Source organism: Streptomyces sp. NPDC058239 (assembly GCF_042882185.1).
Lineage (GTDB): Bacteria > Actinomycetota > Actinomycetes > Streptomycetales > Streptomycetaceae > Streptomyces.
On sequence record NZ_JBHVWS010000045.1, the window covers coordinates 1 to 57124 of the forward strand.

General features: G+C 70.1%; 50 protein-coding genes and 3 pseudogenes (1 of these 53 cut by a window edge). 22 read left to right on the forward strand and 31 right to left on the reverse strand.

Annotation, left to right across the window (positions count from 1 at the left end; all coding sequences use genetic code 11):
* From ACFVYE_RS34570 to ACFVYE_RS34595, 6 genes and pseudogenes are all read right to left on the reverse strand, one after another.
* A pseudogene (locus ACFVYE_RS34570) lies at window positions 1-500 on the reverse strand (6-phospho-beta-glucosidase); the annotation flags it as partial.
* 2 nt (window positions 501-502) lie between these two features.
* Entirely contained in the window at window positions 503-1405 is a 903-nt protein-coding gene (locus ACFVYE_RS34575) for a carbohydrate ABC transporter permease (protein WP_383973563.1), read from the reverse strand.
* A gap of 1 nt (window position 1406) precedes the next feature.
* Window positions 1407-2288, reverse strand: coding sequence for a carbohydrate ABC transporter permease (locus ACFVYE_RS34580; protein WP_383973590.1), 882 nt, complete (start codon window positions 2286-2288; stop codon window positions 1407-1409).
* A gap of 73 nt (window positions 2289-2361) precedes the next feature.
* On the reverse strand, window positions 2362-3699 hold the full coding sequence (locus ACFVYE_RS34585; RefSeq protein ID WP_383973565.1) for an ABC transporter substrate-binding protein: 1338 nt from the start codon (window positions 3697-3699) through the stop codon (window positions 2362-2364).
* Between the two features lie 68 nt (window positions 3700-3767).
* Entirely contained in the window at window positions 3768-4991 is a 1224-nt protein-coding gene (locus ACFVYE_RS34590; protein ID WP_383973567.1) for an ROK family protein, read from the reverse strand.
* 274 nt (window positions 4992-5265) lie between these two features.
* On the reverse strand, window positions 5266-6333 hold the full coding sequence (locus ACFVYE_RS34595; protein ID WP_389608121.1) for a mechanosensitive ion channel family protein: 1068 nt from the start codon (window positions 6331-6333) through the stop codon (window positions 5266-5268).
* Between the two features lie 329 nt (window positions 6334-6662).
* Here ACFVYE_RS34595 and ACFVYE_RS34600 point away from each other — a divergent pair, with 329 nt between their 5' ends.
* On the forward strand, window positions 6663-7199 hold the full coding sequence (locus ACFVYE_RS34600; RefSeq protein ID WP_018552807.1) for an HNH endonuclease: 537 nt from the start codon (window positions 6663-6665) through the stop codon (window positions 7197-7199).
* 73 nt (window positions 7200-7272) lie between these two features.
* Here ACFVYE_RS34600 and ACFVYE_RS34605 read toward each other — a convergent pair whose 3' ends face one another.
* Window positions 7273-10311, reverse strand: coding sequence for a beta-N-acetylglucosaminidase domain-containing protein (locus ACFVYE_RS34605; protein ID WP_383973571.1), 3039 nt, complete (start codon window positions 10309-10311; stop codon window positions 7273-7275).
* A gap of 311 nt (window positions 10312-10622) precedes the next feature.
* Between ACFVYE_RS34605 and ACFVYE_RS34610 the strand changes: the two genes are divergently transcribed.
* The 5 genes from ACFVYE_RS34610 (at window position 10623) to alc (ending at window position 15642) form a co-directional block, all read left to right on the forward strand.
* Window positions 10623-10895 (forward strand): hypothetical protein, encoded by a 273-nt coding sequence (locus tag ACFVYE_RS34610; RefSeq protein WP_383973573.1) that lies wholly within the window; start codon window positions 10623-10625, stop codon window positions 10893-10895.
* The gene (malQ, locus tag ACFVYE_RS34615) at window positions 10896-13133 is read left to right on the forward strand and encodes a 4-alpha-glucanotransferase (RefSeq protein WP_389608122.1); all 2238 of its coding nucleotides are present in this window, start codon (window positions 10896-10898) and stop codon (window positions 13131-13133) included.
* A 56-nt stretch (window positions 13134-13189) separates the two neighbouring features.
* On the forward strand, window positions 13190-13420 hold the full coding sequence (locus tag ACFVYE_RS34620) for a hypothetical protein (protein WP_266361469.1): 231 nt from the start codon (window positions 13190-13192) through the stop codon (window positions 13418-13420).
* A 103-nt stretch (window positions 13421-13523) separates the two neighbouring features.
* Window positions 13524-14447, forward strand: coding sequence for a LysR family transcriptional regulator (locus tag ACFVYE_RS34625; protein ID WP_383973577.1), 924 nt, complete (start codon window positions 13524-13526; stop codon window positions 14445-14447).
* A 55-nt stretch (window positions 14448-14502) separates the two neighbouring features.
* Entirely contained in the window at window positions 14503-15642 is a 1140-nt protein-coding gene (alc, locus tag ACFVYE_RS34630) for an allantoicase (protein WP_389608123.1), read from the forward strand.
* A 387-nt stretch (window positions 15643-16029) separates the two neighbouring features.
* On the opposite strand, the gene ACFVYE_RS34635 is transcribed toward alc, so the two are convergent.
* The 4 genes from ACFVYE_RS34635 to ACFVYE_RS34650 all read right to left on the reverse strand — a co-directional run bounded on the left by ACFVYE_RS34635 (window position 16030) and on the right by ACFVYE_RS34650 (window position 18923).
* Window positions 16030-16965, reverse strand: coding sequence for a GNAT family N-acetyltransferase (locus tag ACFVYE_RS34635; protein WP_383973592.1), 936 nt, complete (start codon window positions 16963-16965; stop codon window positions 16030-16032).
* A 115-nt stretch (window positions 16966-17080) separates the two neighbouring features.
* The gene (locus ACFVYE_RS34640; protein WP_389608124.1) at window positions 17081-17428 is read right to left on the reverse strand and encodes a YciI family protein; all 348 of its coding nucleotides are present in this window, start codon (window positions 17426-17428) and stop codon (window positions 17081-17083) included.
* Window positions 17429-17469: 41 nt separating this feature from the next.
* Window positions 17470-18360 (reverse strand): virginiamycin B lyase, encoded by an 891-nt coding sequence (locus tag ACFVYE_RS34645; protein ID WP_383973582.1) that lies wholly within the window; start codon window positions 18358-18360, stop codon window positions 17470-17472.
* Window positions 18357-18923, reverse strand: a complete 567-nt coding sequence (locus ACFVYE_RS34650; protein ID WP_383973584.1) for a CatB-related O-acetyltransferase — start codon at window positions 18921-18923, stop codon at window positions 18357-18359. Before ACFVYE_RS34650 ends, ACFVYE_RS34645 begins: the two co-directional genes overlap by 4 nt.
* A 338-nt stretch (window positions 18924-19261) precedes the next feature.
* Between ACFVYE_RS34650 and ACFVYE_RS34655 the strand changes: the two genes are divergently transcribed.
* The 3 genes and pseudogenes from ACFVYE_RS34655 to ACFVYE_RS34665 form a co-directional block, all read left to right on the forward strand.
* Window positions 19262-19465: a LysR family transcriptional regulator gene (locus ACFVYE_RS34655; RefSeq protein ID WP_389608125.1), complete on the forward strand. Its 204-nt coding sequence runs from the start codon at window positions 19262-19264 to the stop codon at window positions 19463-19465.
* On the forward strand, window positions 19466-20152 hold the full coding sequence (locus ACFVYE_RS34660) for a LysR family substrate-binding domain-containing protein (protein ID WP_389608126.1): 687 nt from the start codon (window positions 19466-19468) through the stop codon (window positions 20150-20152). It begins immediately after the preceding gene.
* A 61-nt stretch (window positions 20153-20213) separates the two neighbouring features.
* A pseudogene (locus ACFVYE_RS34665) lies at window positions 20214-20378 on the forward strand (ArsR/SmtB family transcription factor); the annotation flags it as partial.
* 158 nt (window positions 20379-20536) lie between these two features.
* Here the strand turns inward: ACFVYE_RS34665 and pepN (ACFVYE_RS34670) are convergent.
* Window positions 20537-23113 (reverse strand): aminopeptidase N, encoded by a 2577-nt coding sequence (pepN, locus tag ACFVYE_RS34670; protein ID WP_389608127.1) that lies wholly within the window; start codon window positions 23111-23113, stop codon window positions 20537-20539.
* Window positions 23114-23212: 99 nt separating this feature from the next.
* Between pepN (ACFVYE_RS34670) and ACFVYE_RS34675 the strand changes: the two genes are divergently transcribed.
* A complete protein-coding gene (locus ACFVYE_RS34675; protein WP_266361474.1) occupies window positions 23213-23437 on the forward strand; it encodes a ribbon-helix-helix domain-containing protein in 225 nt (74 codons plus the stop codon).
* Window positions 23430-23777 carry a type II toxin-antitoxin system PemK/MazF family toxin gene (locus ACFVYE_RS34680; protein WP_383979553.1) on the forward strand — a complete coding sequence of 116 codons (348 nt, stop codon included), beginning with the start codon at window positions 23430-23432 and terminating at the stop codon, window positions 23775-23777. Before ACFVYE_RS34675 ends, ACFVYE_RS34680 begins: the two co-directional genes overlap by 8 nt.
* A 56-nt stretch (window positions 23778-23833) precedes the next feature.
* Here the strand turns inward: ACFVYE_RS34680 and ACFVYE_RS34685 are convergent, their stop codons facing one another.
* From ACFVYE_RS34685 to pepN (ACFVYE_RS34700), 4 genes are all read right to left on the reverse strand, one after another.
* Window positions 23834-24862 (reverse strand): aspartate-semialdehyde dehydrogenase, encoded by a 1029-nt coding sequence (locus ACFVYE_RS34685; RefSeq protein WP_389608128.1) that lies wholly within the window; start codon window positions 24860-24862, stop codon window positions 23834-23836.
* A gap of 190 nt (window positions 24863-25052) precedes the next feature.
* Window positions 25053-28358 carry a S8 family serine peptidase gene (locus ACFVYE_RS34690; protein WP_383976840.1) on the reverse strand — a complete coding sequence of 1102 codons (3306 nt, stop codon included), beginning with the start codon at window positions 28356-28358 and terminating at the stop codon, window positions 25053-25055.
* A gap of 179 nt (window positions 28359-28537) precedes the next feature.
* On the reverse strand, window positions 28538-29608 hold the full coding sequence (locus tag ACFVYE_RS34695; RefSeq protein ID WP_389608129.1) for a hypothetical protein: 1071 nt from the start codon (window positions 29606-29608) through the stop codon (window positions 28538-28540).
* Between the two features lie 301 nt (window positions 29609-29909).
* A complete protein-coding gene (pepN, locus tag ACFVYE_RS34700; RefSeq protein WP_389608130.1) occupies window positions 29910-32519 on the reverse strand; it encodes an aminopeptidase N in 2610 nt (869 codons plus the stop codon).
* A gap of 131 nt (window positions 32520-32650) precedes the next feature.
* Here pepN (ACFVYE_RS34700) and ACFVYE_RS34705 point away from each other — a divergent pair, with 131 nt between their 5' ends.
* Window positions 32651-33301, forward strand: coding sequence for a DsbA family protein (locus ACFVYE_RS34705; protein ID WP_383976845.1), 651 nt, complete (start codon window positions 32651-32653; stop codon window positions 33299-33301).
* Between the two features lie 48 nt (window positions 33302-33349).
* On the opposite strand, the gene ACFVYE_RS34710 is transcribed toward ACFVYE_RS34705, so the two are convergent.
* Window positions 33350-33883 carry a DUF4240 domain-containing protein gene (locus ACFVYE_RS34710; RefSeq protein ID WP_383966589.1) on the reverse strand — a complete coding sequence of 178 codons (534 nt, stop codon included), beginning with the start codon at window positions 33881-33883 and terminating at the stop codon, window positions 33350-33352.
* Window positions 33884-34079: 196 nt separating this feature from the next.
* On the opposite strand from ACFVYE_RS34710, the pseudogene ACFVYE_RS34715 reads away from it, so the two are divergent.
* Together ACFVYE_RS34715 and ACFVYE_RS34720 are read left to right on the forward strand one after the other, a co-directional pair.
* Window positions 34080-35723, forward strand: a pseudogene (locus tag ACFVYE_RS34715) (IS200/IS605 family accessory protein TnpB-related protein).
* A gap of 66 nt (window positions 35724-35789) precedes the next feature.
* Window positions 35790-36248: a GNAT family N-acetyltransferase gene (locus ACFVYE_RS34720; RefSeq protein WP_383966586.1), complete on the forward strand. Its 459-nt coding sequence runs from the start codon at window positions 35790-35792 to the stop codon at window positions 36246-36248.
* A gap of 58 nt (window positions 36249-36306) precedes the next feature.
* Here ACFVYE_RS34720 and ACFVYE_RS34725 read toward each other — a convergent pair whose 3' ends face one another.
* Together ACFVYE_RS34725 and ACFVYE_RS34730 are read right to left on the reverse strand one after the other, a co-directional pair.
* A complete protein-coding gene (locus ACFVYE_RS34725; RefSeq protein ID WP_383966583.1) occupies window positions 36307-37233 on the reverse strand; it encodes an NADP-dependent oxidoreductase in 927 nt (308 codons plus the stop codon).
* A 182-nt stretch (window positions 37234-37415) separates the two neighbouring features.
* Window positions 37416-38651 carry an MFS transporter gene (locus ACFVYE_RS34730; protein ID WP_383966580.1) on the reverse strand — a complete coding sequence of 412 codons (1236 nt, stop codon included), beginning with the start codon at window positions 38649-38651 and terminating at the stop codon, window positions 37416-37418.
* A 74-nt stretch (window positions 38652-38725) separates the two neighbouring features.
* Between ACFVYE_RS34730 and ACFVYE_RS34735 the strand changes: the two genes are divergently transcribed.
* The 4 genes from ACFVYE_RS34735 to ACFVYE_RS34750 all read left to right on the forward strand — a co-directional run bounded on the left by ACFVYE_RS34735 (window position 38726) and on the right by ACFVYE_RS34750 (window position 41354).
* The gene (locus ACFVYE_RS34735; protein WP_383966578.1) at window positions 38726-39703 is read left to right on the forward strand and encodes an ArsR/SmtB family transcription factor; all 978 of its coding nucleotides are present in this window, start codon (window positions 38726-38728) and stop codon (window positions 39701-39703) included.
* Window positions 39704-39914: 211 nt separating this feature from the next.
* On the forward strand, window positions 39915-40535 hold the full coding sequence (locus ACFVYE_RS34740) for a DUF2975 domain-containing protein (protein WP_383966575.1): 621 nt from the start codon (window positions 39915-39917) through the stop codon (window positions 40533-40535).
* Window positions 40535-40756, forward strand: coding sequence for a helix-turn-helix domain-containing protein (locus ACFVYE_RS34745; RefSeq protein ID WP_383966572.1), 222 nt, complete (start codon window positions 40535-40537; stop codon window positions 40754-40756). The genes ACFVYE_RS34740 and ACFVYE_RS34745 overlap by 1 nt, the downstream gene beginning before the upstream one ends.
* A 118-nt stretch (window positions 40757-40874) precedes the next feature.
* Window positions 40875-41354, forward strand: coding sequence for a DUF3515 family protein (locus ACFVYE_RS34750; RefSeq protein ID WP_383966569.1), 480 nt, complete (start codon window positions 40875-40877; stop codon window positions 41352-41354).
* A 304-nt stretch (window positions 41355-41658) separates the two neighbouring features.
* Here ACFVYE_RS34750 and ACFVYE_RS34755 read toward each other — a convergent pair whose 3' ends face one another.
* Both ACFVYE_RS34755 and ACFVYE_RS34760 read right to left on the reverse strand, forming a co-directional pair.
* A complete protein-coding gene (locus tag ACFVYE_RS34755) occupies window positions 41659-42498 on the reverse strand; it encodes an MOSC domain-containing protein (protein ID WP_383966566.1) in 840 nt (279 codons plus the stop codon).
* Window positions 42495-43145 (reverse strand): CatB-related O-acetyltransferase, encoded by a 651-nt coding sequence (locus ACFVYE_RS34760; protein ID WP_383966563.1) that lies wholly within the window; start codon window positions 43143-43145, stop codon window positions 42495-42497. Before ACFVYE_RS34760 ends, ACFVYE_RS34755 begins: the two co-directional genes overlap by 4 nt.
* Window positions 43146-43222: 77 nt before the next feature.
* Between ACFVYE_RS34760 and ACFVYE_RS34765 the strand changes: the two genes are divergently transcribed.
* Window positions 43223-43891 carry an O-methyltransferase gene (locus ACFVYE_RS34765; RefSeq protein ID WP_389608131.1) on the forward strand — a complete coding sequence of 223 codons (669 nt, stop codon included), beginning with the start codon at window positions 43223-43225 and terminating at the stop codon, window positions 43889-43891.
* Window positions 43892-43972: 81 nt separating this feature from the next.
* Window positions 43973-44815 (forward strand): hypothetical protein, encoded by an 843-nt coding sequence (locus ACFVYE_RS34770; RefSeq protein WP_389608132.1) that lies wholly within the window; start codon window positions 43973-43975, stop codon window positions 44813-44815.
* A gap of 136 nt (window positions 44816-44951) precedes the next feature.
* Here ACFVYE_RS34770 and ACFVYE_RS34775 read toward each other — a convergent pair whose 3' ends face one another.
* From ACFVYE_RS34775 to ACFVYE_RS34785, 3 genes are all read right to left on the reverse strand, one after another.
* Window positions 44952-45593, reverse strand: coding sequence for a superoxide dismutase (locus tag ACFVYE_RS34775; RefSeq protein ID WP_389608133.1), 642 nt, complete (start codon window positions 45591-45593; stop codon window positions 44952-44954).
* A gap of 97 nt (window positions 45594-45690) precedes the next feature.
* Window positions 45691-46605 (reverse strand): serine/threonine-protein kinase, encoded by a 915-nt coding sequence (locus tag ACFVYE_RS34780; RefSeq protein WP_389608134.1) that lies wholly within the window; start codon window positions 46603-46605, stop codon window positions 45691-45693.
* Window positions 46602-48464, reverse strand: coding sequence for an ABC transporter ATP-binding protein (locus tag ACFVYE_RS34785; RefSeq protein WP_383966549.1), 1863 nt, complete (start codon window positions 48462-48464; stop codon window positions 46602-46604). The genes ACFVYE_RS34780 and ACFVYE_RS34785 overlap by 4 nt, the downstream gene beginning before the upstream one ends.
* 435 nt (window positions 48465-48899) lie before the next feature.
* Here ACFVYE_RS34785 and ACFVYE_RS34790 point away from each other — a divergent pair, with 435 nt between their 5' ends.
* Window positions 48900-49481 (forward strand): RNA polymerase sigma factor, encoded by a 582-nt coding sequence (locus ACFVYE_RS34790; RefSeq protein WP_383966547.1) that lies wholly within the window; start codon window positions 48900-48902, stop codon window positions 49479-49481.
* Entirely contained in the window at window positions 49474-50178 is a 705-nt protein-coding gene (locus tag ACFVYE_RS34795) for an anti-sigma factor family protein (protein WP_383966544.1), read from the forward strand. The genes ACFVYE_RS34790 and ACFVYE_RS34795 overlap by 8 nt, the downstream gene beginning before the upstream one ends.
* A 51-nt stretch (window positions 50179-50229) precedes the next feature.
* Here ACFVYE_RS34795 and ACFVYE_RS34800 read toward each other — a convergent pair whose 3' ends face one another.
* The 7 genes in view from ACFVYE_RS34800 to ACFVYE_RS34830 are tightly spaced (at most 13 nt apart) and all read right to left on the reverse strand, a layout consistent with a single transcriptional unit that may run on beyond the window.
* The gene (locus ACFVYE_RS34800; RefSeq protein ID WP_383966542.1) at window positions 50230-51633 is read right to left on the reverse strand and encodes an FGGY family carbohydrate kinase; all 1404 of its coding nucleotides are present in this window, start codon (window positions 51631-51633) and stop codon (window positions 50230-50232) included.
* Between the two features lie 13 nt (window positions 51634-51646).
* On the reverse strand, window positions 51647-52684 hold the full coding sequence (locus tag ACFVYE_RS34805; protein ID WP_383966539.1) for an NAD(P)-dependent oxidoreductase: 1038 nt from the start codon (window positions 52682-52684) through the stop codon (window positions 51647-51649).
* Window positions 52681-53757, reverse strand: a complete 1077-nt coding sequence (locus ACFVYE_RS34810) for an ABC transporter ATP-binding protein (RefSeq protein WP_383966536.1) — start codon at window positions 53755-53757, stop codon at window positions 52681-52683. The genes ACFVYE_RS34805 and ACFVYE_RS34810 overlap by 4 nt, the downstream gene beginning before the upstream one ends.
* Complete coding sequence (locus tag ACFVYE_RS34815) at window positions 53754-54572, reverse strand: DeoR/GlpR family DNA-binding transcription regulator (RefSeq protein ID WP_266361506.1); 819 nt, start codon at window positions 54570-54572, stop codon at window positions 53754-53756. The genes ACFVYE_RS34810 and ACFVYE_RS34815 overlap by 4 nt, the downstream gene beginning before the upstream one ends.
* Window positions 54569-55711, reverse strand: a complete 1143-nt coding sequence (locus ACFVYE_RS34820; RefSeq protein WP_383966533.1) for an ABC transporter ATP-binding protein — start codon at window positions 55709-55711, stop codon at window positions 54569-54571. The genes ACFVYE_RS34815 and ACFVYE_RS34820 overlap by 4 nt, the downstream gene beginning before the upstream one ends.
* Window positions 55708-56538 carry a carbohydrate ABC transporter permease gene (locus ACFVYE_RS34825; protein WP_383966530.1) on the reverse strand — a complete coding sequence of 277 codons (831 nt, stop codon included), beginning with the start codon at window positions 56536-56538 and terminating at the stop codon, window positions 55708-55710. The genes ACFVYE_RS34820 and ACFVYE_RS34825 overlap by 4 nt, the downstream gene beginning before the upstream one ends.
* Window positions 56535-57124, reverse strand: partial view of a carbohydrate ABC transporter permease gene (locus tag ACFVYE_RS34830; RefSeq protein WP_383966527.1) — the 3' portion only. It continues 373 nt past the right edge of the window; 590 of the gene's 963 nt are visible here — the last part of the coding sequence; its start codon lies off the right edge, out of view — the gene reads right to left on this strand; its stop codon occupies window positions 56535-56537. Before ACFVYE_RS34830 ends, ACFVYE_RS34825 begins: the two co-directional genes overlap by 4 nt.

Here is a 57124-nt window from a genome sequence, read left to right on the forward strand (position 1 = left end):
GCCACGTTGCACAGGCCGACGGCCTTGTGCCCGGCCTGGAGCAGTGCCCGGGTCACGATGCCGACCGGGTTGGTGAAGTCGATGATCCAGGCGTTGGGGTTGGTGCGGCGGACCCGTTCGGCGATGTCCAGGACGACGGGGACGGTGCGCAGTGCCTTGGCGAGGCCGCCGGCGCCGGTGGTCTCCTGGCCGATGCAGCCGCACTCCAGCGGCCAGGTCTCGTCCTGGTTGCGGGCGGCCTGGCCGCCGACGCGCAGCTGGAGCAGGACCGCGTCGGCGTCGGCGACGCCCGCGTCGAGGTCCGAGGTGGTGACGATCTTCCCCGGGTGGCCCTGCTTGGCGAAGATCCGCCGGGCGAGGCCGCCGACGAGGTCGAGGCGGTCGGCCGCCGGGTCGACGAGCACGAGCTCCTCGACGGGCAGCGTGTCCCGCAGCCGGGCGAATCCGTCGATCAGTTCAGGTGTGTAGGTGGACCCGCCACCAACTACTGCGAGCTTCATAATCAGCCCTTTACTCCGGTCAGTGTGACGCCCTCGACAAAGGCCTTTTGTGCGAAGAAGAAGACGAGGATCACGGGGGCCATGACCAGTACGGTCGCGGCCATGGTCAGGTTCCAGTCGGTGTGGTGTGCGCTCTTGAAGGATTCCAGGCCGTAACTGAGCGTCCAGGCGGCCGGGTTCTCGGAGGCGTAGATCTGCGGGCCGAAGTAGTCGTTCCAGGCGTAGAAGAACTGGAACAGCGCGACGGCGGCGATGCCCGGCTTGGCCATCGGTACGACGACCTTCAGCAGGGTGCGCAGCTCGCCGCAGCCGTCGACCTTCGCCGCGTCGAGGTACTCGTTCGGGATGGTCAGCAGGAATTGCCGCAGCAGGAATATGGAGAACGCGTCACCGAAGGCCATCGGGATGATCAGCGGCCAGAGCGTGCCGGACATGTCCAGCTGCTTCGCCCAGAACAGATACATAGGGATGACGACGACCTGCGGTGGCAGCATCATCATCGAGATGACGAGCATCAGCGAGAGATGCCGCCCGCGGAAGCGGAACTTGGCGAGCGCGTACGCCACGGGCAGCGATGACACGACCGTGAGGACGGTGCCGAGCCCCGCGTACAGCAGGGTGTTCTTCCACCAGGTCAGAAAACCCGGGGTGTCGAACACCTTCTTGTAGTTGCTCCACTCGAAGGGGTGCGGCCACAGATCGCGGGTCAGTGCCTGCTGGTCGCTCATCAGCGAGGTGAGCAGGAGGAAGACGAACGGCAGGACGAAGAAGAGCGCGGCAGCGACCCCGAGCGAGTGCACGGCGATCCAGTTCAGCAGCGTCTTGCGGCGTGCCGTGCGTTCGGCCGGGGTGATCGGGCCGGTCGCGGGGTCGGCTGCCTTGAGGGTGTCGAGAGCCTGCGCCACGTCACTCACCTGCCTGGATCAGCCCGCTGCGGCGCCGCATCAGCAGTGCGGTGAACGCCATCGCGAGTACGAAGAGAACGAGCGCGACCACGCAGGCGGAGCCGTAGTCGAAGCGCTGGAAGCCGAGGTTGTAGACGAGCTGCGGAAGCGTCAGTGTCGACTTGTCGGGATAGCCGGGTTCGAACTGCTGCCCGGAGCCGCCCATCACACCCGAGGCGACCTTCCCCGCCACGAGTGGCTGGGTGTAGTACTGCATCGTCTGGATGATCCCGGTGACCACTGCGAACATGATGATCGGCGAGATGTTCGGCAGGGTGACGAAGCGGAACCGCTGGTACGCGGTCGCCCCGTCCAGCTCCGCCGCCTCGTACTGCTCCTTCGGTACGTCGAGCAGCGCGGCCATGAAGATCACCATCAGGTCGCCGACCCCCCACACCGCGAGCGCGGTCAGCGCCGGCTTCGACCAGGTGGCGTCGGTGAACCAGCCCGGCGTGGGCAGCCCCAGATCACCGAGGATCGAATTGACCGGCCCCGTACCCGGGTTGAGCAGGAAGACGAAGCCGAGGGTCGCCGCGACCGGCGGGGCCAGATACGGCAGATAGAACAGGGTGCGGAAGACTCCGGCACCCGTCTTGATCCTGGTGATCAGCAGCCCGACACCGAGGCCGAACACCACCCGGCAGGTCACCATGACCACGACCAGCCACAGAGTGTTCTGCAGCGCGGGCCAGAACAGCGGGTACTCGTTGAAGACGTACGCCCAGTTCTTCAGCCCGCTGAACTCCGGGGCCGCGAAACCGTCGTAGTCGGTGAAGGAGAAATAGAGCGTGGAGATCAGCGGGTAGGCGAAGAAGACGCAGAACCCGATCAGCCACGGCGACATGAAGGCCGCCGTTCGAAACGCCGACCGGCGGCGCTTCGAACGGAGTGTGTACGTGCTCGTACTCATCGCGGTTCTACTTCGCCTGTGCGATCGCCGCGTCGATTTCCTTGGCGGTCTTCTCCAGACCGGCCTTGATGTCCGTCTGCTTGCCCTTCTCGATGTCGAATCCGAGGTTCTGCAGGGACACCAGGTACGCGCCGCCGTTCACCGAGGGCGGGGTGGTGGTGCTGTCGGGGTTCGCGGCGATGTCCAGGAACGTCTTGAACCGCGGGTCGTACTTCAGCTTCGGCGACTTCAGCGCGTCCAGCGTGGACGGAACGTTGTGAATGGCATTGGCGAAATCGACCACCGCGTCGGTGTCGGTCGTCATGAACTTCACCAGCTCCCACGCCGCGTTCTGCTTCTGCGAGGTGGCGGCGATGCCGGCGATGGTGCCGGTCAGATAACCCTTGCCGTAGGTGTCGGCCTCGTCGTCGGCGACGGGCATCGGGGCCACCCCGATCTCGAACTCCGGCTTGGTCTCCTCGGCCATCCCCAGCCGCCACTCGCCGTCCAGCTGCATGGCCACCTGACCGGTGTGGAACGGGTGCTTGGCGCCCCACTCGTCACCGAACGCCGTACGGTACTTCTCCAGCTTCTCGTAGCCGCCCAGGTCGTCGACCAGCTTCTTCTGGGTGGCGAGCATGGAGGCGAACGCCGGGTCCTTGGCGATGTTCGACTTGCCGTCCGCATCGAAGTACTTCGGGTTCCAGCCGCCGAGGTAGTGCTCTGTCGTCGACTCGTAACCGTGGTAGTTCGGCATGAAACCGAGCTGCTCGTACGAGTCGCCCTTGGTCTTCGTCAGCTTCTTGGCGTCCGCGGCCAGTTCCGACCAGGTCTTCGGCGGGCTGGTGATGCCGGCGGCCTTGAACGCGTCCTTGTTGTAGTAGAGGCCGTACGCGTCACCGAGCAGCGGCACGGTGCAGCGCACACCGTCGAACTGGGTGTACTCGTTCATTGCCTTGGGGAAGGTCTTGTCCGCGTCGATCCCGTCCTTCTTCAGGAAGGGGTTCAGATCGACGAACGCCTTCGACGAACAGAACTTTCCGACGTTGTTCGTGGTGAACGACGAGACGACGTCCGGGGCCTTCGAGCCGCCCGCCCGCAGCGCCTGGTTGATCTTGTCGTCGGTCATATTGCCGACGACCTTCACATGGATATTGGGGTGCTCCTTCTCGAAGGCGTCGACCGTGGCCTGAATTCCCTTGACCTCGTTCGGGGCACTCCAGCCGTGCCAGAAGTTGATGGTCGTCTCCTTGGACGCGTCATCACTGGCACCGGAGTTGCTCTGGCCCGTACAGGCGGAGGCGAACAGCGATATCGCGGCGGTCGCGGCGAGCGCGACGGCCGTCTTCCGGCGGTTTCCGGACATGGCGGTGACTCCCGAGGAAGGATTGGGACGGAGAGGGGCGACGTACGAAGGAAGGGGCGGGAAAGGGGTCAGCGCGACGTGTCGAAGACTTCGTCACGGGTGGTGGCGAGTGCGCTCTCCAGCGCGCCGCGCAGTACGGGCCGGTGGGTCACGTCACCGGCGATCAGCCGGGGCCGGGAGGCCGCCAGCTCGACGAGCTCGGACTCCACCCGGCCGCGCAGCGGTTCCCCGCCGGCCGCGATCAACTCGCCGGACAGCACGACGAGTTCCGGGTCCAGTACGGCGATCATGGAGGCGAGGCCGGTCGCGAGTCCGGTGGCGAACAGATCGAGGAGCCGGAGGTACGGGCCGTCCTCGCCCGACTCCGCGGCTTCGGCGGCCCGCGCGATCAGGCGGGCCGCGACCTCGTGATGGGTGCCCGAGCCGCGGCTCAGCTCGTCGTCGATGCCGAGCTCCCGGGCCAGCCGGGACAGCACCTGCGCGCCCGCCAGCTCCTGGAAACCGCCGGCGTTCACCTTGGTGACCTGGCGGACCAGCGGGACGCCGGGCACCGGCAGGAAGCCGACCTCACCGGCACCGCCGGTGAAGCCGCGGTGCAGCCGTCCGTTGATGACGAGGGCGGCACCGAGCCCCTCCTCGTTCCACAGCAGGACGAAGTCGTCGTGCCCGCGCGCCGCGCCGAGCCGTTGTTCGGCCACCGCGACCAGGTTCACGTCGTTCTCGTACTCGACCGGCATCGGCAAAAACGCGGCCAGCTCGTCCAGCAGGGTGGGGGAGTGCCAGCCGGGCAGGTGCGAGGCGTACCGCAGCCGCCCGGTACCGGGGTCGAAGGCGCCCGGGGTGCCGATGACGACCCGGTGCACATCGGAGCGGGTGAGCCCGGCGTCCTTGACCGCCCCGTCCAGCGCATCCGCCACCTGCCGCACCACGCAGTCGGCGCGCCGCCCCGGGGTGCGCAGCTCGAACTCGCCGACCGTCTCACCGGTCACATCGGCGACGGCGGCGACGATCCGGCGGGCGTTCACATCCAGTCCCGCGACATGGGCGGCCCGCGCGTTCACCGCGTACAGCTGGGCATTGGGCCCCGGCCGCCCCGCCACGGTCCCGGTGGCGACGACCAGCCCGGCGGCCTCCAGTCGCGCCAGCAGTTGCGACGCGGTGGGCTTGGAGAGCCCCGTCAGCTTCCCGATCCTGGTCCGGGAGAGGGGCCCGTGCTCCAGCAGCAGATCGAGGGCGGCCCGGTCGTTCATGGCCCGCAGAACGCGGGGGGTACCCGGTGTGGTTCCGGCCATGAGCACTGCACCTGCCCTCTGTTAGGAAAGTTTCCTATTCGGTGAGAGGACGGTATGCGCACGTCACCGGGCCGTCAATGGGCAGCGCCCCGGTGGCTACCAAAGCGTTACCTGGGGTACTTCCGGAATGCAGGGGTCCTTGGTTTTGCATTTCCAACCGGGCTGATGGTGAACCGAGTTGAGGTCACATCGACTCACTCGCGAGTGAGGGGCGCCCCGCAGACTTCGCGGGGTGCCCCTCACTCGTACGGCCGGGTCCTGCTCCGGCCGGGTCCTACTTCGACATGTTCGGCGGCGGGGTGATCGGTGTCGCGGCCAGGGACTGCGGCGAGGTGGCCGACGCGTACGCCGAGGGGGCGGCCATGGCCGCCGTGGGGTCGGCCGACGAGGCCGCGTCCCCCTGGGCCGGGACGCCGCCGACCATGCGGATTCCGGCCTCGTCGAAGGACCGCTTGATCCGCCAGCGCAGCTCCCGCTCCACGCCCAGAGCCTTGCCCGGCATCGTCTTCGCGGTCACCCGGACCGTCATCGAGTCCAGGAGCACCGAGTCCAGGCCCAGGATCTCCACCGGGCCCCACAGCCGCTCGTTCCACGGGTCTTCCTTGGCCATCGCCGCGGCGGCCTCGGAGATCACCGTACGGACCTTGTCCAGGTCCTCCGTGGGGCGCACTGTCACATCGACGCCGGCCGTCGACCAGCCCTGGCTGAGGTTGCCGATCCGCTTCACCTCGCCGTTGCGGACGTACCAGATCTCACCGTTGTCGCCGCGCAGCTTGGTGACGCGCAGGCCGACCTCGATGACCTCGCCGGAGGCGACGCCCGCATCGACGGTGTCGCCGACGCCGTACTGGTCCTCAAGGATCATGAAGACACCGGAGAGGAAGTCGGTGACCAGGTTGCGCGCACCGAAACCGAGCGCCACACCGGCCACACCGGCGGAGGCCAGCAGGGGGGCCAGATTGATCTGGAACGCGCCCAGGATCATCAGGGCGGCCGTGCCGAGGATCAGGAACGACGCGACCGAGCGGAGTACGGAACCGATCGCCTCGGAGCGCTGACGGCGGCGTTCCGCATTGACCAGCAGCCCGCCGAGGGCGGTGCCCTCCACCGCCTGGGCGCTGCGGTTCATCCGGTCGATGAGCTTGGTGAGAGCACGGCGGATCGCTATGCGCAACACGATCGCGATCGCGGCGATGAGCACGATGCGCAGACCGGTGTTCAGCCAGGTGGACCAGTTCTCCTCCACCCAGCCCGCGGCGTTGCCGGCCTGCTCGGCGGCCTCGTCCAGCGAGCCACCGGGCCCGGGCGACGGAGCTGCGGCCAACAGGGCGGACGGGAACACGGTGGAACCTCCAGATGGACAACGGCGGACCAACCACACTAACGGGGTATCGGGAGTGTTCCGTTGCCGCGATCGGGGGGAGAGCGCGTCTCACGAGGGGCGCGCAGGCGGCGTGTGTCCGATCGCACATCGGGGCGCGGCCGCTGCGGCAGAGGCCCCGAGGCGCCTGTTCCGGCGTGCGGCGACGGTGCCAGAAGCGCGGAGCGGCGAAAAATCCTCCCGGCCCGTTACCCGCACGTGGTGGCGCTTTGACCAGGCGTGAGTAGAGACTGAGATCGGATCGTCCCGGCGCGAGCCACGCGCCGCCGGCGTACAAGGAGGCATCCACCGTGCCGCATGTCCTGGTTCTCAACGCGTCGTACGAGCCGCTCGGCGTCGTACCGCTCCGCCGCGCGCTCGTCCTCGTGCTCGAAAACAAGGCCATTTGTCTTGAGGAGTCCGGCGCCTTCATGCACAGTGCCACCCGGGCCGTCCCGGCCCCCAGCGTCGTCCGCCTGAAGCGGTTCGTACGGGTTCCCTACCGGGGGCCCGTACCGCTGACCCGCAGGGCGCTGTTCGCCAGGGACGGGGGCCGCTGCATGTACTGCGGTGCCGCCGCGACCAGCGTCGACCATGTCATTCCGCGCAGCCGCGGCGGACAGCACGCCTGGGACAATGTGGTGGCGGCCTGCCGCCGCTGCAACCACGTCAAGGCGGACCGGCACCTGCCGGAGCTCGGCTGGCGGCTGCATCAGCAGCCCGCCCCGCCGACGGGTCTCGCCTGGCGCATCATCGGGACGGGACACCGCGACCCGCGCTGGCTGCCGTACTTGCAACCGTTCGGCGCGGACGACGCGATGGCCCGGATCGACGGCATCTCCGCCTGAGAGATCCGGGCCTTTGTCGTTCCCGGGGCCGGACGGGGGCCTTCGGGGACGACAGTCGCGCGCCACCGGGGCGTTACTCCGTTGCGGCGACGGCGTACGCCTGAACCGACCAGAGCGAGTAGCCGAACTCGGTGGCCCGGGCATCGCCCTGCACCCTGATGAAGCGAGTGTCCTTCGCGTCCATCCGGACCGACTCGCGTCCGCCCTTGCCGTCCCGTACGGTCGCCGCCGTGCGCCAGCTGCGGCCGTCCGCGGAGACCTGGATGCGGTAGCGGGAGGCGTACGCGTCCTGCCACCGCAGCACCACCTGGCCGACCCGGGCCGGCTGCGGCAGTTCCGCCTGCCACCAGGCGCCGTCCTCGGCCGGCGAGGACCAGCGGGTCTCCGGATCGCCGTCGGAGGCTGCCGTCGCCGGGAAGTCCGGGGTCTCGTCGCCGGACGAGGAGACGGCGGCGGTACGCACCAGATCGGTGCCCGCGGTGCGCGGGTACGCCCGGACCGTCAGCGTGCTGCGTTCCTCGCCGAAGCCGATCGGCACCTCGTACTCGCCGGCCGGGGTGCCCGCCGGGACGGTGATCTCGACGGGGACGTCGGTACGGGAACCGCGCGGCACCCTCGTCTGCTTCGGGACACGCACCTCGATGCCCTCGGGCGCCTTCGCGGTGAGCGTGCCCCGCACCTCGGCGGGGCGCCGGGCGGCCAGCCGCGCCTCGACCCGCTGCGGCCCGCCGCCGATCTCGGCGTCCGTCTCGCCGCGTACGAGATCGAGCCGGGCGGCGGGCTCGTCGCCGAACCACGGCACGAGCGCGCGCACCTGCGGAGCCCGGCCCTGCGCACTCCCCAAGGCACCGGTTCCGATGCTGCTTCCCATCCGGCTCTCCGGGACGATCGGCGGCATCGTGCCCGTGATGACCGGCGGTGTCGACGGACCGCCGGTGGGCCAGCTGATCCGGATCGCGTCGGCCCGCAGCCCCCTGGCCGGCGTCTGGGTCCAGCCGGTGGCCGACACCGGGCCGAGGCTGCGCCAGCCCTCGCCGGACACATGGGCCTCCAGCGTCGCACCGGCCACCGCACCGCTGCCGGGTACGGTCATCGCCGTCACGGTCTCCACCGGGCGGGACCGGTTCAGCCGGACCGTGTAGCTGCCCGGGGCCTCGGTCACCGTACCGGCGTCGCGGTCCGCGCCCGTCCAGGCGTCCGCCTCCCGGCGCACCCGGTCCAGGAACGGGCCGAGGACGCCCTTGCCGACCGTCGCACCGCTCGCCTTCGCGGCCTTGCGCACCGGCTCCAGCGCCAGCGACGCCTGCCACGCGGCAGCGCCGTCACCGCGCGACTGGGCCTGCAGCAGGTCGACGGCCAGCTCGCCCGCCCGGCCGTACCGGGACAACTGCTCCGTCCATGGCCGCACTTCGCCGTCCAGGCGTCCGTCGGCCGGCCCCTTCAGCCGCTGCGGGGTCTCCCGCATCACGGTGAACGCCGCCCGCAGCCTGCGCGCCGCATCGGCCCGCGCCGTGGCGTCGCTCGCCGTACGGGACTGCCAGAACGCGGCCAGCAGCGGCTGCAGATACGCCGACTCGTCTGCGCCCAGCACCGACGTCGCACTGTTCCCGGCCAGCGCGCGCAACGCGTCCCTGGTGCGGGCGTCGTCGCCCGCCAGATCGTCGATCGCCGCCTGCCAGGACTCCTGCGGCCGGTAACCCTTCGGGTTCCAGGCGAAGTCGGCGGCGGTGAACAGCGGTATGCGGGATGCGGAGGGCTGCTCCATGGCATTGGCGAGCAGTGCCGCGGAACCCATCGCCACCGCCGGGTCCCGGCCGGTGTACGGGCCGAGGAAGATGCGGTCCTGCGCGTAGTCGTTGACCGGGTAGTTGTCCATCGTGACCAGCGGATGCCGGAACGTGGCGCGGGCACCGGCCAGTTCCCCGCCCGTGATGGTCCTCGGCACGACCCCGACACCGGTCCAGGCGATCTGGACCCGGTCGTCCAGCTCCTCGGCGAGCGCCCTGCGGTAGTCGGTCGACCCGTCCTGGTAGAACTCCGTCGGCATGACCGACAGCGGCTCGGCGTCCGGATAGCGGTCCGCGAGATGCCGTGCCACCCTGCTCGCCACCCGCGCCTGCGCCCTGGCCGCCGCCTCGGGTCCGCTGCCGAAGGTGTCGGCGTCGCTGTCGCAGTGCCACTCGCTGTAGCTGACGTCCTGGAACTGCAACTGGAAGACCCGCACGCCCAGCGCCCACATGGCGTCGAGCTTCTTCGTCAGCGCCTTCACATCGTCGTTCGACGACATGCACATGGCCTGGCCGGGGGCGACGGCCCAGCCGAGCGTCACATGCTCGGCGCGGGCCCGCTCGGCCAGTGCCCGGAAGTCGGCGCGCCGGTCGGCGGGGTACGGGTCGCGCCAGCGGGCCTGCCGGTACGGGTCGTCGCCCGCCGCGTACAGATACCTGTTCTGCTTCGTACGCCCCATGAAGCCGATCTGCGCCAGCCGCTCCGCACGGCTCCACGGCTGCCCGTAGAAGCCCTCGGTCATCCCGCGTACGGCGGCGCCCGGCCAGTCCCTGACGGTGACCCCGGCGACGCTCCTGTCCCGGATCAGCTGACGCAGCGTCTGTACGCCGTGGAAGAGGCCGTCCTCGCCGACGCCGTCCATGGCGACGGTGTCCCGGCCCGCGACCCGGCCAACCGCGATCCGGTAACCACCGGACGGCAGATCGCCGCGGTCGGGGGCGTGCAGCGTGCGCAGGGCGTCCTGGGCGCCGTTGCCGCCGAGCCGGATGACGGGTCCGCTGCCCGGCAACGCCTCGTGGACGGTGCGCACGCCCGTGTCCCGCAGGATCTGCCGGAGTGCGTCGACGGCGTACGGATCCGCGTGCGCGCCGGCCACGAGGGTGACCTCGGCAAAGAGCGGTACGGAGGGCCCGGACGCCTTGATGGACTGGGGCCGCGGCCATACGGCGGGCAGCGTGCCGTCGTCCGTGCGGTCGGAGGTGGTGACGGCGGGGGAGCCGGGCGCCGAAGGGGCCGCGACGGCAGCCGGCGTCCCGGCCGAGAGCAGCCCGCCGAGCACGGCGACCGCGACGGCCGTTGCCTGCTTTCTGCGCCTGAGCCGCATCGCTCTTCTCCCTCGCTCTCACCGGTGGGCTCCGAGCCCACCACCCGCGCGCAAGGGTGTCAATGCGGGTGGCTGTTGTGCCGCAAATGCCCGATGTGGCGGGTGGGGTGAGGGATGGTCGGCCGTCGACGGGTGACGCCAAGGATGACGTCGAATGGCCGAAAACAGCGGACAACTTACGGAGAACCGGCCTCCGGGGAACGGAATGTGACCCAGAGCACGTTGAAGTCGTTGTGGTAACGCCTACGTCTGCGGTCGAGCCCGCTGGGTAGGTCTGCTGTGTCCTGTTCCCCCACGGCCGGGAGGCCACCATGCCCGCTGCCGCGCAGCTTCTGCTCTCCGCCCTCTCCAAACAGGCACCCGGTCCCGCCCCGCTGCCCGGTGCGGTCCCGGCCGTCGGGCCCGGCCCCGGTCCGCTGACGAGCGAGCCGCCGCTCGCCGATGCGATACCTCTCACCAGCGAGCCGCCGCTCGCCGACGCCACGCCACTGACCAGCGAAGCCCCGCTCGCCGTCAACGCCCCGCTGACCAGCGAGCCGGCCGCCTCCGGCGGCGCGTGGGGCATGGAGTTCCCAGGAGTCTGAATGGGCTTGTCCCGGCTCGCCGCACTGCACGGCGTCGCCACCTCCTACTCCCCGTCCGCCGATGTCACGGTGTCCGTTCCCGACGACACCGTCATCGCCGTGCTCGCCGCGCTCGGTGTGGACGCCGCCACACCCGAAGCGGTACGGGAATCGCTCGCCGCCGCCGAGTCCTCGGCCCGGTCCCGGCTGCTGCCGCCGACGCTGGTGGTGTGGACCGGGGAGCCGCTGCCCCCGGCCCTGACCGCCCTGCCGCCCGGCACTTCGCTGGACATCGGGCTCGAGGACGGCGAATCGCCCCCGCCCCCGCGGATGTACATTCCGACCGACCGACCGGATCCGGCCGTTTCGGAACGGGGCGCCGCCGACGCGGGCACGGGTGCGGACGGGGAGAGCGGAAGGGACGCGGCTGAAGGGGCGGGAGGCGGCACCTCGACGGGCGTGCCCCCGACCCCCGGATGGTGGGTCGAACCGCCGCTCGGGGTGCACCGGTTGGCCGTACGTGCTCCGGGCGGCCGGAGTGCGACCGGCACGCTCGTCGTCGCCCCGCCCCGGGTGCCGCAGCCGCCCGCACGCAGCCACGGCTTCCTCGTCCAGCTCTACTCCCTGCTCTCCGCCCGCTCCTGGGGCATGGGCGACCTCGGGGATCTCGCCGACCTCGCCGCCTGGTCAGGGCGGACCCTCGGCGCCGGATTCGTCCAGGTGAACCCGCTCCACGCCGCCGTGCTCGGCAACCCGACCGACCCGTCCCCGTACCGCCCGTCATCACGGCGCTTCCCCGACCCCGTCCATCTGCACATCGAGTCCATCCCCGAGTACGGGCACGTGCCGGACCGGGGCACCCTCGACGATCTGCGGCAGGACGCGGCGACGCTCAGCGACACCGTGCTGAACAAGGGCGCCCTGATCGACCGGGACGCCGTCTGGGAACTCAAGCGCCAGGCTCTCGAACTCGTGACGAAGGTGCCCCTCACCCCGGGCCGCCGCGCCGCGTACTGCGACTTCCTGGCCGAGCAGGGGCGGGCCCTGGAGGACCACGCCCTGTGGTGCGCCCTCGCCGAGGTGCACGGCTCCGACTGGCACACCTGGCCGGCCGCGCTCCGCGACCCCCGTTCCAAGGAGACCGCCCGCGCCCGCCGTGCACTGCTGGACCGGGTCGATTTCCACTGCCGGCTCGCCTGGCTCACCGACAGTCAGCTCGCCGTGGCCCAGCGCGCCGCACTGGACGCCGAAATGGCCGTCGGCATCGTCCACGACCTCGCCGTCGGCGTGCACCCCGGCGGCGCCGACGCCTGGGCCCAGCAGGACGCCTTCGCACACGGCATGTCCGTCGGCGCTCCCCCGGACGCCTTCAATGCCCGCGGCCAGGACTGGGGCCTGCCGCCCTGGCGCCCCGATGTCCTCGCCGCGTCCGGCTACGCCCCGTACCGAGGGCTGCTGCGCGGACTCCTCGCCCACGCGGGAGCCCTGCGCATCGACCACGTCATGGGCCTGTTCCGGCTCTGGTGGGTGCCCGAGGACCGCCCGCCCACCGAGGGCACCTACGTCAGCCACGACGCCGAGGCGATGCTCGCCGTCCTCGTCCTGGAGGCGCACCGGGCCGGCGCGGCCGTCATGGGGGAGGACCTCGGCACCGTCGAGCCGGGGGTGCGCGAGGCGCTTGCCCGGCGCGGAGTGCTCGGCACTTCCGTGCTCTGGTTCGAACGGGACTGGGCGGGCAACGGCCGCCCGCTGGCCCCCGAGGAGTGGCGCGAGGGCTGCCTGGCCACCGTCACCACGCACGATCTGCCGTCCACCGCCGCCCGGCTGACCGGCGACCATGTGACGCTGCGCCACCGCCTCGGCCTGCTCACCCGCAGCCTCGCCGAGGAGCTGACCGCGGACGCGACGGACACCGCCGAGTGGCTGGGGTATCTCGCCCGGCTGGGCCTGCTCCCCGAGGGGGAGGGCGACGAGGAGGGCGCCGTCCGCGCCGTACACCGCTTCCTGCTGCGTACCCCCGCCCGCATGGTCGGAGTCTGGCTGCCCGACACACTGGGCGACCGCCGTCCGCAGAACCTCCCCGGCACCTGGGACCAGTACCCCAACTGGCGACTGCCCGTCGCCGACGCGGAGGGCCACCCGGTCACCCTGGAGGAGCTCGCCGCAGCACCCCGCCTGCACCGGCTGATGGAGGTCTTCGAACCTCGCGAGCACCGCCCGGGAACCCACCCGGAAATCCATCCGGAATCCCGCCCCTGACCCCGTACGGCACCCCCGGGCGCGCGCCCGTTCCGGGCGTTCGCTACGTTTGCACCGTGGACAAGAAGAACGCTATGCGCGCCGGCGCCGTCGCGGCCGGAACGACGCTGATGATGCTGCTCATGTCGTCCCCCGCGCTCGCGCTCACCCGCGACGACGGTGACGACCCCGGTCCGGGTCTGAGCGTGATGGAGACCATCGGTCTGTACGTCGTGGCCCCCATCGCCCTGTTCGTGGTCATCACGGGCCTGGTCATGATCTTCGACAAGTCCAAGAAGCAGGCCTAGCACCCACGCTCTTCCCGAGTGCGCCGCAGGTACCCGGTACCGTGCGGCGCACAGGCATGTCCGGACCCGGGTGTCCGGTCCGGACCCCGGGTAGGTTGCGGCCATGATCGAGTGGGACGTCAAGAAGCTCCGCATCCTCCGTACCCTGCGCGACCGGGGCACGGTCACCGCGACCGCACAGGCCCTGCTGATGACCCCGTCCGCGGTCTCGCAGCAGCTGTCCAACCTGTCCGGACAGCTCGGCGTACCGCTCCTGGAGGCCCAGGGCCGACGGGTCCGCCTCACCGACGCGGCGCACCTCGTGCTGCGCCACGCCGAGGCCGTCTTCGCCCAACTGGAGCGCGCCGACGCCGAACTGACCGGCTATCTGCGCGGCGAGGCCGGCGAGGTACGGATCGCGGCGTTCTCCACCGCGGTGCCCGCCCTCGTCGTGCCGGCGATCCAGCGGCTGCGTGCCGAAGAGCGCCCGGGGCCGGACGTACGGGTGCGGGAAGCGGAGGCCGCGCAGGCGTACGAACTCCTGGCCGCCGGTGACGTGGACCTCGCCCTGTCCCTGGCCGCGCACGCCCCGACGGCCCGCGACCCCCGGTTCGCGGTGCTGCCCCTGCTGGCGGACCTGCTGGACGTGGCTCTGCCCGCGGACCACCGCCTCGCCGCGGCGCCCGCCCTCCGTCTGGCGGATCTCTCCGGCGACCCCTGGATCTTCGGTGGCTCGGGCCCCTGGTCGCAGATCACGACGGCCGCGTGCGAGGCCGCCGGATTCGTGCCCGAGCAGGCGCACAGCGCCTCCGGCTGGACGGCGATCCTGTCCATGGTCGAGGCGGGCATGGGGGTTGCCCTGATCCCGCGCATGGCGTCGGCGGAACGGCAGAGCCGGGGCGGCGTGGTGATGCGCGCACTGGAAGCGGACCAGCCGCGACGCCATGTGGTGGCGGCGGTACGACAGGGGGCCGAAACGGGTCCGGCGGTGGCCAGGGTCCTCTCGGCGCTCATCGAAGCAGCCTCATCGTTCACTTCATCTGAATAAATAATGCAAAAACTTTCGATGGACCTAATGGATTGTCCGCCGCGACAGTAGGCGCATGACCTTCGAACAGAATGAGAACCGGCACGAGGACCCCCACGCCAACGATGCGGCTCCGTACAGCGGTGGCGACCCGTACGCCGACTACCGCACCACCGACCTCCCCTTCACCGAACTCGTCGACCTCGCCGACCGCCGCCTCGGCGCGGGCGTGATCGCTGCCAACGACGAGTTCTTCGCCCAGCGCGAGAACCTCCTGGTCCGGGAGCGCGCGGTCTTCGACCCCGAGCACTTCGGCCACAAGGGCAAGGTCATGGACGGCTGGGAGACCCGCCGCCGACGCGGCGCGGACGCGGCCCATCCGTTCCCGGCCCCCGAGGAGCACGACTGGGCCCTGATCCGCCTCGGCGCCCCGGGCATCATTCGCGGCATCGTCGTCGACACGGCCCACTTCCGCGGCAACTACCCGCAGCGCGTCTCGGTCCAGGCAACGGCGGTCGAGGGCTCACCCGGCCCCGCCGAACTCCTCGCCGACGACGTGAAGTGGGAGGAGATCGTCCCGCCGACCCCCGTACGCGGCCACGCTGCCAACGGCTTCGAGATCACCGGCGGCCGCCGCTGCACCCACGTCCGACTCCGTCAGCACCCCGACGGCGGCATCGCCCGCCTCCGCGTCCACGGCGAGGTCCTCCCCGATCCGTCCTGGCTCGCCACGCTCGGTACGTTCGACCTGATCTCGGTGCTGAACGGCGGCAGTTACGAGGACGCCTCCGACCGCTTCTACTCCTCGCCGACACAGATCATCCTGCCCGGCACCTCCCGCAAGATGGACGACGGCTGGGAGAACCGCCGCCGCCGGGTCCGCGACACGAACGACTGGGTCCGCTTCCGCCTCCCCGCCCAGGGAGCGGTTCGCGCGGTCGAGATCGACACGGCCTACCTCAAGGGCAACGCGGCCGGCTGGATCGCCCTCCAGGGCCGCAACGGTGAGACGGGCGACTGGTTCGAGATCATCCCCCGCACCAGGCTCCAGCCCGACACCCTCCACCGCTTCCCCCTCCGCGACCGGGCGGTCGTCACCCACGTCCGTCTCGACGCCTTCCCGGACGGCGGAGTCGCCCGCATGCGCCTGCACGGCAGCCTGACGGAGCCGGGTGCGGCCGAACTGGCCCGGCGCTACGAGGAGCCGGGCGCATGACCCCCTTCCCGCAACCCCTTCCTCCCGCAACCGCCTTTCTCCCGTAACTCCCTTTGTCCCCGCCCGTCGGACGGCTGCGCGACGTCGCCCGCCCGACGGGCGGTTTCCTGTCCGGTACGGCGTGACCTTGCGGATGTCGGCTCAACCGGCACCGGATCTCCGCCCGCCGGGGCGTGATCCTCTCGGGTGCTTCCGGCACGGGCAGAACCACCGAGCTGACCCAACTGGGCCGCGCTCACGAGCCGGCCATGCGCAAGCGCCACCCGCGCGACGGGGTCCGGCTTGCCGGTCCTCCATGTCACCGTCCCGCCGACGGCCACCCCGAAGATGCTCGCGATGGAGTTCGCCCGCTGCCTGACCCGCATCGCGGGTCAGGCAGCGGCAGGGTCAGTCCCAGACCAGGTTGAGGGAGCGTTCGAAGTTGACGTATCCGGCGCGGGCGAAGGACTTCGCCATGGGGACGTTGCCGAGGTCCGTCGATGCCCTGATCCGGTCGACGCCCTCGGCGGCCAGGATGCGGGTGCCCTCGGCGAGGATCTCGTCGATGTAGCCGTTGCCGCGGTGTGCGGGCAGGACACCGATGTACGCGATGATCGGGTGGTAGCTGTTGCGGGCCGGGACCACGAAGCCCACCGGACCTCCCCCATCGGGGAGTTCGGCGATGCGCCACCACTCGTGCGGGCTCTTGAACCCGGCGAACTCTCCGTCGTAGTGCTGTTCCGCCGCTTCGCGCGGGCTCAGTCCGGATGCCAGGTCCGCCTGGCCGTGGGCGTCGAGGGTGCCCTCCATGACCGGGGTCATCAGGGCGAGGAGGTCCTCACGGTTGGCCACCGGGCGGAAGACGAGACGCCCCCTGGACTCCGGGAGCAGGGACGACGGGGTCCACTGCAGCCGTAGGCGCTCGACCAGCAGCCGTGCTCCGGTGCTCTCCAGCACGCGCGTGCGGGATTCGACCACCTCGCGGGCCGCGGGGTCCTCGTGCCAGTCGGGCGGGACGAAGCGGCCGTACTCCGGCAGCTTCGCGCCCGCCGGAAAGACGGTCGCCGTCGCCGTCTCGAACAGCCGCAGGCCGATCTCGTCGCGGTCGGCCCGGGGCAGCGTGTCGTCGATGTCGAAGAAGTCGAACTGCAGCGGGACGTCACCGCCCGGGGTCGTCCACCAGGCGAGCCGGGCGAGGAGACGGTCGCCGTCCAGGGCCACCCATGCCCACTCGGGGCGGCGGCAGCCGTTGACGAAGTCCTCGGTCAGTTCGTGGTCGAGGACGTAGGAGAGCCGGCAGAAGAGATCGATCTCCTCGGGGCCGGTCAGCGGCCGGTAGCTCACCGATGTCGGTTTCAAATCAACTCCTGTGAAGGGATACCGCGCTCCGGGCCCGGTATGTCGTGCTGGTCGGGCAGGCCGGGTGTCCGTGCCGTGGGTGTCGAGGACCGCATGCCGCTCAGGCCGATTCGAGGATCGGGCGGATTTCGAGCGCCTCCGGGGTGGGGAAGCCGCGGGCCAGTTCGACGGCCTCGGCGTGGTCGGCCACCTCCAGCACGAACCAGCCGCCGAGGGTTTCCTCGCCGCTGTGCACGGGCCCCTCGGTCACCGCCGCGGACCCGTCCGCCGTCTTGCGCACGGTGACGGGGCCTTGGTGCTCGGTGTCGAGGGCGTCGCCGCCCGCCAGCTTGCCCGCTGCCGCGAGCTCGCCGATCCAGGTCTCGTACGCCTTTCGGTAGGCGGCGCGGTCGGCCTGGATCAGGGCGCGTGACGCATCCGTCTCGAAGATCACGAGGGCGTATTTCATGGGGTGTTCCTCTGCTCGGTGCTCTTGGTGGTGAGGGTGGTTCAGGTGGTGGTCGGTTCGATGCGGGCCAGTGCCCCCGTCTCCAGGGCCGTCCACAGGGCGCCGTCCGGGCCCACCGTGATGCCGTGCGGCTCGGAGGCCGGGGTCGGCAGGTCATGGACGGTGACCGTGCCGCCGGAGGTGAGCGAGCCGACTCGGTTCCCGCCCCATTCGGTGAACCAGGCCGTTCCGTCCGCGTCGGTCGTGACGGCGTGCGGCCTGGCGGAACGGTCGGGCAGCGGGTACTCGGTGATGCGGCCGTCGGGTGTCAGCCGGCCGATCTGACCGGCCGCGATCTCGGTGAACCAGACACTTCCGTCCGGGCCCACGGCGATCCCCACCGGTGCGGCCGCCTCGGTGGGCAGCTCGTGGACCGTGATGCGGCCGTCCATGCCGATACGGCCGATGGCGTTGGCCCGGTTCATGGTGAACCACATCGAGTCCCCGGCCGCGGCGATCATGGAGGGGAACGCGCCGGTGCGGGGCAGCGGGTACTCCGCGACCGATCCGTCGGTGGTGACGCGGCCGATACGGTCGGCGGCGGTCTCGGTGAACCACAGCGCGCCGTCCGGCCCCGCCGCGATGCCGAAGGGCCCGCACTCCGCGGTCGGCAGCGCGAACTCCGTCACCTGGCCGGCGGGTGTGATCCGCCCGATCCGGTGCCCCCGGTACTGCGTGAACCACAGCGCACCGTCCGGCCCGTTGCAGATGACCGTCGGACCGCTGTCCGGGGCGAGTTGATGACTGGTCGGCTCCTGTCCCGGGACCAGCCGGCCGATCCTGCCGCTGTGCACCAGGGTGAACCACAGCGCGCCGTCCGGGCCCGTGGTGAGCGCGTACGGGCCGCTCTCGCGGTCGGACACCGCGTACTCCTCGACGGTTCGGGGCGTCACTGCTGCTCCAGACCTTCGGCGGCGGCGATGCCCCCGATGTCCTTGGGGGATCCAGCCATGATGGTCCGGGCGTGCTTGGTCACCAGCTCGACGGGCCAGTCCCACCAGGCGGCCCGGGCGAGCCGCTCGATGTCGCCGTCGTCGAAGCGCTGTCTGATCGTCCGGGCCGGATTGCCGCCCACGACGGTGTACGGCGGCACGTCGGCGGTGACCATCGCTCCGGCCGCGATCACCGCACCGTCGCCGATCCGTACCCCCGGCATCACGGTGGCTCCGTATCCGAACCACACGTCGTTGCCGACCACGGTGTCACCTCGGCTGGGCATGCCGGTGACGAGGTCGAGAGTCCGCTCGGCCCACTCCCCGCCGAACATGGTGAAAGGGAAGGTGGACACCCCCATTGACGGGTGGTCGGCGCCCGCCATCAGGAACCGGGTGCCCGTCGCGATCGCACAGTACTTGCCGATGATCAGCCGTTCCGGACCGTACGCGTACAGCACGTTGCGCTGTGCGAAGTCGGTCGCGCCGTCGGGGTCGTCGTAGTAGGTGAAGTCACCCGCCACGACGTTCGTCCAGTCGACCAGTGGCTTGAGGAAGACGACACGCTCGTGGGCGGGCAGGGGTGGACGGTGCTCGGATCAGGTGTCACGCGGGAATCTCTCCAAGGGGGTTCGCGGCGAGCGAGCGCTGGGCGGCGCGACCCCACGGACGATGAGGTGCGCGCCTTCCGGGCCGTCGGCCGACTTGAGCGGGCAATTCCTGCCGCCTCGCGCCGGCTCATGTCACCTGCGGGAAGCCTCCCGGCCCGGTCACCAGCATGCTAGCTAGGGGGGCAGCCCAAGAACAACGGCTCCTCCAGTTATGATCGTTAACCCAGAGATTTACGATTCCGAGGACCGGAATGGAATCGGGGGACACGATGGAACTGCGGGACATTGAGATCTTCCTGACGCTCGCGGAGGAGCTCCACTTCGGCCGCAGCGCCGAGCGCCTGCATGTTTCCCCGGCCCGTGTCAGCCAGGCGATCAAGAAGCAGGAACGCGCCATCGGCGCCCAGCTCTTCGAGCGCACAAGCCGCCAGGTGCGGCTGACCCCCGTCGGATAGGTGCTGCTCCAGCGGCTGAAGCCGGCATATGAGGGCACCAAAGAAGCCCTGGCGGAGGCGATCAACGTCGCCCGCCAATCGGCCGGCACGCTGACGCTGGGGGTCATGGGCGCACAGATGCACGGCATGGCCCCGGTCCTGACCCGCTTCCGGGCCCGGCACCCGTCCGCCGAACTCCGGTTCCGGGAAGTATTCTTCAGCGATCCGTTCGGAGCCTTGCGGGCCGGCGAGGTCGACGCGGTCACCACCTGGCTGCCGGTCCGGGAGCCGGACCTGACCGTCGGTGTGGTGCTGCGCGAGGAACCGCTCAACCTGATGGTGGCCGCGGACCACCCGCTCGCCCGACAGGAGTCGGTGAGCTTGGAGGTACTCGGCGACCACATCGTCCCGCGCCTGAAAGGCCCCATACCCACCTACTGGGAGACCGCCGTCCTGCCGACCCGCACGCCGGCCGGACGCCCCGTCCGCCGCGGCCCGGCCGTCACCACCTTCTACGAGATCCTTGCCCTCGTCGCGGCAGGCGACGCGGTCTGCCCCGTCCCCGACGAGGGACGGCGCTACAACGCGCAGACCGACGTCGTCTACCTCCCCTTCTACGACGCCCCGCCCGTCCAGTGGGCCCTGATCTGGCGCACGGACCGCACGACCCCGCTGGTACGTGCACTCGCCCAGGCGGCGACGGACTGAGGGAACGCGATCACGCGTCGGAGATGTGCCGGCTTCGGCCCCGCCGGAGGGCGTGTGGCCCATGGCCACGGCTGACACGGTCTTCGCCGCTCCGGCCGGCCCCGTGCGACGCCAGGTCCTGGACAACCTGCGCGAAAACGGTCCTCGGACCGCAGGCGCCATAGCCGCACGCTTCACCATGCGGCGCCCCAGCGTCTCGGAGTATCCGAAGGTGCTTCGAGACGCCGGACTGGTCACCCACGCCCGTCACGGGCGCGAGCGCCGTCAAGGCCGTGGTCGACCCGGGTGGCAAGTTCCGGCTGTGATCCGACAGCCGGGTGGGAGAGAGGAAGGGGCGCCCCCGCCGTCGCGGGAGGCACCCCTCACTGCTTCACCGCCAAGCCGTTACGCCGTGGCCGCCGCCGCGTCCGCAGCCTGGGCCTTCAGTGCGCGCTCCACACCCGAACGCGACTCGGACATCAGACGGCGCAGGGCCGCGTTCGGCTCAGCCGAGGACAGCCAGGCATCGGTGGTGTCCAGGGTGGCCTGCGAGACCTGGAGAACCGGGTACAGGCCGACGGCGATCTGCTGCGCCATCTCGTGGCTGCGCGACTCCCAGACGCCCTTGACCGCTGCGAAGAACTTCTCCGTGTACGGGGCCAGCAGTTCGCGCTGGTCGGTCTGGACGAAGCCGGCGATGACCGCCTCCTGGAGGGAGTTCGGCAGCTTGTCGGACTCGACGACCGAGGCCCATGCCTCCGCCTTCGCCTCCTCGGTGGGGCGGGCCGCGCGGGCGGTCGCCGCGTGGCGCTCGCCCGCCGCCGTCTTGTCGCGCTCGTACTCGGCGGCGATCTCGTCCTCTTCGAGCAGCCCGGTGGCGGCGAGCCGCTCGACGAACGCCCAGCGCAGCTCCGTGTCGACGGCCAGACCCTCGACCGTCTCCTTGCCGTCGAGCAGCGACTGCAGCAGGTCCGTCTGCTGCGGGGTGCGGGCCGTCGCCGCGAAGGCGCGGGCCCAGGCCAGCTGGTGGTCGCTGCCCGGCTCCGCCGCACGCAGGTGCGCCAGCGTGGCCTCGGTCCACTGCGTCAGCCCGGCCTCGCGCCACTCCGGCGCCGCGTACAGGTCCAGCGCCAGCTTCACCTGACGGTGCAGCGACTGGACGACTCCGATGTCCGACTCCTTGCCGATGCTGGAGAGCACCAGGGAGAGGTAGTCCCGGGTCGCCAGCTCGCCGTCGCGGGTCATGTCCCAGGCGGAGGCCCAGCACAGGGCGCGGGGGAGGGACTCGGTGAAGTCGCCGAGGTGTTCGGTGACGACGCGCAGCGACTCCTCGTCGAGACGGACCTTCGCGTACGAGAGGTCGTCGTCGTTCAGCAGGATCACGGCGGGGCGGGTGGTGCCGGCCGGGAACGGCACGGCGGTGCGCGCGCCGTCGACGTCCAGCTCGATCCGGTTCGTACGGACCAGGTTGCCGGAGGCGTCGTGGTCGTAGCAGCCGATCGCGATGCGGTGGGGCCGCAGCGTCGGCTCGCCCTTCGCGCCGGCGGGGAGGGCCGGGGCCTCCTGGAGGACCGTGAAGGACGTGACGTGGCCGTTCTCGTCCGTCTCGATCTCAGGGCGCAGGACGTTGATGCCCGCCGTCTCCAGCCATGCCTTCGACCAGGTCTTCAGGTCGCGTCCGGAGGTCTTCTCCAGCGCGCCCAGCAGGTCGGACAGCCGGGTGTTGCCGAACGCGTGCGCCTTGAAGTACGCCTGGACGCCCTTGAAGAACTCGTCCATGCCGACGTACGCCACCAGCTGCTTCAGGACCGAGGCGCCCTTGGCGTACGTGATCCCGTCGAAGTTGACCAGCACATCGTCCAGGTCACGGATGTCCGCCATGATCGGGTGCGTGGACGGCAGCTGGTCCTGGCGGTAGGCCCAGGTCTTCTCGGAGTTGGCGAACGTGGTCCAGGAGTGCGGCCACTTCGAGCCCTCCGCGTACGCCTGGCAGGCCACCGAGGTGTACGTGGCGAACGACTCGTTCAGCCACAGGTCGTTCCACCACTCCATGGTGACGAGGTCGCCGAACCACATGTGCGCCAGCTCGTGCAGGATGGTCTCCGCACGCCGCTCGTACGCCGCGTCCGTCACCTTCGAACGGAACACGTACTGGTCGCGGATGGTGACCGCGCCCGCGTTCTCCATCGCACCGGCGTTGAACTCCGGGACGAACAGCTGGTCGTACTTGGCGAACGGGTAGTCGTAGTCGAACTTCTCCTGGAACCAGTCGAAGCCCTGCCGCGTCACGTCGAAGATCGCGTCCGCGTCGAGGAACTCGGCCAGCGACGGACGGCAGTAGATGCCGAGCGGAACGGACTGGCCGTCCTTCTCGTAGCTGCTGTGCACCGAGTGGTACGGGCCGACGATCAGCGCCGTGATGTACGTCGAGATGCGCGGCGTCGGCTCGAAGGACCAGACGTCGTCCTGCGGCTCGGGCGTCGGCGAGTTCGAGACGACCGTCCAGCCCTGCGGCGCCTTCACCGTGAACCGGAACGTCGCCTTGAGGTCGGGCTGTTCGAAGCTCGCGAAGACGCGGCGTGCGTCGGGCACCTCGAACTGGGTGTAGAGGTACGCCTGCTGGTCGACCGGGTCGACGAAGCGGTGCAGGCCCTCACCCGTGTTGGTGTACGAGCAGTCGGCGACGACCTTCAGCTCGTTGGAGCCCGCGACCAGGTGCGGGAGCTTGATGCGCGAGTCGCGGAACACGGCCGCGACATCCAGCGACTTGCCGTTCAGCTCGACCTCGTGCACGGCCGGGGCGACCAGGTCGATGAAGGTCTCCGCACCGGCTTCGGCGGAGTCGAAGCGCACGGTGGTCACGGACCGGTAGGTGCCGCCCTCCTGCGCTCCGGAGAGGTCGAGATCGATCTCGTACGCGTCCACGGTCAGCAGGCGCGCCCGCTCCTGTGCCTCTTCGCGGGTCAGATTGGTGCCAGGCACGCGGTCATCTCCTTGGTATGTGACGTTTCCGGTCATCCTTCCACGTCGCATGCCCGAGTGGAGTAGCTATGGGTATGCCACTGCGGTAGCATCGATGGTATGAAGATCAGTGTGAGCCTGCCGCAGGAGGATGTCGCCTTCGTCGACGAGTACGCCATGAAGACCGATGCGGATTCCCGGTCCGCGGTGATACACGCCGCCATCGAGCTGCTGCGTGCCGCCGGTCTGGAGGCGGAGTACACGGAGGCGTTCGAGGAGTGGGACGCGAGCGAGGACGCTGCGCTCTGGGACCGCACGGTCGGGGACGGAATCGCCGATGCGTAGAGGCGACATCCATCTGGTCGATCTGGAGCCGGCCAGGGGCAGCGAGGCCAACAAGGTCAGGCCGGCTGTGATCGTGTCCAACAATGCGGCCAACCGGTCCGTCGAGCTCAGCGGGAGAGGCGTGATCACCGTAGTGCCACTGACCTCGAACACCGCGCGTGTTCTCACGTTCCAGGTCCTGGTCAGGGCCGACGAGAGCCGTCTGCTGAAGGACTCGAAGGCCCAGTGCGAGCAGGTACGGGCGGTGTCCCCCGACCGTGTCCTGAAGCGGGTCGGCACCATCCCCCGCCAGCGCATGGCCGAGATCGACGCCGCCCTGCGCCGGCACCTCGCCCTCTGACGGAAACGAAAGGGCGGCCACCGAACACCGGTGGCCGCCCTTTCATGTGCGAGGCGTCAGCCGTTCAGCTCCGCCGCCACCAGCTCCGCGATCTGTACCGCGTTCAGCGCCGCGCCCTTGCGCAGGTTGTCGTTGGAGACGAAGAGCGCGAGGCCGTTGTCCACGGTCTCGTCGATCCGGATCCGGCCGACGAACGAGGCGTCCTTGCCGGCCGCCTGCAGCGGGGTGGGAATCTCGGAGATCTCGACTCCCGGGGCGTCCTTCAGCAGCTCGTATGCGCGCTCGACGCTGATCGGACGGGCGAAACGTGCGTTGACCTGGAGCGAGTGGCCGGAGAAGACCGGCACCCGGACGCAGGTGCCGGACACCTTCAGCTCCGGGATCTCCAGGATCTTGCGGGACTCGTTGCGGAGCTTCTGCTCCTCGTCGGTCTCGAAGGAGCCGTCGTCGACGATCGACCCGGCCAGCGGCAGCACGTTGAAGGCGATCGGGCGCTTGTAGACACCCGGCTCGGGGAAGTCGACGGCCCCGCCGTCGTGGGTGAGCCTGTCGGCGTCGGCGACGACCTTGGACGCCTGGCCGTGCAGCTCGGCGACACCGGCCACGCCGGAGCCGGACACCGCCTGGTAGGTGGCGACGGTCAGCGTCTGGAGGCCGGCCTCGTCGTGCAGCGGGCGCAGCACGGGCATGGCGGCCATCGTGGTGCAGTTCGGGTTGGCGATGATGCCCTTGGGCCGGTTCGCGATCGCGTGCGCGTTGACCTCGGAGACGACCAGCGGGACCTCGGGGTCCTTGCGCCAGGCGGAGGAGTTGTCGATCACGACGGCGCCCTGCGAGGCGACCTTCTCGGCGAGCGCCTTCGACGTCGCGCCACCGGCCGAGAACAGCACGATGTCCAGCCCGGAGTAATCGGCCGTCGAGGCGTCCTCGACGGTGATCTCCCGGCCTTCCCACTCGATGGTGGAGCCCGCGGAGCGCGCGGAGGCGAACAGCCGCAGCTCGTCGGCCGGGAACTTCCGCTCGGCCAGGATCCTGCGCATGACTGTGCCGACCTGACCGGTGGCGCCGACGATTCCGACCTTCACAGGGACTCCTTCAAACGTACGAACTGGCACGGTTGCCGCTCCATGATGCGTATGTCCACGGCTTCCTTGTCCAATCCATTGTCCGCGCTGCGGACAGTGCCCGCCCGGTCGGGAACGGAGCAGTGGGGCGGGAGCTCCTCAGAGCGCCCGCCCCACTGTCGTACGGATCACACGGCGACCGCGGTCACCGCTACGGCGTGACCTTCTCGATCACGACGCTGCCGGTGCCCGCCGCGGTCCCGCGGCTGTTCACCAGGTGGACCTCGCCGAAGAACTGCCGGCCCTCGGGGGCCGCCCCGGCGACCGAGACCTCGGCACCGATCTGGGCCGAAGCGCCGTTGGCCAGGTTCACGGCCTTCGACTCGTCGACCTTGATCGTGCCGAGCGACGGTGCGTAGTACACATCGCGGTAGTTGTACGTGGTCGTGCCGGACGGTACGGAGTAGCCGTCGATCACGACGGTGTACGTACCGGCGGCGGGCTTCACCAGACTGACCGACTCCTCGGACCCGGCCGTGGTGGAGCTGCCGACCTCGGTGTTGCCCTGGTAGACGTACAGGTCGATGTCGGCGTTGGCGTCCGACGTACCGCCGATGGCGACGTCCAGCTTCTCGACGCCCTCACCGATGGTGACCGTGTACTCCTGCTCGTCGCCCGTCTTGATCGACGGGGTGGCGACCTTGGCCGAGCCCAGCGAGCCGCCCTTGAGCGTGCCCTCCAGGTCACCGGCGTTGTTGGTGACCTTCCAGTTCACCGCGGCCGGCGTGCCGACCTTGGCCTCGGCGATGGTCTGCACCGCCGGGTCGAAGGTCGCACCGAGCAGCGAGACGTCCAGCTTGTACGGGTTGTCCAGCAGCGGCGACGTACGCCGTGCCTCGACCTCGATCTCCCAGACGCCGGGCTGCGGGTCCTTGTAGGAGCGCACGTCCGGGCGGCAGGTGTTGGCCGGGTTCTCGTAGTTCGGGTAGCAGAACGGCGTCCCGCTGTCCTCGACCGCCACCCCGTACGGGTGGATGGAGATGAAGCGGGTCTGACTGCCCGAGCGCAGCGCGCCCATCGCGACCTCAAGGGTCTTGGCGCCCTCCGGCACGGTCACGAAGTACGACGTGGTGCCGTTGCGCTGCACCGAGCCCGACGCCTTGAACGCGTAGGAGGGCTTCACGAGCGGCGTGGAGACGACGACCGTGGAGAGGATCTGCTGGTCCACGCCGACGGTCTTGCTGTCGTCCACCTGCAGGATCGCGCTGTGCACGCCCGCGCTGCCCGGCTTCGCCTGGACCTTGACGGTGACCGGCTCGCCGAGCGGCAGGGAGACCGTGCTCGGACCGGTCAGCTTGAACGTGCCGTCGTTGTTCTTCCACGACAGCCGGTGCTTGACGGCCTTGTCCGGTCCCGTGGTGCGGGTGATCGTGACGTCGTACGACTTCTTCTGGCCGGCCTTCAGGCCGCCCTCGCGGTCGTACAGACCGGTACCGAAGCCGGGGGTCTTCAGCGCGAAGTCGATCGCGGTGTCGACCGGGGCCTTCACCGAGTACTCGTGCGCCGGGGCGCCCTGCTTCTCGATCTGCTTCCAGGCACCGACGATGTTGATCAGACCGGAGCCCTGGGCGTGCGCGGGCACACCCTGGATGTGGGTGGCGGTGCTGGTCAGCGTCGTACGCAGATCGGCCGGGGGCAGCTCGATGTGCTTCTGCTTCGCGGCGGACAGCAGCAGCGCGGTCGCACCGGCGGCCTGCGGCGAGGCCATCGAGGTGCCCTGCAGCATGGAGTAACCGGCCGGAAGCGAGTAGCCCGACTCCTTGACCGGGCCGCCGGGCAGCCAGGTCTGGGTGGTGTTGATGGAGGCGCCGGGCGCGGTCAGGATCGGCGCGAAGCCGCCGTCCTCACGCGGACCGCGCGAGGAGAAGGGCAGCATGTCGTACTTCTTGGTGACGTTCGAGCCGTAGTTGGCGGCCCAGGTCTCCTTGGAGATGGACGCGCCGACGGAGATGACATGGTCGGCGAGGCCGGGGTCACCGATGGTGTTCACACCCGGGCCGTCGTTGCCGGCCGAGATGACCAGTTGGACGCCGTAGATGTCGATGAGCCGCTTGTAGAGCTCGGAGCGGGCGTTGTTGCCGTCGTTGAGCGGCGGCAGGCCACCGATCGACATGTTGACGACATCGACACCGCGGTTCACGACGAGGTCGATCATGCCCTCGGTGAGCGCGATGTTGGTGCAGCCGCCGGACCAGGTGCAGGCACGCGAGGAGACGATCTTCGCGCCGGGCGCGGCACCGTTCATCTTGCCGCCGAACAGGCCGTTCGCGGAGGTGATGCCCGCGACGTGGGTGCCGTGCTCGGACTCGATGACGCCGATGCTGACGTAGTCGGCCTTGTCGCCGGCCGCGTTGTACACGACGTTCTTGCGGGTCTCGACGACGAACGGGATGCGCTCGACGACATCGGTCGCCGGGTTGTCCGTGCCGAAGTAGCCGACCTGGTGGCCGTCCTTGTACGGCTTCATGACGGCGTCGTTCGAGAAGTTCGCGTCGTTGTCCAGGTCGACGCGGGTGGTGCCGGTGACCGGGTCGTAGAGCACGGCCCAGACGTCGGTGGTGTCACCGTCGCGGTTCAGGTCTCCGGCCATGTCGCCACCCTTGGTGGCGGCCTCGGAGAAGAGCTGGATCTTGTACGAGCCGGCCGGTGCCGAGTAGGTGCGGCCGCCGATGGTGAAGGTCGGGCCGGTCACCGAGGCCGTCATCCGCAGCCAGGTGCCGTCGCTGTCGCTGACCGGGTCGGTGGCCGTCACCCAGTCGACGATCTTGCGCTCGCCGGTGGTGGTCTTCTGGAGCGCCGGGTGACCGAGGTCGACCCCCGAGTCCAGGATGCCGATGGTCACGCCCCGGCCGTCGGCCTTCGGGTGCTGCTTGACGAAGTCGACCGCGCCCGTCTCGAAGGACGGGTTGTACGGGTTCTTCGCCGGCGTCTTCTTGCCGGGCGCCGGGTAGGTGCCCGTGGACTTCGTCGTAGCCCCGGCGGCCCGGTCGGCCGTGGGCGTCGGGTCGTCCAGCTTGATCTCCTGCTTGAGATCGATGCCGTGGACGGACGACAGCTTGGAGGCCGCCTTGATGGTCGCCTCGGCGGACGCGGTGGGCACGGTGGCCCGTACGTAGCCGAGCTTGTCGTACGCACGTCCCAGCACGGACCCCTTGACGGCGTCCAGTTGCTCGGTGACCTGCTCGGTCGCACCGGGAGCGGTGGCGACCATCATCGTGACGTTCTTCTCGCCCTTGGCCTTGGCCTTGGCCAGAACATCGGCATCGGCTGTGCCGAGCTTGTCGGCCGTGGCGCCGTTGGCGGCGGACTTGACGGGAGCGGGGGCAGGATCATCGGCGGCGAAGACCGGGGCGGCGCCGGTGGCGGCCAGCGCGGCCACCAGGCCGGCGGCAGCCGCGACTCGGGCCACGCGTCTCGCCCCGGGTATGGAACTGGGGGACTCGGAGGTCATCAGCATCCCTGAAGTGAAAGAGAGAGTCCGGAATTCGGTACCGGATGACCGCTCACCCTTTCGTAAATGACAGGGGTTTGTGGAGGGTTGAGGTGGGCGAGATCAGGACATGGCGGAATTCCGCCAGCGGGGCTGATGTGCCATCAGGGACGAAATGGTGAATAAGTGGCCTCTGTGGCCCGTCCTCAACGAGGCAGGATCATCACATACGCGGCCGGTTCACGGTCGGACGCCGCCATCAGCGCCGTGCGCACCACGACCGCCTGCTGCTCCCGGGCGTCGCGGAGCTTCTTCGGTGAAAGATGGACGACGGTGACGCCGAGCCGCTCCAGATGCTCCCGCTTGGCGGCGTACGCGGACCATTGTGCGTCGTGATCCTCCCGGCGCCGGCCGTCGTCGAGCCTGCTGTGCCGGGGCGCCCTGGTGTCGAGCACCACGGCGACCGCCTCCTCGGGCCAGTAGGCGTCCACCCCGCCCAGATGCGGGCCGCCGGGCAGCCGCAGGTCCACGTTCCAGAGCGGCTCCGGCAGGCCGTACGTCCGCACCATGTTGTACAGCCGGCCCTCCGCCAGCGCCCGGCCCTCGGCGAGCAACGAGTCGACGGCGTTCACCACATGGGGGCGGCCCAGCAGTCCGGCCCGGTTCAACTCGCGTACGACGGCGGCCGGCTCGCAGTGTCCGTCGCGGACCGCCTCGGTGAGCAGACGGTGTACGGCCGAGGTGTCTCCGAGCCCGGCGACCGCGTCGGCAAGTGCCCGCTCCACCGGGGCCACGGGCAAGCCGTGCACCTGCTCGGGGCGGGGCGGCTCGGAGGCCCGCACCAGATGTACGTACCGGACCGAGCGCAGTCGCCGGATGCGCGGCACCAGTACATCGATCCGGTCCGACGACGCGGGCGGCGGCGTGGCCGCGAAGCCGTACAGGGTGAGCGCGGCAAGCCCGGTGACCATGGCCTCGCCGTACCCGGGCTCCGTGTCCGGCCCGGGCTGCGCGGGTACGCCCCGGCGGCCGGAGGCCGCCGGCCGGCCCGCGTACAGCAGGGCGGCACGCAGCCGTTCCTCGCCGGTGGGCGGTCCCGGGTGCAGGACGTACACACCGGGCAGCGGCTGCTGCCACGGCCCACCGGTCCTGCAGCGCGCGGCAGCCTCCGCGGCGGAGACGCCGTTTGCTCTCAACTGCGCTGCGGACAGCACGCGTTGACGGACGTCGCCGGTGATGCGGAGGCGGCAGGGAGAGAGTGGGGTGTTCTGGGTCATGTTCCGGGGTATCCCGCACGCGGTCGGGGCGCTAACCCCTGTTACACGCCCGTTGACAATTCAGGACAACGCCGTCCTAAAGTACACGCGTTCGACGACCGAAAAGGGTCGACCTGGCCACTTTCAGCCCGTCCGGCGTTCGAGGACGGAACCGCTGGCGGGCCGCCGGGCACGGCACCCTCCACAGCCCCCACCCCCTCGACGGGCCGGAAAATCAAGCCCGTCGAGAGGGTCCTCCATGCCCTGTGGGCCATGGGGGAGATCGAGGACAGCGCCGGAGCACCCGGCCCAGGCACACCCGTCAGACCCCGGCCGCCGCCCCCGCGTCGCACCCCTGCGCCCGCAACGCCCGTGCCAGATCGTCCCGAGCCTCCAGTACCAGCCTCCGCAGCGCCGGCGCCGCATCCGCATGCGCGGTCAGCCACGCATCCGTAGCCGCCAGCGTCGACGGGTCGTCCTGCAGGGCCGGGAACAGACCCCTCACCACAGCCATCCCGATCTGGATCGACCGCTCGGCCCACACCCGCTCGATCGCCTCGAAGTACCGAGCCGTGTACGGCGCCAGCAACTCCCGCTGCGACGGCTGCTCGAACCCCGCGATCGTCGCCTCCACCAGCGCGTTGGACAGCGCGTCCGACTCCACCACCGCCGCCCACGCCTGCGCCTTGACCGCCCCGGACGGCCGGGAGGCCAGGCACCGCACCTGGTGCCGCTTGCCGGACGCCGTGTTGTCCCGCGCCAGTTCCGCGTTGATCACCGCCTCGTCGGCGACCCCGTGCGCGGCCAGCGGGGACAGGAACACCCACCGCAACTCCTGGTCGACGTCCAGCCCGTCGATCCGGGCCGAACCGTCGAGCAGCCCGGACAGCAGCTGGAAGTCCGCGTCCGAGTCGGCGACCGCCGCGAAGAACCGCGCCCACGCCAGCTGGTGCTCGCTGCCCGGCTCGGCGATCCGAAGCTCCCGCAGCGCACCCTCGGCCAGCGCCCGGCCGCCCTCCTCACGCCACTCGGGGGCGGCGTAGTGGACGAGCGCGGTCCGGGTCCAGGCGTGCAGCATCTGCAGGACGCCGATGTCGGACTCCCGGCCGGAGAAGGCCAGCACGAGCGAGAGGAAGTCGCGGGCCGGCATCAGCCCGTCCCGCGTCAGGTTCCACAACGCGGACCAGCACAGCGCCCGCGCCAGCGGGTCGGTGATGTCACCGAGGTGCGCGCGCAACGTGTCGAGGGACGCCTCGTCGAAGCGGACCTTGCAGTACGTGAGGTCGTCGTCGTTGACCAGGATCAGCTCGGGCCGCTCGGCCCCCGCCAGCTCCCCGACCACCGTGCGCGGCCCCGCCACATCCACCTCGGCGCGCGCGTACCGCATCAGGTTGCCGTCGGCGGCCCGCCGGTACAGGCCGACCGCGACCCGGTGCGGCCGCAGCTCCGGGTGGGAAGCGGCCGCCTCCTGGAGAACCGCCAGCTCCGTGATCCGGTCCGCCGAGTCGTATGTCGCCACCGGGGTCAGCGAGTTGACGCCCGCGGTCTGCAGCCACGACCGGGACCAGGCGGTCATGTCCCGACCGGACGTCTCGGCCAGGACGGACAGCAGATCGCCCAGCTGAGTATTGCCGTAGGCGTGCTTCTTGAAGTAGCGCCGGGCGCCCTCCAGGAACGCGTCCCGCCCCACGTACGCCACCAGCTGCTTCAGCACCGAGGCGCCCTTGGCGTAGGTGATGCCGTCGAAGTTGAGCTTGGCGTCCTCCAGGTCACGGATGTCGGCCGTGATCGGGTGCGTGGACGGCAGCTGGTCGGCGCGGTACGCCCAGGACTTGCGGTTGTTGGCGAAGGTGATCCAGCCGTCCTCGAAGCGGGTCGACTCGACCATGGCGAAGACGCCCATGAAGTCGGCGAACGACTCCTTCAGCCACAGGTCGTCCCACCACTGCATGGTGACGAGGTCGCCGAACCACATGTGCGCCATCTCGTGCAGGATGACGTTGGCCCGGCTCTCGTACGACGCCTGGGTCACCTTGCCGCGGAAGATGTACTCCTCGCGGAACGTGACACAGCCCGGGTTCTCCATCGCGCCGAGGTTGTACTCGGGCACGAACGCCTGGTCGTACTTCCCGAACGGGTACGGGTAGTCGAAGTTGTCGTGGAAGAAGTCCAGGCCCTGCTTGGTGACGAGGAAGACGTCGTCCGCGTCGAAGTGCCGGGCGAGGCCCTTGCGGCACATCGCGCCGAGCGGGATCTCCAGCTCCGTGCCGTCGTCGAACGTGCGGGTGTAGGAGTCGGTGACGTAGTGGTACGGACCGGCCACGATCGCCGTGATGTACGTCGAGATCGGCTTCGTCTCGGCGAACCGCCGCACTTCGCCGTCCCGCGACTCCTCGGCGCCGTTGCTCCAGACCGTCCAGCCCTCGGGCGCCGTCACCTCGAAGCGGAAGGGGGCCTTCAGGTCGGGCTGCTCGAAGTTCGCGAAGACCCGCCGCGAGTCGGCCGGCTCGTACTGCGTGTAGAGGTAGACCTCGCCGTCCTCCGGGTCGACGAACCGGTGCATCCCCTCGCCGGTCCGGCTGTACGCGCACTGCGCGTCGACCACCAGGACGTTGTCGCCCTCCGGCAGCTCCTCCAGCGCCACCCGCGTTCCGTCGAAGACGACGGCGGGGTCGAGCGGCTGCCCGTTCAGCGTCACAGTGTTCACGCTCGGCGCCACCAGATCCGCGAAGGTCGACGCCCCCGCCCGCGCGGTGCGGAACCGGATCGTGGTCACCGAGCGGAAGGTCCGCGGACCGGAGGAGGCCCCGTCGCCGTCCCCGTCGGGCCCACCGACGGCGGAACGCAGATCGAGAGCGACCTCGTAGCCGTCGACGGTCAGCAGCTCGGCCCGCACACGGGCCTCGTCGCGGGACAGGTTCTCACCGGGCACGGCACACTCCTTTGTGTCACGTTCGAATAGTTTGATCCTCCCATGTCACTACTCGGCCCGGCATACGGGAATGGCCGGTGCGTCCTGAGGCGTTCTCGCGCACAGGTGCGAATGCCCTTACGAGGAGAGACATGTCTGACAACAGCACGGCGACCGGCAAGACCCCTGCCGACTTCTGGTTCGACCCGCTCTGCCCCTGGGCCTGGATGACCTCCCGCTGGATGCTGGAGGTGGAGAAGGTCCGCGACGTCGAGGTCCGCTGGCATGTGATGAGCCTCGCCGTTCTCAACGAGGACAAGCTCGACGAGCTGCCGGAGGAGTACCGCGACCTCCTGGAGAACAAGGCCTGGGGCCCGGTACGCGTCGTCGTCGCCGCCCAGCAGAAGCACGGCGACGAGATCGTCGGCCCGCTCTACACCGCGCTCGGCACCCGCTTCCACAACCAGGGCGAGGGCCCCACCCGCGAGGCGATCGTGGGCGCGCTCCAGGACATCGGCCTGCCGGTCGAGCTGGCGGACTTCGCGGACTCGGACGTGTACGACGCCGAGCTGCGCGCCTCCCACAAGGAGGGCATCGACAAGGTCGGCCAGGACGTCGGCACCCCGGTCATCGCCGTCCCGGGCTCGGACGGTGAGCAGATCGCCTTCTTCGGCCCGGTCGTCACCCCCGCCCCGAAGGGCGAGGAGGCGGCGAAGCTGTGGGACGGCACGCTGCTGGTGGCGTCGATCCCCGGCTTCTACGAGATCAAGCGGACCCGGACCCAGGGCCCCATTTTCGACTGATCGCACATGGTGCGGTGCGGGGTCCGGCCGCCGTCCGGACCCCGCACCTCACGTGTACAGCGCGTCCAGTTCCGGCAGCCGCAGCGCGACCCGCTCCGCGTCGTCGAAGTCGAAGTCCCACTCCGGGTCCAGGCCGGGATAGTCGATCGTGAACGAGTGGTCGGGCAGCTTCTCACCCGTCGCCGCCCGATGCGCGTCCCAGGCGATCCCGAGCATCCGCTCGCACTCCATCTCCAGGCCCTCGGGCGCCGCGGCCCTGATCACCGGCAGCTCGGCCAGCGTGTCCGGATCGGCGACGACCCGCTCGAACACCTCACGCCCCTGCGCTATCAGCCAGCCCCGGAAGTAGTCGAAGCCGTCGTCGGAACAGCCCCCGTTGATCGTGTACGCCGCCGCCCAGAGCGGAGCCCGGTAGGAAGCGGCCATCAGGTCCCAGAGAAGCTGCTGCGCGGCGACGATCTCGTCCCGGGGCCGGGCGGCGAGCAGCGCGGAGGCCCGCTCGACGACGACCTCCGCATCCTCGGGGTCGGTGACCTGTGCGCGGGCGTCGTCGATCAGATTCCAGAAGTCCGTGGTGTCCATGCGTGCAGCATGCCGGAGGGGTTGTGAGCTGCTGTCGGTTTGCTGAGCTGAAGTGCGTTGTAGTGAGCGGGAGTGAGTCCTGTCGGCGGGTTCACCGAGTGGGAACGGAAGTTCTGGGGTCGAATGGGTGACCTTGGCGGCTGGTGCTCGTTGGGCTGGGTAGTGGTTGTCCGGTCTCGTGGGAGGGGGTGTTGTGGTGGGTGGTGTGCGGGAGTTGGCGGCACCGTTCGTGGTGCCCGGGCCGTGCGGGGTGGCGGTCCGGGACCGTCTCAAGCACCTCACCCCCCAGGACGAGATAGTCCTGCGTGCGGTCGGTGAGCACCAGGGCCGTCTGGCTTCCCGTGATCTCAGGACCCGTTGTGCGGATGGTCTGGAGCACAGCGCGGACACCTGGGCGTCGCGCAAGCGGGACCTGACCGCACAGTCATCGTCGCGGATCGCCGGTGCGATCACCAAGGCCACGCACGATCAGTGGGCGCTGGCGCGCCGTTGTCAGGCGGCGCACATCCGGAATCTGGAGGCCGGGATCGGGACGCTGCGGCACCGCCTGTCCCTCCCGATCGGCGCGTCGGGAACGAAGCGGGCGGCCGGTGGCTACCGCTCCAAGGACGAGTGGTTCCACAAGTCCCGCCGCCTCGCGGCGCTGGAAGCCCGGCACGATGCCGCGGTCCGTGACCGGCAGGCGGGACGCGTCCGGGTCGTGCGGGGCGGCAAACGCCTCCTCAACACCCGCCACCACCTCACCCAGGCCCAGCTCACCCAGGCCCAGCTCACCGAAGAGCAGTGGCGAGAACGCTGGGAAGCTGAACGCTGGTTCATCGCCGCGGATGGTGAGTCGGGGAAGCGGTTCGGGAACGAGACGATCCGCGTCACCTCGGACGGTGAAGTGTCCATCAAGCTGCCCGCCCCGCTCGCGCACCTGGCCAACGCCAAGCACGGCCGGTAGACACTCACCTCCACCGTGGCGTTTGCGCACCGGGGTCAGGAGTGGGCCGACCGCATCACCGCCAACCGGGCCGTCGCCTACCGCATCCACCTCGACACCGGCCGTGGCCGCTGGTACCTGACCGCGTCCTGGCAACGCCCCGTCGTGCAGACCATCCCGCTGGAGACGGCCCAAGCCCGGGGCATGATCGGCGTCGACACCAACGCCGACCACTTCGCCGGCTACCACCTCGACCGGCATGGCAACCCGGTCGGCGACCCGCACCGCTTCGGCTACGACCTGTCCGGTTCGGCCGGTCACCGCGACGCACAGATCCGCCACGCCCTGACCCGGCTGATCAACTGGGCCAAGCAGGCCGGTGTCGCCGCGATCGGCATCGAAGACCTCGACTTCACCGCCGAGAAGACCCGCGAGAAGCACGGCCGCAAGAAGCGGTTCCGGCAGCTCATCTCCGGCATCCCGACCGGCAAACTCAAGGCCCGGCTGGTCTCCATGGCCGCCGAACAGGGCCTGAGCATTGTCGCGGTCGACCCCGCCTACACCTCGATGTGGGGTGCCCAGCACTGGCAGAAACCGCTGGCCACCCCGCACCGCAGAATGTCCCGTCACGATGCCGCCGGCATCGCGATCGGACGACGCGCCCTCGGACACCCGGTCCGGCGTCGGACGGCACCGCCCCCACACGACCGGAGTGATCGTGCGGGGCATCGGACCGCCCAGGCCAGGCCAGGCAACCGGGGGCGTGAGGGAACCCGCCCACCCGCAACGGACCACGCCCCCGGAGACGTGCCGCCGAACGGGACGAGAAAGCGGGAACCCAGCGCATCCAACACCGTTCGGGATGCGCCCAGAACGCAGCAGTGGGTCCAGGACTCACTCATGCACACTGGCTAGGAGCGGTCTGACAGTCTCGGGTGCGGCGAGCTGCCGAGGGGGCTGAGGGAAGGGATTCGGGCGGACATGAACGTACGACCGGCACGGCGGTCCGAGGCCGCGGCACTGACCGAGCTGGCCCTGGCATCGAAGGCCCACTGGGGCTACGACGAGGCGTTCCTCGCCGCCTGCCGTGACGAACTCACCATGCACCCGGCCGACATCGACCGCCGCCGCACCGCGGTCGCCGAGGAGGGCGGCCGCGTCCTGGGCTTCACCACCCTGGACGGCACTCCGCCCGAGGGCGCCCTCGGCATGATGTTCGTCGCCCCGGACGCGATCGGTCGGGGCATCGGACGGCTCCTGTTCGAGCACACGACCACGGAGGCCCGCCGCCTCGGTTTCGTACGCCTCACCATCGACGCCGACCCGAACGCGGAGCCGTTCTACCTGGCGATGGGCGCGGTACGGATCGGGGCGACCCCTTCGGGCTCGGTCCCGGGGCGCGTGCTGCCGCTGCTGAAGTACGCGTTCACGCCCCACTGACTTTTTCGCCGTAACCGGGGCAGGGACGGGCGTACCGGGCGCACCCGGCATACCGGCGTCAGCCCGGAACGATGACGAGCTTGCCGCGTACGTGGCCGCCTTCGCTCTCCCGGTGGGCGTCGGCCGCCTCGGACAGCGTGTACGTGCGAGCCACCGACAGGGTGAGTTCGTCGTTCGCGGCCAGCGCGGCCGCCCGCTCAAGACGCTCACGGATCGCACCGGCGTCGGCGAAGACAAAGCGCACGCCGTGTTCCGCCGCCCGGTGGTCGGCGATCGTGACCACGCGTTCCGGCCCGCCGGTCACATCGACGAGATCCGGCAACGAGCCCTTTCCCGCGGTATCGAACGCCGCGTCCGCGCCGTTCGGCGCGATGGTGCGGATCCGACCGGCGAGCCCCTCCCCGTAGAGCACCGGCTCAGCGCCGAGCGAGCGCAGATAGGCGTGGTTGCGCTCGCTCGCCGTACCGATCACGGTGGCGCCGAGATGCCTGGCGATCTGCACAGTTACGGACCCGACACCGCCGGCGGCCCCGTCCACGACCAGAGTCTCCCCGGCCTTCACATCGAGGTCGCAGAGTGCCTGGTATGCCGTGTTGGCGGCCACCGGCAGTCCGGCCGCGATCTCCCAGGGCACGTTTCCGGGCTTTCGCGCAATCTGCGCCGCGGGGGCCAGTACGAACTCGGCGTAGCTGCCGAAGCCGATCGAGCCGAAGACCTCGTCACCCGCCACGAAATTGCTCACGCCTTCGCCGATGTCCCGTACGACACCGGCGACGTCGCCCCCGGGCACCGCGGGAAACTCCACCGGCATCATCGTCGCGACGGCCCCGCTGCGCAGCTGCCAGTCCAGCGGGTTCACCCCTGCGGCCCGGACCTCCACCAGCACCTCCCAGGGACCCGGGCGCGGCACCTCGCGGTCCACAACGCGCAGTACCTCGGGGCCGCCGTATTCCGTGAACTGCACAGCGCGATACGTATTTAACATGCTTTCCTTTGCCCATTCGGGGTTTACCGAGACCGGTCAGGAGCGCGGATGCTCCGCCAAGACAGGGCCAAAACTACCGAGCGATGGTCCGACAGGGCACCCGAGTTAGCTCCGAACGCCGTCGGCTGAGGGCGTGACTGAAGTCCTCACTCGGGCCCCTGCCGCACAGCGGCAGGAGCCGGTCACGCTCGTCGACCAGCAGAACCCGTGACGTCCACCGCTTCCGAAGTCCCATGGGGCTCCAGGTTGTCCGCCGCTCGCGCAGCCCGGCGTCCGGCCGCGGCCAGGGCCAGGGTGACCGCGAGGGAGGCCGCCGCCATCACGGTCATCGCAGTCCCCGGTGAGGTCCGCTGGGCGATGGCACCGGCGAGCGCCGCCGCGACGCCCTGCATGGTGAGCATGCCGGAGGAGTGCAGACCGAGTGCCTGACCGGTGATCTCGTTCGGGGTCAGGGCCATCAGGCGCTCCTGGAGCAGCAGACTCGCCGAGAAACCGACCGAGGCGAGCGCGGCCAGAGCGAACGCCAGGGGCAGCGCCGGACGCACGGCGAAGAGCAGATACGGGGCGGCCAGGAGCAACTGCATCGGCATGGCCAGCCGTCCCCGCCAACGCTGTGCGATGAACCGGCCCGCCACGGTGTCCCCGATGAGCATCCCCAGCGCGGCGAAGGCGAAGAGGAGCCCCGCGTGCTCGGGGGCGTACGGGACGAACAGCGACTCGCAGCCGACGATCAGCCCGTTCGGCACCCAGAGCGCGAGATAGACCCGGCGGCGCGGACCCGAGGACCACAGAACGGCGTTGGTCCGCCAGGTCTCGGCGACCGACGGCCGCCCGGCGGCGCGCGGCGGACGGCGGGCCAGCCCGAACCGGGCCACGGCCGCACCGATCAGATACAGGGCGGCGGCGACGAGCAGCGCGCCGCGCGCGGACAGCATCGTCACCAGAAGGCCGCCGAGCGCGAACCCGCCGATCTGCATCAGGCCGACGCACATGTTGAGTACGGAACGCCCCAGCAGGTAGCCGTCCTTGGGCAGGACCTCATTGAGCAGTCCGTACCGCACACCGCCGCCCACCGCGGCGACCACCCCCTCGGTCAGGATGATCGCGAAGACGGCCGGCAGTGGAAGCCCGGGGACGGCGAGTACGGCGGTGGCCAGCCCGAAGACGAGCGCCATTGCGGTCATCGCGGCCCGTGGCGGCAGCCGGTCCGCCGCCGACATCAGCACGGCCGCCCCGATCACCTGGGCGAGCGAGGAGCCGAACATGGACAGGGCGGCGAGCAGCGGCGAGTCGGTCGCGGCATAGACGAGGGTGCCGAGGGCCAGCCCGCTCATCGTCGACCCGGCGACCTGCACGGCACTGGTTGCGAAGAGCGGTCCGAACTGCGGCGTTCGGAAGAGTTCCCGGTAGGTGCGCATACGGGGAGTCTCGGTGGCGGCCCACGGCGACCGTTACTGTTTCGCGTGGAGGCGAAACGTGGAGGCATGACGTCGTGGGCCTGTGGCAGATCAACACGGACACGCTCGCGGGGAGCCGGTTCGTCGTCTCGCCGCTCGCCGAGACCATCTCCGCCCTGAACTCCCTGGAAAGGGGGCGGGCCGAGCACCCCGGTGAACGGGCCTGGCTCGACGCCCATCTGCCGGCCCACCGCGCACGCCAGGCCGCCGACCCGGTCGCCGCCCGGCTCGTACCCGCAGCCCTCGGCGGCAGCTGGAACGCGGACTTCATCACCCCCACACCGACGGGTGAGGGCACACCGTCCTTCGAGGAGGAACTGGCCCCCGTACGGGCGACCACGCCCGAGCGCGCCCGAGCAGACCTGGTGGTGTCACTCGGTGGCCGTCCGCTCCCGGAGCTCCTGGACCGCGACGACCTGGCTCAACGCGCCGCCGAAATCCTGCACTGGGTCTGGCGGCACACCGTGCTGCCCGACTGGCCGCGCCGTCGCCGGATCATCGAGGCGGACATCGTCGCGCGGACCGGACAACTGAGCCAGGGCGGCTGGGCCGCCGCCCTGAGCGGCCTGCGCCCGGGAATGCGGTGGCTCGGCGGGAGCCGGCTCCAGATCAACGCGCACGACTATCCACCGAAGCAACTGTCGGGTGTGCGGCTGCTGTTCGTGCCGGTCACCCAACGCACGGGCTGGGTGTCCTGGGACGACGACGCCGAGCGGTACGCGGTCGTCTACCCGTGCTCGGGCGCCCTGGCCGATGCGGGGCGGGCGCGGGTGCCCGACAGCCTGGGCCGCCTGCTGGGCCCCGCGCGGGCGTCGGTCCTCGTCCTCCTCTCCAGCCCGAAGAGCACCACCCAGCTGGTGGCCCTGACCGGCCAGGGGCTGGGGTCGGTGGGCCGCCATCTCAAGGTCCTGCTGGACAGCGGCCTGGCCGGTCGCCGAAGGGCCGGCCGGTCGGTGCTGTACTTCCGGACGGAGGTGGGCGACGTACTGGTGGGGGCCCAGCGGGACGGCTGAAAGGGAGAACTATCGGGGCGGCGGGGACAGCGCCCTGTACATCGAGACCAAGGGCCTGAGCCGGTGCCGGAAGGCGATCATCTGGTCCGTCAGCCGCGCTTGACGTCCTCGCAGGCCAACCCCTAGCAATCGAAGAGTGCTTGACACCGTGCATATCGCTTAACGATACTATCGATAAGCGATATGCATGGTGTGTGCGGCAGGGGGAGCCATGACGGTGAAGTTCGGATGGAGCGGGCGGGACAACCGGCTGCTGGAGGTAGTTCTCGGCCTGGCCGGCGTGCTGGTCGGCGTCTTCGGGATCCTGGTTCCGGCCCTCGGCGTGGTCGGCGCGATCGATCCGGTGGACACCCGTGGGGTCGAGATCGGGACCGCGACCCGCGTACCGGCCGACGTGACCGCATCGACGGCGGGCCACGGCATGACCATCACCGGCACCCACCGGGCCGACCTCGTCCTCGCCCATCCGGGCTTCGGCGAGCGCCTGTTGCTCGCGCTGCCCGGTCTCGTCGGCAGCCTGCTCCTGCTCCTCGCCCTGTTCCTCCTACTGAGGATCGCCAGAACGCTGCGCGACGGCGACGTCTTCGTACCGGAGAACGCCCGCCGCCTCAGCGTCATCGGACTCGCGGCGCTGGTGCAGGCCGTCCTCTCGCCGCTGCTGCCGGCGCTCACCACCCAGCTGCTGGTGCGGGGCACGCCCTTGGCCGACGAGATCCCGTTCACGGTCACCTTCACCGGCGAGTACCTCCTGCTCGGCTTCCTCGTCCTGGCCCTGGCCGAGGTCTTCCGGCGCGGCACGAAGCTACGCGCCGACACCGAAGGGCTCGTCTGATGCCACCGGAGGAGCACCAGGTCCGGGTGCACCTGGACCTGGTGCTGGCCGAGCGCGGCATGACGCTGTCCGAGCTGGCGGCCAGGGTCGGGGTGACGGTGGTCAACCTCTCTGTCCTGAAGAACGACCGGGCCAAGGCGATCCGCTTCTCCACCCTGACCGCGATCTGCCGTGAGCTGGACTGCCAGCCCGGCGACCTGCTCAGCGTCCGCACCGACTGATCGCGGCCCCGGCGAGCGCCGGACGCCATGCACGGCGTCCCGCGCCGCCGCTCCGACCGGAGAACGCTTCTCGCGTTCCGTGAAACGACCATTGCGCAACTCGAACGAGGGATGACTCATGAAGATGACCCCTGTCCGGCGTCTGGCACAGGCCGGCGTGATCGCCGTCTGCGCCGCCGCTCTCGCGGCGTGCGGGACCTCATCGCGCTCCTACAACGTCTCGGGAGCTCCGGGCGGCGACAGCGCGGCCTGCTCCCGCTTGGTGGACAAGGCGCCGCAGAAAGTGGGGGGCCACGGGCGCGAGGACTCCGACCCGAAGGGCACGGCCGTGTGGGGTGACGGCGACGTGATCCTGCGGTGCGGGAACATCTCGGACGTCCCGGAGTCGGCTCCCTGCACGTCGGTGGACGGCATCGACTGGGTCGTGAACGAGAAGAAGAGCCAGGACGGGACGGAGACGATGCTCTCCTACGGGCGCGCTCCCGCCGCCGAGATCGCGGTGTCGGAGCGGGTGAAGGACAAGGACGCCGTCGTCCGCGAGCTGTCCGCGGTGGTGTCGGGGCTGGCGAAACAGAAGGCGTGTGCGAAGCGGGGCTGAGGGCTCCGCACGACGGGTACTGGCCAGCATTGCCCTGGAGGGCAGGGTGCCAGAAGGTGCGATGGTGACCAGAGTGGCGAGAGCGTAGAAATCCCCTGAACGCGCGTACGAGTACCGTCCACAGTTTCGGACGCGTGATCGAAGGAGTAGTCACTTCTACGGGGAGAAATCATGCGTACCCTCTCGCGTCGGGCCTCGCTGCCACCCTGCTCACCGCCCTTGCCGTCGAACCTGCGTCGTCTCGCACCGCAAGCGGTCGGACCCGATCAGCCGCACTTCGTGTGCCACGTGAAGGCCGGGGCCTTCACCGGCTGAGCCAGTCCGCGACCTCGACCACGTCCCCGACGGTCACCACGCCCTCGCGGACCACCGCGTTCTTCGCGCCGAAGCTCACCTTGTTCTTGTACTCCGGCTCGCGCCGGTACGTCGCAAGGGTCCGGACCGGTTCCGGGCCCGCGCGGCGGCCGGTCTCCTGGTCGACGAGCGGGACGTTGCAGCGCATGGCCCGTACCGAGTAGGCGAGTTCCGTGGTGCCGAGGGTCATCCGGCGTACCCGGTCCTCGAAGTGCGGTTCGTCGTTGCCGGTCAGGACGATGTTGGGGCGGAAGCGGTTCATCGGGACGGGCGCGGCGTCGCCCCGGGTGGCGATTCGGGCGTTGAGGCCGTCCAGGGAGGCGGTCGAGGCGACCAGCACCGCGTGTGCGTCCGCGAAGTTGACCTTGCCGGGGGTCTCGCCCCAGCCGTCCCGGTCGAAGCCGGGCGCCACCCGTACCAGGCGGGACTTCACGCCGAGCGCGTCGGAGAACCATTCAGCCGCCGCGTCCCCCTGGTCGGCGGCCGCGCCGAGCGGGCGGTCGAACATGCTGACCTCGCGGCGTGGGCCGTCCCGGTCGACGTCCAGGCGCAGCGGCTCCACGCCGTCGGCGGACAGGGCCAACGCCGCCCCTTCGTACAGGACTTCGACCCTGATCGCAGCCATCGAAGGGTGCGTACGCTGGCTGCGGAATGCGCCGTCCGCCGCGTCCACGACCATGAACGTCCGGTCGTGTTCGAGGCCGGTCCCGAGGATCTGCGCGGAATCGACCGTGGTACCGGCGCAGCCCTTGACCGGGTAGTACGCCAGTTCTCGAACCGTGATCGTCACGATGTCCCCTCCGGGGCGGCCGCTTCGAGGTCGTCGACGCTGCCGGACATGATGGTGCGGATGTGCCGGGTGAGGTGCTCGGTGGGCCAGTCCCACCAGGCGACGGCGAGGAGCCGGGCAATGGTCTCTTCGTCGTACCGGGTGCGGATCAGCTTGGCCGGATTACCGCCGACGATGCCGTAGTCGGGTACGTCACCGACGACGACCGCGCCGGCGCCGATGATCGCGCCGTGCCCGATCCGTATCCCCGGCATCACCATGGAGTTGTAGCCGAACCAGACGTCGTTGCCGACGACCGTGTCACCCCGGCCCGGCAGCCCGGTCAGCAGGTCGAAGTGCTCGGCCCAGGAGCCGCCCATGGTGGGGAACGGGAACGTGGACGGCCCGTCCATCCGGTGGTTGGCGCCGTTCATGATGAACCGAACTCCGGTCCCCAGTGCGCAGAACTTCCCGATGACGAGCTTCTCCGGGCCGTAGTGATACAGCACATTGCGGGTCTCGAACGCGGTCGCGTCGTCGGGGTCGTCGTAGTACGAGTAGTCGCCGACCTCGATCAGTTCGGACTTCACCAGGGGCTTCAGCTGGACGACCCGGGGCTGGCCGGGCATCGGGTGCAGAACGGTGGGGTCGGCGGGAACGGAACTCATGGCGCCCATCATCGCATTCACCCCGATGATGTAAGTTCCTTTTGGGAACTAACGTGATGACGAGAGAGGAACCTGCTGTGACGTTGGCGCAGTGGACCGAGGTCGACGACTACTTCAACGGCCTGCTGGTGGGCCCGGACGAAGCCCTGGACGCGGCCGTCGAGGCCGGCGACAAGGCCGGGCTCCCGGCGATCCAGGTCGCCGCCAACCAGGGCAAGCTGCTGAACCTGCTGGCCCGGCTCCAGGGGGCGCGCACCGTGCTGGAGATCGGCACCCTGGGCGGCTACAGCACCATCTGGCTGGCCCGCGCGTTGCCCGAGGGCGGCAGGCTCGTGACGCTCGAATCCGATCCGGAGTGTGCCGAGGTCGCGCGCGGGAACATCGAGCGTGCCGGTCTGTCGGATGTCGTCGAGATCCGGGTCGGCCGGGCCCTCGACACGCTGCCGGAGCTGGCGGAACAGGGGTACGGGCCGTTCGACGTCGTGTTCATCGACGCGGACAAGCCGAGCAACCCCGACTACCTGGCCTGGTCGCTGAGGCTGACCCGGCCCGGCAGCCTGATCATCGCCGACAACGTCGTACGCGACGGCGAGGTGGTCGACGGCACCAGCGACGACCCGAAGGTGCAGGGTGTGCGCCGGTTCACCGAACTCGTCTCGGCCGAACGGACGTTGAGCGCGACCGCTCTGCAGACCGTCGGCAGCAAGGGGTACGACGGGCTGATGATGGCGCTCGTCACCGGGTAGACCTCGGGGCCCCGTTGATACGATCACCCGTCCGACGTCGGTGGCATGTCGGTGACCCGGCTATCACCTTGTGGAGAGACCATGCGGCGTCCCCTTGTCCCTCTTGCTGTCGCCGCGGCGCTGTTGTGCGCCGGATGCTCCGGGGGATCGGGATCGGGATCGGGATCGGGTTCGGCGCAAGAGGCGGAGAAGTCCGCGAAAACCTCCGGGTCCGGCTCGGAGGCGGACCACGGGGCGGCGGTACGGGCCGCGGTGGCCGCGACGAAGAAGAGCAGTGCCCGGATCGATGAGCGGATCGAGATAGGGGACGGCACCGCTGCCTACATCATCTCGATCAAGGGCGACTTCGACTGGGCGGGCGCCAGGGGGCGCCTCGGGGTCGCGCTCGGCAATGCGGCGACTCCTCGGAAGACGTCGCCCCGCTTGGAGGAGATCTTCGACGGTGACACCGTCTACTTCGGCGGATTCGCCGAGATGGAAGGCTCCTGGGGGTCGATCCGCCGGGACAAGGCCGAGGCTCACTACGCGCTGCGGGCACCGATGAACGACCCCGAACACGTCTTGCGCCAGGTGGCGCAGATGCGCCGGGCCTCGAAGGTCGGCGAGGGGACGGTGAACGGCGCGCCCGCGGTCCACTACCGCGGCGTGCTCACCCATGAGACGGTCACGCTGCGGATGGTGAAGGACATGCGGGCCAAGGTCGACACCATGCGAGAGCAGATCGGCGGGCTCACCGTGTACGCGGATGCCTGGGTCGACCGGAGCGGGCGGATCGTGCGTACCCGGCTCGACTGGCCCATGGGAGCGGCGGGCGTCAAGGCGACGATGAATCTGGCGGACCACGGGAAGTCGGTGCGGGTGAATGCTCCGGACCCCGGCAAGGTCGTTCGCATGCCGGCCGTCGGCGGCCCGCTGCCCGGCTGACCCGCCCCATCCCTGCCGCGCAACATGACAGAAGGACCCCCACCTGTCACGTCCAGGCGAGGGCCCCTCCTTCATCCGCCTGCCCGGTGAAGGTTGAGAAGACGATCACGAGGCAGGACGTTCGAGCGCCCCTGGGTCAGGGGGCGAGCAGCAGCACGTCGGCGCGCTCCCTGGCGGCCGCGTAACGCTTCGCCACGTCCTGCCAGTTGACGACGGCCCACATCGCCTCGATGAAGTCGACCTTCTGGTTCTTGTACTGGAGATAGAAGGCGTGCTCCCAGGCGTCGAAGACCAGGATCGGAACGGAGCCCTGGCCGACATTGCCCTGGTGGTCGTAGACCTGCTCGACGATCAGCTTTCCGCTGACCGGCTCGTACGCGAGAACGCCCCAGCCGGAACCCTGCGTGGTGGCCGCGGCCTTCGTCAGCTGGGACTTGAAACCGGTGAACGAGCCGAACGACTCGGTGATCGCGTCCGCGAGGTCGCCGACACCGTCCGCCGCGAGGGGCTCGCCGCCGCCGTCGCCGGTCATGTTGTGCCAGTAGATCGAGTGCAGGATGTGGCCGGAGAGGTGGAACGCGAGGTTCTTCTGGAGCCCGTTGATCGCTCCCCAGGTCTCCTTGTCGCGGGCCTCCTCCAGCTGCTCCAGGGTGTCGTTCGCACCCTTCACATAGGCGGCGTGGTGCTTGTCGTGGTGGAGCTCGATGATCTGCGGATTGATGACCGGTTCGAGCGCCGCGTAGTCGTACGGGAGTTCCGGAAGCGTGTACGTGGCCATGTGGTCGAACCCTCCAGCTGCTGTCCTGTTGTTATTGCAACCTATATGCAAGAGCAGGCTAGCAGCAGGAGGGAGCGAAGGTGATCAGCCCTTCGGACTAGGACTCGTCTCTCCTGCCGGCCGATGACGGAGCGATGCGGCGCCGCTGCCAGGGCAGAGTCGCATCGAGAGCGGCGGCGAGTTCGGGGATCGTGGGCCTGGCCGCCGATTCGGGCCGGAGGCAACTGTCGATGGCCGTGGCGAGATCACGGGGGACGCGCCGACGCGACCTGATCTGCGGAGCGGGTTCACCGAGCTGCGGATACCGGTCGTCCTGGCCGCCCGTGTCGCCGCTGTCGCCGGTCCCGTCCTTGGTCTCGCCACAGTCGAACGGCGCGTCGCCGGTGGCGACTTCGTACAACGTGACGCCGATGCCCCACACGTCGGCCGCGGCCGACAGCGGCCCGCCGCGCGCCTGTTCGGGAGCCAGGTAACCGAAGGTGCCGATGCCCGGCGGGGCGATCCCGGGCGCCCGTGCGACGCTGAGGTCGAGCACCTTGGCGTGCCCGCAGTCGACCACGACGTTGGACGGCTTGAGGTCCAGGTGCAGCAGGCCGTGACCATGGAGATAGTGGATCGCGGAACACAGGTGCACGCCGAGAAGAGCCACGTCGGCGGCGGCCGGCCGCCGGGGCAACCGCTCGATGAGGTGCGACAGCGTTTCGCCCGTCAGCGTTTCCAGCACGACGAGCGGCTCGGGCGATTCGAAGATCTCGTACGCGCGGACCAGGTGCGGATGGGTGAACATCCGTAGCCAGTGCCCCTCTTGCCGCAGCCGGTCGCGCAGCCGCTGCTCGTGGCGGCAGTCGGGGTGCAGGACCTTCAGGACACATCGGCAGTCCCGCTCCTCGCTCCACGCGTCGTAGAGGTCGAGCCAGCCGGTCCGGGCCAGGTGCGCCAGGACCTCGTACCCCGGCGCGGGTTTCGTCCCGGGTGCGAGGGGCGCAGACGGGCGTGCAGTGGCGCGGCTCATGAGAGGACCTTCCGCGGGGACGGGGAGCCGGCGAGGGCAGGGCCGGTCACTCCGTTCAGCCGGTGAAGCCGGGCATAGGGGCCGCCGCGCAGGAGCAGGTCCTCGTGCGTGCCGCTCTCCACGACCCGGCCGTGATCCAGCACCACGGTGGAGGTGGCGTCGCGGACGGTGAGCAGATTGTGGGAGATGACGACGGTGGTCCGCCCGGCCATGAGCCGACGCAGCGGTTCCATGATCCTGCGGCCCGACCGGGCATCGAGGCCGGTGGTCGGTTCGTCCAGAATCAGGACGGGGGCGTCCCTGATCATCGCGCGGGCGATCGCGAGACGCTGGGCCTGCCCGCCGGACAGCGTTCGGCCACGCTGTCCCACCACGGTGTCGTAGCCCTCGGGGAGCAGCCGGATGAAGTCATGGGCGTCGGCGGCGCGGGCTGCCGCGACGATGTCCGGCTCGGCCGCGTCCGGGCGGCCGTAGGCAATGTTCTCCCGCACGGTGCCGTGGAAGACGAGCGTCTCCTGCAGTACCACCGCGACGTTCTCGCGCAGCTCGGACACTTGCAGGTCCCTGAGGTCGGTGCCGTCGAGGAGGATTGCCCCCTGATCCGGGTCGTAGAAGCGAAGTTGCAGCTTCCCGACCGTGGATTTTCCTGCGCCGCTCGCGCCGACCAGCGCCAGCGTCGTGCCCGGGGGCACATGGAACGACACGTTCGAGAGCGCCCACCGGGACGTACCCGGATAGCGGAACGAGACACCGCGGAACTCGATGTCGCCCCGGGCGCGCCCGATCCGCCGGGCTTCGGCGGTTTCGACGACCTGGGGGCGCTGGTCGAGCAACTCGATGATCCGTTCGGCGGAGGCGGATGCCGCGTAGAACGTGTTGGTGAGATGGGACAGGTCGCGGATCGGACCGTAGAGATTGCTCAGCAGCGCGAGGAAGACCAGCAGCCCGCCCAGCGTGAGCTGGCCCTGCGCCAACTTCCATGTGCCCAGGCCCATGACGGCCAGCGCGCCGGTGAGCTCGATGACCTCGACGATCGGGCTGTACACGGCGCCGATGCGCGCCGAGGTCATCGCCGCGCGGAACTTGCCCATGCTCTCGCGCTCGAACCGGCGTGCCTCCGTCTCCTGTCGGTTGTACGCCTGCACGAGCGCGATGTTGCCGAGCGACTCCTCGACGATCGCGCTGATCGAACCGCTGCGCCGGCGCCGCTCCCGCGACGCGGCCCTGATCAGCCGGGAGAAGCGCCGGGCCGCGCACCAGAAGAGCGGCACGATGACGAGCGCGAGGACGGTCAGGTCCCAGCGCAGGTAGAACAGCAGGCTGAGGAAGAGGCCCAGCCGGATCACGTGGTACAGGCCGTCCGCCACCCCCGAGAGAAGGAACGTCTCGACTGCGTCGACATCGCCGGTGATGCGCGACAGCACGTCCCCCAGCCGCCGTCGTTCGAAGAACCCGAGTGAGAGGCCCTGGACGTGCCGGAACACGTCCGACCGAAGGGTCAGCAGGAAGCGCTCGCCGACCCAGGTGGACAGCACGTCGTCGGCGAAGTCCAGCACGCCGGAGCAGATGATGAGCCCGGTGTATGCCAGGGCGATCCAGAGGAAGGGACGCAGATCGCGTGGAACGAGGACGTCGTCCACCACGATCTTGAAGAGCCAGATCTCGGCGCCCTCGACGGCGGGACCGACCAGGCTGAAGACGAGTATCGGAATGAGCCAGCGCCGGCCACCGCGGGTATAGGGCCAGAAGTGCCGGAACACCTCACGCGGGGCGACCGGTGGCGCGGCGGCGACGACCGCGTCGGGATCGTCCGCCACCGACAGCAGCCGCCGCAGCACCTGAAGCGAGACACGCCTCATCAGACGCGTTCCTCAAGGATCACCGGGCGAGCGGGCCAAGAGCCCTGGCCCGCTCAGCCGTCCTCTGTGATCACCAGCGGTGATCGTGGTGACCGCCGTGACCGTGGTTGCCGTGACCGTGGTTGGAGTGCCTACGGTGGCGACGACGGTCCCTTCCGCGGTCGTCGGAGTGCCCCGACGTCCTGTCCCTCATGTCGGGACCGTGTTTCGCGGGGATGAGATGACTGAAGATGGCCATGAGCTTCCCTCCTGAAGAGGCTTCCAGACGGAATACGCTTCGGAGCGCTCAGGGGATTGCCTTTCCTGGAGATTTCCCTGCCCGGGGCCGCCTGTCGTCCTCACCGCGCACGGATGCCGGGGCTTGTGCCAGTCCTTCCGCCGCTCCGGGGCCGCCTGGCGCAGGCAATCCCCGCGCGCCCGTGTTACGTAAGGAGTATGCGCAGGATTGGCATGCCCCTGGAGCGGGCGCCCGACGAAGCGCTGCTGGCCGGGCTCATGACCGGCGACCCCGAGATCGCCGTGGCCTTCGTCCGGCGATTCCAGCGTCGCGTCTTCGGCGTGGCCATCGCCGTGGTGGGTGACGTCCAGCTCGCCGAGGACATCGCTCAGCAGACCTTCGAGCGTGCCTGCCGACACGCTCAGGTCTACGACCCGCGCCGGGGATCGGTGCCCACCTGGCTGGCGGCCATCGCGCACAACCTTGCGATCGACGCCGTACGCGCGCGCAAGGCAACTCCGGTCGACCCCGCAGACCTGGAGAACATGATGGAGACCATCACGGACACACCGGAGCGGCATGCACTCTCCACCGAGACCGCGGTGGAACTGCGCCGCGCGGTCGGCTCGCTCCCACGGGAGCAGGCACGCGCTCTGGTGATGGCGGGCATCTACGGGATGACGGCTCAACAGGTCGCCGACTTCGAGCAGATACCGCTCGGTACCGCCAAGACCCGGATAAGGACGGCCATGGGCAAGGTCCGGGCGTCGCTCGCGACCAGGCAGGTGGACCATGACTGACAACAGCGGGTTCAGCTGTGAGCAGCTCCGGGAGATCGGCGCGGAGCTGGCGCTCGGCGTGCTGCCCGCCGAGGACCGGGCCGGGGTGATGGACCACCTGGAGCACTGCCCCGCCTGCCGCGAATACGTCCATGAGCTTACGGCCACGTCCGACGCGCTGCTGGATCTTGTCCCCGGCAGCGAACCGCCGGTCGGCTTCGAGGACAGGGTGATCGACCGGCTCGGGCTCTCCTTTGGGCGACGGCCGCGCCCGCGCGTGCAGTGGCGGCGGTTCGCCCTCGCCGCGGCGGCAGCGGCAGCGGGCCTGGCCCTCGGTGGCGGGGGGTGGGTGCTCGGCGCATCCGTCGGCCGTCCGGCCCCGGTCGCGCCCATCGTCTCCCCGGTGCAACCGCACCTGCTCACCGCCCAACTCGCCCACGCGGGCCAGTCGTTCGGGCAGGTCTACCTCTACACCGGGTCCTCGCCCTGGTTGTACATGGCGGTGGACGCCGACGGGCACTCCGGTACCGTCCGCTGCCAGTTGCAGCGGGCCGACGGCTCCATCGTCAAGGCCGGCTCCTTCACCCTCAATGACGACGGCTACGGCTCCTGGGGCGGGCCCTACCTCGCCGGCACATCGCCGGTCATCGGCGTCCGCCTGCTCAACGCGGACGGCTCCGTGCTCGCAAGTGCCTCCTTCAGCCAGCCCCACAGCTGAGGGGGCGGGGATCGGCGCGACGTTCCGCGTCCCGGTACCGGGAACGAGTGCTCATGCACGGGCGTGCGCACGGGCCGCGGCGAGCCGGGTCAGATGGTCCTCGTACGCCTTCGCATAGAACGCCGACCGCTCCGGGTCCGGCTCGACGACCGTCGTCGGGGCCGTCCAGGCAGCCGTGTCCAGCTCCGCACCGAAGCGCTGTGCCGCCGCGAGCACCGCGCCCCGCGCACCGACCTCGCCCTCCACGATCCGGACCGGCCGGCCCAGCACATCGGCGAACAGCCGCATCCAGGCAGGGGAGCGGGTGCCGCCGCCGCACAGGGCGAGGTTGCCGGTGAGGCCCGCGGCCTCCAGACAGTGGCGGGCGGCGAAGCCGATGCCCTCGCAGACCGCGCGGATCAGATCCGCCGGGGTGGTCTCCAGGGACACACCGGTGAGCTCGGCCCGCAGGCGCGGCTCGACGAACGGGGCGCGTTCGCCGGACGGGGCGAAATAGGGGAGCACGCGGACACCGTTCGCGCCGGGCGCAGTGGCGGCGAGGAGCGAGTCGACCTCCTTGTGGCGTACGCCGGTGGTGGTCAGGATCCAGTCGAGGGCAGCGGTGCCCACCATCGCGGGCATGGCGCGCAGCCAGTGGCCCGGGCGGTCGGTGGAGATGTGCAGACCCGCCGGCTCGCCGCTCAGATCGAGCCGCTCCGTGGCCACCAGCGCGGCCAGACAGGTGCCGACGATCAGCAGACCGTCGCCGGGACGGGTGACGCCCGCGCCCAGGGCGGAGGCCGGCAGATCGTACGGGCCGTTGGATATCCGTACCCCGGACGGCAGTTCGGCGGTGGCGACCGGATCGCTGACCGGGGCGAGGAGCGAGGCCCGGTGGCCGAGACCGAGCGCTGCCACGACATCGGAGGAGTAGGCACGGGTCATCGGATCCAGGAACGGCATCGACGCATCGGAGACATCCGTGGCACGGACCCCCGTCAGACGCTGGAACACCATGTCCTTGCAGTACAGGGCGGTCGTCGCCGCGTCGAGCGAGGCCGGGTCGTGACGGTCGAGCCAGGCCAGCACCGGGCCCGGGCAGCCCGGGAACATCGCGCTGCCGGTGCGCCGGTAGACGGCTGCGAAGACACCGGACGCCAGCCAGGCGTCGACCAGTTCATGGGCTCGGCCGTCCATCCAGGAGATCGCCGTACGCACCGGCCGGCCCGCCGCGTCGACCAGCCAGACGCCGTCGCCCTGACCGGTGAGGCCGACGAACGCGACCCCGTCGGAGCCCAGCGCGGCCAGGACCTCGCAGACCGCCCCGTACACCTCGTCCATGTCCTGCTCCACGAAACCGCCGCGGATCGTGAGCCCCACCGGGCGGGATTCCACGGCCAGCGTGCGGCCCTGCGGGTCGAAGGCCGCGGCCTTCACCATGGATGTGCCGGCATCGATGCCGATGTATCTCGTCATGGTCCGGCTCCCCTCACAGTGCGTGGGCGAGCGTTTCGCCCCGCACATAACGCGCCACCTCGGCCGCCGCGATCCGGGCCGCCTTCTGCGCGACGGACCGGCTGGCGCCCGCCACGTGTGGGGTCATCAGCAGATGCGGGGTGCGGAAGAGCCGGGACGTGGGCGGGGGCGGCTCCTGCTCGTACGTGTCGAGCGCCGCGGCGCGCAGCTGCCCCGAGTCCAGGGCGTCGCACAGCGCGTCCGTGTCCAGCAGCCCGCCCCGGGCCGCGTTCACGAGGACCGCGCCGCGCGGCAGCAGGGCCAGTTCGCGGGCGCCGATGAGATGCCGGGTCTCCGGGGTGAGCCTGGCGTGCAGAGTGAGGACGCGGGAGCGGTCCAGGAGCGCCTCCAGCGAGGTGGCGCGCATGCCGTGGACGTCGCCGCGCACATACGGGTCGTACACCTCGACCTCGGCGCCGAACGCGGAGAGGACCCGGGCCACCCGGCTGCCGACCGCGCCGTAACCGATCAGGCCGACGGGGGTGTCCTCCAGCTCCAGGCCGCAGTTCTCGTACGTGTAGTGGGAGGCGTCCCAGCGGCCGTCGGCGGCGAGGGAGCGGTGGGCCTCGGGGATGCGGCGCAGGGCGGAGAGCATCAGCCCCACGGTGAACTCGGCGGTCGCCGCCGCATTGCGTCCGGGGGCGAAGCAGACCTGCACACCCCGGGCCCGTGCCGCGGCCGCGTTCACATTGACCGGGCCGCCCCGGCAGACCACGACCAGCCGCAGATCGGGTGCGGCGGCCAGGACCCGCTCCGTGAACGGGCCCATCTGCGTCACGCACACCTCGACCCCGTCCAGGGCGCGGATCAGTGCGTCCTCGGCGTCGCTCGCCTCGTCGACCTCGGCGACCTTGCCGAAGGGCTCCAGGGGCCAGGGGAGGGTGAGTTCGGTGAGATGGGGCTCCGGGCCGAGAGCGTGGTGCAGGGCCTCGGCGATCAGGGAGTTGCGGACGAAATGATCACCGGCGACCAGAATCCTCGTCGCGGGGCGGACCGTCATGGGGCGGGTCATCGCAGAGCGTCTCCTGTCCGGGCGTCGAAGACATGGATGTGCCGGGGATCGGCGGTGATGCGTACGGTGTCGTCCCGGTCGAGCCGTACCTCCGGACCGGTCGCGACGACCAGCGGCTTCGTCACGCCGTCGAGCGAGAGCGTGGCGATGCCGGATTCCAGCAGGGGTTCATGGGCGGCGACCCGGGCCCGTACACCCGTGTCGTCCAGGCGCAGGTCCTCCGGGCGGATGCCGAGCACCACCGCGCGCCCCGCCGCGGGCCGCTGCGGTACGGGGATGCGCACGGCGTCCGAGAGGCGCACCCCGCCCGCCCCGTCGGCCGTCCCCGGCAGCAGATTGATCGCCGGTTCCCCGACGAAGTCGGCGACGAACAGATTCACCGGGGCGTCATAGATCTCCTCGGGCGTGCCGAGCTGCTGGATCTCGCCGTCCCGCATCACCGCGATCCGGTCGGCGAGCGACAGCGCCTCCTCCTGGTCGTGCGTGACGAGGATGGTGGTGTGGCCGCTGTCGCGCTGAATGCGTTTCAACTCGCGCCGCGTGGTGTCCCGTTGGGCCGCGTCCAGATGGGAGAGCGGTTCGTCGAGAAGCAGCACGTCGGGGGTGCGGATCAGGGCGCGGGCCAGGGCGACCCGCTGCTTCTGGCCGCTGGAGAGTCCGGCAGGCCGGGCGCCCAGGAGGTCCGTGATCCCGATGCGTTCGGCCATGTCGGCGACCCGGCGGCGGATCTCGGCCCGCCCGTACCGGCGCCGGGCGGAGAGCCCGAAGCCGAGATTCTCCGCGACGGTCAGCGGCGGATACAGGGCGTAGTTCTCGAACGCCACCCCGATATTGCGCTGTTGGGCCGGGAGCGGCACCACGGACGAGCCGCCGATGAGGATGTCGCCGTCGGTGACCGACTCCAGTCCGGCGATCATCCGCAGGGTTGTGGACTTGCCGCAGCCGGACGGGCCGAGCAGCCCCAGCAGCTCGCCGGAGCGCAGTTCGATGTCGATGGCGCGGACAGCTTCGACGGCGGCCCGGCCACGTCCGGTGTAGGTCTTGCGCAGTGCGCGCAGAGTCAGTTCAGTCACCCGTCATCGCCGCCTCCCGTTCCGGGTTCCCGGCCGGTGCCGCAGACCTCGTAGGGCACTTTGTGCTCGTCGAGTTCGCGCAGTGCCCGGTCGGACGCCCCGTCGTCGACCAGCAGCAGATCGAAGCGGGAGAGCGGGGCGAGCCGGTGCAGGGCCACCCGGCCCAGCTTGGAGTGGTCGAGCAGCAGCACATTGCGGCTCGCCGAGTCGAGCATCGCCCGCTTGACGGAGATGATGTGCTGCTCCTGGTGGTAGGCGTAACCGCCGGACACGGCGGAGGTGGAGGTGAAACAGATGTCGACCTGGAGCGACTGCACCGCCTCCACGCACGAGACGCCGAGGAAGGAGGAGTGCAGCGGATCGAAGTCGCCGCCGAGGCCCATCAGATGGATGCCACGCTCCTGCGACAGCAGATTGATCGCTTCGAGGAAGTTGGTGACGACGGTCAGCGGAGTGATGGAGCGCAGCCTGCGCGCGATCTCCAGCGTGGACGTCGAATCGTCGAGCATCACCGCCATGCCCGGCTCGATGAGCTGCAGGGCCCGTTCGGCGACGGCGGCCTTCTCGGCGCGCATCGTCTTCAGCCGGTAGGAGACGTTCGACTCGAAGACGCCCGAGGGCTGGGCGGTCACACCGCCGCGGAACTTGCGGACGATGCCCTGTCGTTCCAGCTCGTCCAGATCGCGGTGGATGGTCATCAGACTGACGTCGAAACGCTCCGCCAGTTCGGCGGCGCTCACCTCGCCCTGCGCGAGGACGTACTCGGCTATGGATGCCTGGCGCGGGGCGGGGCCCCGCTGCGGAACGTTGCTCACGTGCTGATCCTTCGTCCTGGACGTGCCGGCCGGTCGGCCTCGAACAGCAGCAGACTCTCAGGCGGTACGGAGAGCCGGACCGGACGGTCGGGTCTCAGGCCCGCCGCGTCGGCGCGCGGGACGACGAGGGACAGCTGCTGTTCGCCGATCCTGACCGTGACTTCGGTGGCCCGGCCCAGCAGCTCGGTGACGTGAACGGTGCCGGTCAGCTCCAGGGCCGGGCCCTTGCCGGTGCCGGCCGGCTCCACGCCTGAACCCTCGCCGGGCCCCGGGAGACCGATGTCCCTCGGCCGTACGCCCAGTTGGACCGCGGTGCCCGGCGGCGCGGGCACCGTCAGCGCCAGCTCGTACGCCCCGTCCGGCGACCGGAAGTGTCCCTCGGCCGTCACCGTGCCCGGCAGCAGATTGATCCGGGGTCTGCCGAAGGACCGGGCGACGAAGGTGTCGTACGGGCGGTGCCACAGCTCCTCGCGGGTACCGGTCTGCACCATGCGGCCGTCCCTGATCACCCCGATCCGGTCCCCGAGCGCCAGCGCCTCCACCGAATCGTGGGTGACGTACAGCGTGGTCGTGCGCCGGACCGAGCCGATCGCCCTCAGTTCCGCGCGCATCGCCTGCCGCAGCTTCGCGTCGAGATGCGACAGCGGCTCGTCGAGCAGGAACGCCCGGGCCGGCCGCACCAGTACCCGGCCGAGCGCCACCCGCTGCCGCTGACCGTTGGAGAGCCGGCCCACCGGACGGTCCAGCAGGGCCCCGATGCCGAGGAGTTCGGCAATGTCCCCGATCCGCTCGCGCGCCTCGTGCGCGGGGAGGCGGTGGCGCGGCGAGCGGAGCGGGGACGCGAGATTGTCGTACGCGGTGCGGTGCGGATACAGGGCGTACGACTCGAAGCACATGGCCACGCCCCGGTCGTACGGTTCCACGCCCGCCATGTTCACCCCGCCCAGCTCGACCGCACCGGAGTCCGGCTCCTCCAGGCCCGCGATCGTCTTGAGCGTGGTCGTCTTTCCGGCGCCGGACGGACCGAGCAGACAGAAGAACTCGCCCTCGGCCACCTCCAGGTCCAGGCCGTCGAGCGCGGTGTTCTTCCCGTACCTCTTGTGCACGGAACGCAGCGCGATGGCTGCGGGCCCGGTCACGACTTCACCGCCCCGAACGACAGGCCGCGCACCAGGTAGCGCTGGATGGTGAGCGCCAGCAGCAGCGGCGGGACCACCGAGACCAGGGCCGCCGCGGCCGTCAGGTTGTACTTGGGCCGGTCGCCGCCGAGGAAGGAGAGCGCGCCGACCGTCACCGTCTGCGCGTTCGACGAGGTGAGGATCAGCGGGAAGACGAAGTTGTTCCACGCGAAGATGAACGCCAGCAGCGAGACGGCCGCGATCCCGGGCTTCACCAGCGGCAGCGCGACCTTGAAGAACGCCTGCTTGCGGGTGTAGCCGTCCAGCAGCGCCGCCTGCTCCAGCTCGGGGGAGAGATCGGAGAAGTACGACCGCATGATCCAGACGATCAGCGGGAGGGTCACCAGCTGCAGCACCCACACCATGCCGACATACGTATCGAAGAGTCCGAGCTTCTGGTAGAGCACGAACAGCGGGATGATGACGGTGAGTTCGGGTGCGAAGCGGAACGAGAGCAGGGTGAACATCAGATTCTCCGAGCCGCAAAACCGCCACCGCGCGGCGGCGTACGCGGCGGGCAGCCCGATCACCAGCGACAGCGCGACCGCGCCCACCGACACGACCAGGCTGTTCACGAAGAACCGTACGAACGGCACGCCCTGGTCGTCCCCGGCGCCGAGGACCGTGCGGTAGGAGTCGAAGGTCGGGGTGAACGAGAAGTACGTACTGAACAGCTCGTTCGTCGGCTTCAGCGACAGGATCACCATCCAGGCGATGGGGAACAGCGCGAAGGCGAAGTAGAGGATCAGCGCCAGGTCGGCGGCGACGGCGAGCAACCTGCGCTTCATCCCGGCACCTCCGCCGCCCGGTTCTGGATCCGGCCGAGATAGCGCACCAGCACCATCGTGACCAGGTAGACCACGGCCCAGAGCACGATCATGTAGCTGATCCCGAACGAGTAGCGCTGGAAGCGGATCGCCTCCAGATAGGCCCGGATCTGGAGCACCATCGTCGAGTCGCCGGGGCCGCCCTCGGTCAGCGCGTAGATGATGTCGAAGACCTTCAGCGAGTCCATGAACCGGAAGATCACGGCCACCAGGACGTACGGCCACAGCATCGGCAGGGTGAGGCGCCGGAAGGTGAACCACCAGCCCGCCCCGTCAACGGCCGCCGCCTCGAAGGGTGAGACGGGCAGCGAGCGCAGACCGGCCAGCGCGAGGACCGCGACGAACGGTGTGTAGACCCACACGTCCACGGCGATCGACGACAGCAGGGCGCCCGTCGGAGTGTCCGTCCACTGCACACCGCCGAGGCCGAACGGCCTCAGGACGTGGTTGATGACGCCGACCGACGGCTGGAGCATCAGCTTCCACATGATCGCGGCGATCACCGGCGCGATCATCAGCGGCAGGATCAGGATCTTCTCCAGCACCC

Coding starts and splice junctions, on each gene's coding strand:
- ACFVYE_RS34580 (WP_383973590.1), bottom strand. CDS start 2,288: ATGTCGCCGTGGCTGATCGGGTTCTGCGTCTTCTTCGCCTACCCGCTG.
- ACFVYE_RS34585 (WP_383973565.1), bottom strand. CDS start 3,699: ATGTCCGGAAACCGCCGGAAGACGGCCGTCGCGCTCGCCGCGACCGCC.
- ACFVYE_RS34590 (WP_383973567.1), bottom strand. CDS start 4,991: ATGGCCGGAACCACACCGGGTACCCCCCGCGTTCTGCGGGCCATGAAC.
- ACFVYE_RS34605 (WP_383973571.1), bottom strand. CDS start 10,311: ATGCGGCTCAGGCGCAGAAAGCAGGCAACGGCCGTCGCGGTCGCCGTG.
- ACFVYE_RS34610 (WP_383973573.1), top strand. CDS start 10,623: ATGCCCGCTGCCGCGCAGCTTCTGCTCTCCGCCCTCTCCAAACAGGCA.
- malQ (WP_389608122.1), top strand. CDS start 10,896: ATGGGCTTGTCCCGGCTCGCCGCACTGCACGGCGTCGCCACCTCCTAC.
- ACFVYE_RS34625 (WP_383973577.1), top strand. CDS start 13,524: ATGATCGAGTGGGACGTCAAGAAGCTCCGCATCCTCCGTACCCTGCGC.
- alc (WP_389608123.1), top strand. CDS start 14,503: ATGACCTTCGAACAGAATGAGAACCGGCACGAGGACCCCCACGCCAAC.
- ACFVYE_RS34640 (WP_389608124.1), bottom strand. CDS start 17,428: ATGAAATACGCCCTCGTGATCTTCGAGACGGATGCGTCACGCGCCCTG.
- ACFVYE_RS34655 (WP_389608125.1), top strand. CDS start 19,262: ATGGAATCGGGGGACACGATGGAACTGCGGGACATTGAGATCTTCCTG.
- ACFVYE_RS34675 (WP_266361474.1), top strand. CDS start 23,213: ATGAAGATCAGTGTGAGCCTGCCGCAGGAGGATGTCGCCTTCGTCGAC.
- ACFVYE_RS34680 (WP_383979553.1), top strand. CDS start 23,430: ATGCGTAGAGGCGACATCCATCTGGTCGATCTGGAGCCGGCCAGGGGC.
- ACFVYE_RS34690 (WP_383976840.1), bottom strand. CDS start 28,358: ATGCTGATGACCTCCGAGTCCCCCAGTTCCATACCCGGGGCGAGACGC.
- ACFVYE_RS34695 (WP_389608129.1), bottom strand. CDS start 29,608: ATGACCCAGAACACCCCACTCTCTCCCTGCCGCCTCCGCATCACCGGC.
- ACFVYE_RS34705 (WP_383976845.1), top strand. CDS start 32,651: ATGTCTGACAACAGCACGGCGACCGGCAAGACCCCTGCCGACTTCTGG.
- ACFVYE_RS34710 (WP_383966589.1), bottom strand. CDS start 33,883: ATGGACACCACGGACTTCTGGAATCTGATCGACGACGCCCGCGCACAG.
- ACFVYE_RS34720 (WP_383966586.1), top strand. CDS start 35,790: ATGAACGTACGACCGGCACGGCGGTCCGAGGCCGCGGCACTGACCGAG.
- ACFVYE_RS34725 (WP_383966583.1), bottom strand. CDS start 37,233: ATGTTAAATACGTATCGCGCTGTGCAGTTCACGGAATACGGCGGCCCC.
- ACFVYE_RS34730 (WP_383966580.1), bottom strand. CDS start 38,651: ATGCGCACCTACCGGGAACTCTTCCGAACGCCGCAGTTCGGACCGCTC.
- ACFVYE_RS34740 (WP_383966575.1), top strand. CDS start 39,915: ATGACGGTGAAGTTCGGATGGAGCGGGCGGGACAACCGGCTGCTGGAG.
- ACFVYE_RS34745 (WP_383966572.1), top strand. CDS start 40,535: ATGCCACCGGAGGAGCACCAGGTCCGGGTGCACCTGGACCTGGTGCTG.
- ACFVYE_RS34750 (WP_383966569.1), top strand. CDS start 40,875: ATGAAGATGACCCCTGTCCGGCGTCTGGCACAGGCCGGCGTGATCGCC.
- ACFVYE_RS34760 (WP_383966563.1), bottom strand. CDS start 43,145: ATGAGTTCCGTTCCCGCCGACCCCACCGTTCTGCACCCGATGCCCGGC.
- ACFVYE_RS34770 (WP_389608132.1), top strand. CDS start 43,973: ATGCGGCGTCCCCTTGTCCCTCTTGCTGTCGCCGCGGCGCTGTTGTGC.
- ACFVYE_RS34775 (WP_389608133.1), bottom strand. CDS start 45,593: ATGGCCACGTACACGCTTCCGGAACTCCCGTACGACTACGCGGCGCTC.
- ACFVYE_RS34780 (WP_389608134.1), bottom strand. CDS start 46,605: ATGAGCCGCGCCACTGCACGCCCGTCTGCGCCCCTCGCACCCGGGACG.
- ACFVYE_RS34785 (WP_383966549.1), bottom strand. CDS start 48,464: ATGAGGCGTGTCTCGCTTCAGGTGCTGCGGCGGCTGCTGTCGGTGGCG.
- ACFVYE_RS34790 (WP_383966547.1), top strand. CDS start 48,900: ATGCGCAGGATTGGCATGCCCCTGGAGCGGGCGCCCGACGAAGCGCTG.
- ACFVYE_RS34795 (WP_383966544.1), top strand. CDS start 49,474: ATGACTGACAACAGCGGGTTCAGCTGTGAGCAGCTCCGGGAGATCGGC.
- ACFVYE_RS34800 (WP_383966542.1), bottom strand. CDS start 51,633: ATGACGAGATACATCGGCATCGATGCCGGCACATCCATGGTGAAGGCC.
- ACFVYE_RS34805 (WP_383966539.1), bottom strand. CDS start 52,684: ATGACCCGCCCCATGACGGTCCGCCCCGCGACGAGGATTCTGGTCGCC.
- ACFVYE_RS34825 (WP_383966530.1), bottom strand. CDS start 56,538: ATGAAGCGCAGGTTGCTCGCCGTCGCCGCCGACCTGGCGCTGATCCTC.